The organism is Streptomyces sp. T39 (assembly GCF_008042045.1).
Lineage (GTDB): Bacteria > Actinomycetota > Actinomycetes > Streptomycetales > Streptomycetaceae > Streptomyces.
The window spans coordinates 125,976-173,853 of the sequence record NZ_RDBP01000044.1 but is presented as its reverse complement, the minus strand read 5'-3'; the positions used below and the strand labels follow the sequence as shown (position 1 = coordinate 173,853).

Sequence of the window (47,878 nt, the reverse complement as noted above, 5' to 3'; positions counted from 1 at the left end):
CGCGAAGGCCGGGTGGGGCGATGCCGAGGCCGCCCGCGGGCGGCCTCGGCATCGCCCCACCCGGCCTTCGCGCGGCACTCCCGCGCGATCCCACCACAGCAAGGAGATCCCATGGTTCCCCCTCCCCTCTCCCGGCGCGGCGTCCTGGCCGGGGCCGCGTCCCTGGGCGCCGGTGCGGCGTTCACCGGCGCGGCGACGCCCGCGGCGGCGGACGCCCGGCGCCCCGGTCGCGCCGTCGTCTTCCGCGACGTCCGGCCGTTCGGGACCGGCGCCCCGGTCGATCTGACCGTCGTCGACGGCCGGTTCAGCGACCTTCCCGCGCCGAAGGGCGCCCGGATCGTCGACGGCGGGGGCCGGATCGCGCTCCCCGCGCTCGTCGACGCCCACATCCATCCCGACAAGACCACCTGGGGCGGTGACTGGGTGTCACGTTCCCCTGCCTCGGGGATCGCCGAGTACTGCGAGCAGGACGTCGAGCTGTTCCGCTCCCAGCGGCGGCCGGTCGGCGAGCGGGCCCACGGGCTGATGGCGCACGCCGTCGGCCGCGGCACCCGGGCCATGCGGGCCCACGCGGACGTCGCACCCGCCTACGGGCTCGCGGGCCTGGAAGGGGTCGCCGAGGCGAAGGAGCGGCTCGCCCACGCCCTGGACGTCCAGGTGGTGGCCTTTCCGCAGCACGGCGTCGTCCGCACGCCCGGTACGGCCGGACTCCTGGAGGACGCCGCGCGCAGCGGGCTCGTGGACCAGATCGGGGGCATCGACCCGATCAGCTTCGACGACGCGCTCGACGAGCAGCTCGACCTGGTGTTCCGCCTCGCCGACCGGTACGGCGTGGGCGTGGACATCCACCTCCACGACCGGGACGACAAGGGCACCCGGGTGCTGCGCGGCATCGTCGAACGCACCCGGGCCCTCTCCCTTCAGGGGCGGGTGACGGTCAGCCATGTGTTCTGCCTGCCGTTCCTCCCGGAGCGGGAGCTCGACGCCATGGCACAGGACCTGGGGAGCCTGGACATCGCGCTCACGACCGTGGCGCCCAACGAGTCCCTGGTCCTGCCGATCACCCGGCTGCGCGAGCACGGCGTGCGGGTGGGGCTGGGTTCCGACGGCGTCCGCGACTCCTGGAGCCCGTTCGGCAACGCCGACATGCTGCACCGCGCCCACATCCTGGGCTGGGTCACGGACGTCCGCCTCGACCACGAGCTGACGGACTGCTACCGCGCGGGCTCCGACGGCGGCGCCGACGTGCTGGGCCTGGAGCGGGTCGCCTTCGCCCCGGGCGATCCGGCGGACTTCGTGCTGGTCCACGGCGAGTGCACCCCGCAGGTCGTGGTGGACATGCCCCGGCGGGACATGGTCGTCCACGGCGGTGAGGTGGTCGCCCGCAACGGCGAGCTGATCTGAGCAGGGCGTCCCGGTGCCGTGGGCCCCGGCCCGGTGCCGACGCCGGCGGCCGTGCCACCTCCACGGACACCACCGGGACCCGCCGCGAGGACCGCTGTCGGACCTCCGTCCTGAGGTGACGGCCGGAGGACCGGGCCGGCCCGACAAGCGCCGGCCCGGCACCGTGCGCGGGGCCCGCTACGATCACCGGCTCATGGACGCGAGTGCGGAGCACGAGATGATCACCGTCCCCGCCGGACGGGTCACCCTGTCGGACCGGCGGACACGACGCAGGTGGACGGTCGGGCTCGCCCCGTACGAGCTGGCCGCGCACCCGGTGACCCGGGACCGGTACGCCCTGGTGACGGGCGGGCGGCCCGGCGCCGCCGGTGCCCGCCGGCTGCCGGCCGAGGAGGTCTCCTGGTGGGACGCCGTCCGGTTCTGCAACGCGCTGTCCCTGCGGGACGGTCTCACGCCCGCCTACCGGCTCCCGGACGCCGACGGGGACGGTGACATCGAATGGGACGCCTCCTCGGACGGCTACCGGCTGCCGACCGAGGCGGAGTGGGAACACGCGTGCCGGGCGGGCACCACCGGTCCCCGGTACGGGCCGCTCGACGAGATCGCCTGGCACCGGGGCAACTCGGACGGCCGGATCCACGAGGTGGGCGGCAGACGACCCAACGCGTGGGGGCTCCACGACATGCTCGGCAACGTGTGGGAGTGGTGCTGGGACGTCTACGACGCCGAGGTCTACGGCGACTACCGCGTGCTGCGCGGCGGCGGCTGGTTCGACGAGCACTGGAGTTGCCGGGCCTCCGTACGGCGCCGCAGTCACCCCACCTTCCGCGTGGACGACGTCGGCTTCCGCCTCGCCCGGACGCCCCGCTGCTGAAGCGTGCCGCGGGCCCGGGCACCCGGCCGGCCGCCGGCCCCGGTGGCGCGCGCCGGACCCCTCCGTCCGGTCCGGGGCGGATCGGTTCCGGCATCGCACCTGCGTACGACGGGAGTTGTACTGGTGCTCCGGTGCCGGGATGTGGTTACCTGACTCCATGACCGTGCTCGTGACCCGCCGCCACGTCGACTACGTGCGTGTCACCACCACGGGTTGTTCCGCCTGACGCTGACCACTCGCTCAGGCATCTGAACCTCTTTCCCACCGCACCGCGCCGACGGCTTCCCCTCTCCGGGCCCGGCGGTCGGCTCCGCGGATCCTCCACCCTGTCCCTCCCCCGCGCCGCCAGGCGTCATGCGGCGGGAGCGCAGTGGTGTCCCCCGACGCACCCCGCACCAAGGGAGCAGCACCATGAGCCAGCCGATCGACTCCGTCACCGCCGGTCACACGCCCGAGGGGGAGCCCCCCGGTCCCGACACCTCGGCATGGTCGTTCGAGACCAAGCAGGTGCACGCCGGCGCCGCGCCGGACCCGACGACCGGTGCACGCGCGACGCCCGTCTACCAGACGACGTCGTTCGTGTTCCGGGACACCCGGCACGCCGCCGATCTCTTCTCCCTCGCCGAACCGGGCAACATCTACACCCGGATCCACAACCCCACCCAGGACGTCTTCGAGCAGCGGATCGCCGCGCTGGAGGGCGGCGTCGCCGCCGTGGCGCTGGCCTCGGGGCAGGCGGCGGAGACGCTGGCGATCCTGACGCTGGCGGGCGCGGGCGACCACATCGTCTCCAGCACCTCGCTGTACGGCGGCACGTACAACCTGTTCCGGCACACACTGCCCAGGTTCGGCATCGAGGTGTCGTTCGTCGACGACCCCGACGACCCGGAGGCGTGGCGGGCGGCGATCCGGCCCGGTACCAAGGCCCTGTTCGCGGAGACGCTGGGCAACCCCCGCGGCAACGTCCTCGACGTACGGGCCGTGGCCGACGTCGCGCACGAGGCGGGCGTCCCGCTGATCGTGGACAACACGGTGCCGACGCCGTATCTGCTGCGCCCCCTGGAGCACGGCGCCGACATCGTCGTGCACTCGGCCACCAAGTTCCTCGGCGGCCACGGCACCACCATCGGGGGCGTCGTCGTGGACGGCGGCACCTTCGACTTCGGCGCGCACACCGAGCGCTTCCCCGACTTCAGCGAGCCCGACCCCAGCTACCACGGCCTGCGGTACTGGCCCGCGCTCGGCCCCGGCGCCTTCGCCGTCAAGCTCCGCGTCCAGTTGCTGCGCGACCTCGGTCCCGCGCTCTCGCCGCACTCCGCCTTCCTGCTGCTCCAGGGCGTCGAGACGCTCAGCCTGCGCATCGAACGGCACTCCGCGAACGCCCAGGCACTCGCCGAGTGGCTGGAGCAGCGAGACGAGGTCGCCGCGGTCCACTACCCGGGGCTGCCCTCCAACCGCTGGTACGACGCGGGGCAGCGCTACCTTCCGCGCGGCGCGGGCGCCGTGCTGGCGTTCGAACTGCGCGACGGTGTCGAGGCGGGCAAGCGGTTCGTCGACGCCGTGGAGCTGTTCAGCCACCTCGCGAACATCGGTGACGTCCGCAGCCTCATCATCCACCCGGCGTCCACCACCCACAGCCAGCTGGACGAGCAGCAGGCGGCGGTCACCGGCGCCGCTCCCGGGCTGGTGCGGCTCTCGGTCGGCATCGAGAACCTCGCCGATCTGAAGGCGGATCTGGAGGCGGGGTTCCGGGCGGCGAAGGGCGCGTCCTGAACACCTGGCCGGCGTCGTCGCCGCTCCCCCTCCCGCCGGCCTCCGGGGCCTGGCGGGAGGGGGACCCTCCCGGGGGCCGCCGCTGGTACCTGCGCGACGCGCCGCTGCCGCTGGAGGCGGGCGGCGAACTGCCGGGCGTGCGGCTCGCGTTCGAGACCTGGGGCCGGCCTGCGCCGGGGCGCTCCAATGCCGTGCTGGTGCTGCACGCCCTCACCGGTGACAGTCACGCCGCCGGTCCCGCGGGACCGGGCCATCCCACCCCCGGGTGGTGGGACGGGCTCGTCGGGCCGGGGCGTGCCCTCGACACCGACCGGTTCTTCGTCGTCGCGCCCAATGTGCTCGGCGGCTGCCAGGGCAGCACCGGGCCGTCCTCCCGGCGCCCCGACGGCCGCCACTGGGGAGGCGGTTTCCCCTTTCTGACACAGCGCGACCAGGTCGCCGCCGAGGCCGGTCTGGCCGATGCGCTCGGCGTCGACCGCTGGGCCCTGGTCGTCGGCGGCTCGATGGGCGGCATGCGGGCGCTGGAGTGGGCGGTGTCGTATCCCGAGCGCACCGGGGCGCTGCTCCTGCTCGCGACGACCGCGGCGGCGAGCGCCGAGCAGATCGCCTGGGCCGGTGTGCAGATGGGCGCCATCCGCTCCGACCCCGACTGGCTCGGCGGCGACTACCACGGCACCGGCCGCGGGCCGCACACCGGTCTCGGCATCGCCCGGCGCATCGCCCATGTCACCTACCGCAGCGAGCCGGAGCTCCAGGCCCGTTTCGGGCGCTCGGCGCAGGGCGCGGAGGATCCGTGGTCGGGCGGCCGGTACCAGGTCGAGTCCTACCTCGACCATCACGCCGCCGCTCTGGCCCGCCGCTTCGACGCGGGCAGTTACGTCACCCTGGCCGAGGCCATGAACAGCCATGACATCGGCCGCGGGCGGGGCGGCGTACGCGCCGCGCTGGGCCGGGTGACCGCCGAGACCCTGGTCGCCGGGGTCGAGTCCGACCGTCTCTACCCGCCGTCGCAGCAGGCGGAACTGGCGGCGGGCATCCGCTCGGCGGACGGCCTGCGGCTCATCCGGTCGCCGCACGGCCACGACGGTTTCCTCATCGAGACCGAGCAGGTCGCCGCCCTCGTCGGGGAACTCGTGGGCCGTCCGCGTACACATGAACGACAAGAAGCCGTCACACAGGAACCGGAATGCGGCATCGACGGACGGCGGTTCTCCCAGACATGACAGTAGGAGTAGCGCTCAACGCATCCGACGCGGACAACCAGGTCGACGCCTCCGTCCGGCTGGCCCGGGAGGCCGCGGAGGCCGGCCTGCACTCCGCCTGGTTCGGGCAGACCTTCGGTGCCGACTCGCCGCAACTGGCGGCCCTCGTCGGGCGCGAGGTGCCCGGTCTCCAGGTGGGCACCTCCGCGATCCCCGTCTTCGGCCGGCACCCTCTGCTCGTCTCCAGTCAGGCCCAGACCGCCCAGGCCGCCACCCGCGGCCGCTACCACCTCGGGCTGGCGCTGGGCACCAGGCTCATCACCGAGGGCGGCTTCGGCCTGCCCTTCGAGCGGCCCGTCGCCCGGCTCCGCGAATTCCTCACGGCCCTGAGGCAGTTGACCGAGAACGGGGCCGCCGACTTCCGCGGCGAGCTGCTGACGGCGGTGACGCCGCTCCCGGCGCGCGTACCGGGAGCGGAGGGCGGCGTCCCCCTGCTGGTCGCCGCGATGGGCCCGCAGGCGCTGCGGGTCAGCGGTGAACTGGCGGACGGGATCCTGCCCTACCTGGCGGGCCCGCGCGCCCTGGGAGACCACATCGTTCCGGCACTGGTGGCCTCGGCGGAGGCCGCCGGCCGTCCCGCGCCCCGGGTCGTCGCCCTGGTGCACGGCGTGGTCACGGACGACGTCGAAGGAGTGCGGCGCAAGGCCACCGAACAGCTCGCGTTCTACGAGCAGATCCCCTCCTACGCCAGGGTCGTCGAGCTCTCCGGCGCCCGGCGGGCGTCGGACGTCGCCGTGATCGGCGACGAGAAGACGGTGGCGGCCGAGATCCGGCGCTACCGGGACGCCGGTGCGACGGAGGTCGTCTTCGCCGGGACGGAGATCGCCGGGGAGGAGGACCGGCGACGCACCTGGGCCCTCCTCGGCGAACTGGCCGGCTGACACGTCGCGGCGGACCTGCCGCCCCCACCCGCACACCGCAGCGAGGCCGTGGCCTCGCGGGACGAAGGAGCATCCATGACCGCTCGGACCACGACCAGGGACCTCCAGGCCTTCACCGAGGAATGGCTGGCCTGGCACCGTGCGCAGGAGGAGCGGCTCGCCGCCCCGCACGGTTTCCTCGCGATCACCGGTCTGCACTGGCTCGACGAGCGACCGCGCCGCTTCCCCGACGCCCCCGGCACCTGGCGGACCGGCCCCGAGGGCGTCACCGTGACCCTGGCCGACGCCGAGGAACTGGTGGTGGACGGAACGCCGGTGCGCGGCGAGCACCGCTTCGGGGTGCTGCCCGAACGCGGCGGCGTCGACGCCGTCTGGGGCGACGCGGTGATCGAGGTGGCCAGGCGCGGCGGGAACGACATCGTCCGGCCCCGGCACCCCGACGCGCCGCTGCGCACCTCCTTCGCCGGCACGCCCGCCTACGCGCCGGACCCGCGCTGGGTCGTCGAGGGCCGCTACCTCGCCTTCGAGGAGCCGCGCCCGACCACCGTGGGGGCCGCCGTCGAGGGCCTGGAGCACGTGTACGACGCGCCGGGCCGCATCGAGTTCGCCCTCCAGGGGCGGACGTTCTCCCTGACGGCGTTCCCCGGGCACACCCCGGGGAGCCTGACGGTGCTGTTCACCGACGCGACCTCCGGTGTCACGACCTATGCCGCCAATCGCGTCCTGACGGTGGGGGCCGCCGCCGACGGCACCGTCGTCGTGGACTTCAACCGTGCGGCGAACCTGCCGTGCGCCTACACGGACCTGGCCACCTGCCCCCTGCCGCCCGCGGAGAACCGCCTCCCGGTGGCGATCGAGGCGGGTCACCGGATCCCCCGCGAACGGGGCGGCGCGGCCTGACGAGCCACGGCGGCGGCCGTCGTCCGGTCCGCCGCCGGGTTCCGGCCCGCCGCCTGGTTCCGGCCCGCACGGCACGCCGCACCCCGCGCCAGAAGCCGCCCGGGCGGGCCGGGCCGGAGCCCGCCGGACCATCTCCCGGTCCCACCGCGCCCGCGCCGGAGAAGCCCTGTCGGACGCCGGGCCGGCGGTGCCGGCCGGCGCCCCCGGGCCTCGTCCGGAGTGGTCGCCCGGCAGGACGCCGCCCCTCGCCGCGGGTGACGGCGCAGGCGGGACCACGACGGAGCCGGCCGGCCGCCTCGGTGTTCCGCCCGCGGCCGCCGGCAGCGCGGCGCCGTAGCGCGTCGGGGGTGCCGGCCGCGGGCCGTCGCCGCACCGGCCGACCACATGGCGGGCCGCCGTCCGCCGACGGGCTCCGGCGCACCGGCCGCCGCGTCACGGGCCACCGTCCGCTAACGGGCCGTGGCGCACCGGTCGACCAGGTCGGACCAGCCGGCTTCCAGGCGCTCCAGCGGCATGGCGCGCTGACGCAGGAAGTGGTGGATCAGCGCCGGGTCCAGATAGGCCATCAGCGCCTGGGCCAGGAGTTCGCCGTCCCCGTCCGGCGCCACCTGCCTGACCAGCATCGTCACATGGGTCAGGCGCACCTGGTAGGGCGGGTTGGCGTACCGGCGCTCGGCGTCCGGCTGGGCGGCCAGGTAGAGCTCCAGGCGGCTCGCCGCCTCTCGCAGGGTGGCGCGGCCGAAGGCGTGCAGCCGCTCCAGCGGGGGCGCGCCCGGTCCCACGGGCGGCGGCCCGCCGAGGAAGCGGGCCTGGAAGGCCTGCTCGGAGTGGTCGAGCAGCGCCATGAGCAGTCCCGTGCGGTCGCCGAAGCGACGGAACACCGTCCCCTTGCCCACTCCGGCGGACTTGGCCACCGCCTCCATCGTGAGGCAGTTCACCCCGTGCTCCTCCACGAACCGGGAGGCGGCCTCCAGCAGACGCGCGCGGTTGCGCACCGCGTCGGCGCGCAGGGCCGGTGAGTCGCCCACCCCCGTCAGCTCCATGAGAACCGGCGCGTCCGGCCCTGACGGCTGCGGGAACGGGGGGCGAGTCGACATGGCTCCAGCCTAGGGCTTTCCGTCCGGATCATGGCCCGGGAAGAAAAATGGACCGTGGTCCGCTTAGGTGGTACAACAGTAAACGGACCACAGTCCGATTACTTCCACCCGCTCCGCCCCCTTGGAGATCGCCATGTCCGTCCGCATCCTCGCTCTCGTCGGCAGCCTGCGCTCCGGCTCGCACAACCGTCAGCTCGCCGAGGCGGCCGCCCGCCACGCACCGCAGGGGACCACGGTCGAGCTGTACGAGGGCCTGGGAGAGATCCCGTTCTACAACGAGGACATCGACACGGACAGCGCGCCCGCCTCCGCCGTCCGGCTGCGCGAGGCCGCCGGCCGCGCCGACGCCCTCCTGCTGTTCACCCCGGAGTACAACGGCACCATGCCGGCCGTGCTGAAGAACGGCATCGACTGGCTGTCCCGCCCCTTCGGCGGCAGTGCCGTCAGCGGCAAGCCCACCGCCGTGGTGGGCACCGCCTTCGGCCAGTACGGCGGCGCCTGGGCGCAGGAGGAGGCCCGCAAGGCGGCCGGCATCGCCGGCGGCAGCGTGCTCGCCGACCTCCAGCTGACCATCCCGAACTCGATGACCCGCTTCGCCGAGACGCACCCCGCCGACGACACCGAGATCACCGAGAAGCTGGTCGAGATCATCCACCGGATCAGCGGCCACGTGGAGTCCCCGCAGGCCGCCTGACCGGGAACCCCCGCGCCCCCGGCCCGGACAGCGGGCCGCCGGCGCGGGAGAGGCCGTACCGGCCGCGGGCCCCGGCCGGTACGGGGAGGGGCCGGGAACCCGGACCCGGCCGTCGGCGCGTTCAGTCCCCCGTGCCCCGCGGGGCGGTGCTGCCGCGCACGACCAGCCGGTGCGGGACCGCCAGATCCATGGCGGGCACGGCGGCGTGCGGACTGTGGATGCGGTCCGCCAGGCACTGCAGCGCGCGTTCGGCGATCTGGTGCTTGTCGGGCGAGACGGTGGTCAGCGCCGGACGGCCGTACCGGCCGTCCTCGATGTCGTCGAACCCGGCGACCGCCAGGTCGTTCGGCAGGCTCAGCCCCCTCCGTGCGCCGCGGGCATGGCCGCGGGGCCAGGAACCGTTCGGCGAGGTCCCGGCCCGTGCTGGTCCTCGGGGTCGACGGACCCGAGGCTCCAACGGCGAGCGGCACGACACCGCGGTGACCCGCGCCTATTGGGAGGCCCTCCCGGAGCGCGTACGGCGCCATCTGGACTGCCGGATCGTCGACGTCCTGGAGCCGGTGACGCAGAAGCACACCATCGAGGGCCTGGTCATGGGCGAGGACCGAGCGGGCGGCCCGCCGGTGCCGTGCACCGGCGGGCCGCGCCGGAGGCGGAGCCGGCCGGCGCCGGAACGGGAGGTCAGAGCCAGCCGTTGCGGCGGAAGCCGCGGTGGATGACGAGACAGGCGACGACGATCACGGCCAGGGCCGCCGGATACCCGTACGTCCAGCGCAGTTCGGGCATGTGCGTGAAGTTCATCCCGTACATGCCGCACACCATGGTGGGCACCGCGATGATCGCGGCCCAGGCCGTGATCTTGCGCATGTCCTCGTTCTGCGCGACGGTCACCTGCGCGAGGTGGGCCTGAAGGATCGAGTCCAGCAGCGCGTCGTAGGCGGCGATCTGCTCCGTGACCCGGGCCAGATGGTCGGCCACGTCACGGAAGTACGCCCGCACGTCGGCCTCGATCACGGGCATCGGGTCGGTCGCGAGCTGCTGCAGCGGCCGGCCCAGCGGCGCCGCGGCCCGCCGGAACTCGAGCAGTTCCCGCTTGAGCTGGTAGATGCGCCCCGAGTCCGACCGGTCGGCGTGGGCGCTGAAGACGGCGGTCTCCACCGCGTCGACATCGCCCTGCACGGCGTCGGCGACGGCCAGGTAGTCGTCGACCACGTGATCCGCTATCGCGTGCAGGACGGCCGACGGCCCCTTGGACAGCTGGTCGGGCATGGCTTCGAGGTCCTCCCGGAGTGCTCCGAGGGAGCCGTGTCCGCCGTGCCGGATGGTGATCACGAAGTCGCCGCCGACGAACGCCATCAGCTCGCCGGTGTCCACGACCTCGCTGGTGGCCGTCAATTCCGCGTGCTCGACGTAGTGGACGGTCTTGAAGACGGCGAACAGCGTCTCCCCGTACCGCTCCGCCTTCGGCCGCTGGTGCGCGTGCACCGCGTCCTCGATCGCCAGCGGGTGGAGGTCGAACAGCTCGGCGAGACCGGCGAATTCACTCTCGTCCGGTTCGTGCAGACCGATCCAGACGAACCCGCCGCGTCCCTTGCGGACACGGCGCAGCGCCTCGCCGGCGTCGGCGCAGTCGGCCTGGCGCACACCGTCGCGGTAGACCACGCAGTTCACCACCGCGCTGCCCAGCGGCGACCGTGCCGGATGGCTGAGGTCCACGCGCCGGACCCCGCGGCGGACCGCCTGACGAATGCTTCTGAACATGGAGAGGGCATCTTCCCGCGTGGAGGTGGCAGGGGCAGGGCGGCCGCCCCGGCGGGCGACGGTCCCGGCGGCGCACCGCCGCACGGCCCCGCGCCCGGCCCGGAGCGGCAGGGTATGAGTACCAGCCGGATCGGCACCGTGAGAAGCACGGGCGGCAGGATCGCCGGAGGCGGAGTACCCGCTGCCCCCCAGCGGGGTGCCCTGGCGCCGGCCCCGGCGGCGCCCCCGTGTCCGTCGGGGAACACGTCGAAGCGGAGGCGCAGGGGCGCGCCGGGGGCGGCGGGTTCCGCGGACGGGTGGAGGACCGTGGCGCCGGCCTGCGGAGCCCGGCCCGCCCGTTCGGGCTGTTTTGCGCCGGGCCCGCCCTTTCGGGCTGTTGTCCGCCGTGCCCGCCCGTTCGGCTGTTTTCCGCCGTGCCCGGCCGGGGCGGGGCGCCGCCGGACGAAGCGGAGTGTCCGCAGAACGAAGGACCGCTTGGACTCGGCGCCGCCCGACGGGATACCCTGCGGCGCATTTGCCGTGCGGCAATGATCGTTCCGCCGCACGGCGTACAGGGGGGCGGCCCAGACAGGGCCGTGACGGGGTCCAGCGGGTCTGGGCGTCCGCCGAGCGCTACTCAGGGAAGAACATGACCGAGACCGTCGACAGCGAACTGCCGGCCCAGCGCGCACGCGCGCGCGGCGCGGGCAAGGTGGGGGAACCGGAACTGCGGCAGCTGCTCGCCGGGCTGACGGCGGTGCGCGACGGCGACTTCGGCACCCGTCTGCCGGACGACGCGGACGGCCTGATCGGTGAGATCGCCACCGTGTTCAACGGCATGGTGGACCAGCTGTCGCTGTTCACCTCCGAGGTGACCCGGGTGGCCCGGGAGGTGGGCACCGAGGGGACGCTCGGCGGGCAGGCCGAGGTCCCGGGGGTCTCCGGCACCTGGGCCGACCTCACGGACTCGGTGAACGCCATGGCGGGCAACCTCACCACCCAGGTCCGCGACATCGCGCAGGTCGCCACCGCGGTCGCCAGGGGTGACCTGTCGCAGAAGATCGACGTGGACGCCCGCGGCGAGATCCTGGAGCTGAAGAAGACCATCAACACGATGGTCGACCAGCTCTCCGCGTTCGCCGACGAGGTGACCCGCGTCGCCCGCGAGGTCGGCACCGAGGGCAACCTCGGCGGCCAGGCGGACGTCAAGGGCGTCTCCGGCACCTGGCGCGACCTGACCGACTCCGTCAACTCCATGGCCGGCAACCTCACGGCCCAGGTCCGCAACATCGCGCAGGTCACCACGGCCGTCGCGCAGGGCGACCTCTCCCAGAAGATCACCGTCACCGCACGCGGCGAGATCCTCGAACTCAAGGAGACCATCAACACGATGGTCGACCAGCTCTCCGCCTTCGCCGACGAGGTGACCCGGATGGCCCGCGAGGTGGGCACCGAGGGCATCCTCGGCGGACAGGCGGACGTCAAGGGCGTCTCCGGCACCTGGCGCGACCTGACCGACTCCGTCAACTCCATGGCCGGCAACCTCACGGCCCAGGTGCGGTCGATCGCCCAGGTCGCCACGGCGGTGGCGCAGGGCGACCTCTCCCAGAAGATCACCGTCACCGCACGCGGCGAGATCCTCGAACTCAAGGAGACCATCAACACGATGGTCGACCAGCTCTCCGCCTTCGCCGACGAGGTGACGCGCGTCGCCCGCGAGGTCGGCACCGAGGGCAACCTCGGCGGACAGGCCACCGTGCGGGGTGCCTCCGGCACGTGGAAGGGCCTCACGGACAACGTCAACGTCATGGCGTCCAACCTGACCGGCCAGGTGCGCTCGATCGCTCAGGTGGCCACCGCCGTGGCCCGCGGCGATCTCTCGCAGAAGATCACCGTCGAGGCCAAGGGCGAGGTGGCCGCCCTCGCCGGCGTGATCAACACGATGGTCGACACGCTCTCCGCGTTCGCCGACGAGGTGACCCGCGTCGCCCGCGAGGTGGGCACCGAGGGGCAGCTCGGCGGCCAGGCGCGGGTGGCGAACGTCGCGGGCACCTGGAAGGACCTCACCGACAACGTCAACTCGATGGCGAACAACCTGACCGGGCAGGTGCGCAACATCGCCCTGGTCACCACGGCGGTCGCCAACGGCGACCTGTCCAAGAAGATCGACGTGGACGCCCGCGGCGAGATCCTGGAGCTGAAGACGACCATCAACACGATGGTCGACCAGCTCTCCTCGTTCGCCGCCGAGGTCACCCGCGTCGCCCGCGAGGTCGGCAGCGAGGGCCGGCTCGGCGGCCAGGCCGAGGTCGAGGGCGTCTCCGGCACCTGGAAGCGCCTCACCGAGAACGTCAACGAACTGGCCGGCAACCTCACCCGCCAGGTGCGCGCCATCGCCGAGGTCGCCAGCGCGGTCGCCGAGGGCGACCTCACCCGGTCCATCACGGTCGACGCCTCCGGCGAGGTCGCCGAACTGAAGGACAACATCAACGCGATGGTCGGCTCCCTGCGGGAGACGACCCGGGCCAACCAGGAGCAGGACTGGCTGAAGTCCAGCCTCGCCCTCGTCTCCGGCCTGATGCAGGGACACCGCGACCTCGCGGTCGTCGCCGAGCTGGTGATGGACGAGCTGACCCCGCTGGTGTCGGCGCAGTACGGCGCCTTCTACCTCGCCGAGGAGTCCGGTACCGGTCTGGAGCTGCGGCTCGTCGGGTCCTACGGGCGCCCGGCGGGACGCGAGGTGCCCGAGCGCTTCCGCCTGGGCGAGTCCCTGGTCGGCCAGGCCGCCCGCAGCCGGCGGGTCATCCTCTCCGACGACGTGCCCGGCGGGTACGTCACCATCTCCTCCGGACTGGGCAGCACCACGCCCGGCAGCCTGATCGTGCTGCCCATCGTGGTGGACGACCAGGTCCTCGGCGTCATCGAACTCGCCTCGTTCACCGCGTTCACCGCCGTGCACCGGGACTTCCTGGAACAGCTCATGGAGACCGTGGGCGTCAATGTGAACACGATCGTCGCCAACGCCCGCACCGACGAGCTGCTCGGCGAGTCGCAGCGACTGGCCGGCGAACTCCAGGCGCGTTCCGAGGAACTCCAGGTGCAGCAGGAGGAACTCCAGCGCTCCAACGCCGAACTGGAGGAGAAGGCGGCGCTGCTGGCCGCGCAGAACAGCGACATCGAGGGGAAGAACCTCGAGATCGAGCAGGCGCGCCAGGAGCTGGAGGACCGCGCCCAGCAGCTGTCGCTGGCGTCCAAGTACAAGTCCGAGTTCCTGGCCAACATGAGCCACGAGCTGCGCACCCCGCTCAACAGCCTGCTGATCCTCGCGCAGTTGCTCGCCCAGAACCCGACCCGCAACCTGACCGCCAAGCAGGTCGAGTACGCGGGCATCATCCACTCGGCCGGCTCCGACCTGCTCCAGCTGATCAACGACATCCTCGACCTGTCGAAGGTCGAGGCCGGGAAGATGGACGTCAACCCGGAACGGGTGCCGGTGCGCCAGCTCCTGGACTACGTCGAGGCCACCTTCCGGCCCATGACCACGCAGCGGAGCCTGGACTTCACCATCACCACGGCGGCCGGTGTGCCGGTCGACGTGCTCACGGACGACTCCCGGCTGCGGCAGGTCCTGCGCAACCTGATCTCCAACGCGGTGAAGTTCACCGAGCGCGGCGGCGTGGAGCTGCGGATCGAACCGGCGCCCGACGGCGAGGTGCCCGTCCAGGTCCTGCGGGGCGGGCCCGTCGTGGCGTTCCGCGTCCGGGACACCGGCATCGGCATTGCCGAGCAGCATCTGGAGGCCATCTTCGGCGCCTTCCAGCAGGCGGACGGGACGACCAGCCGCAAGTACGGCGGCACGGGTCTGGGTCTGTCGATCAGCCGCGAGATCGCCCATCTGCTGGGCGGCGCGCTGACCGCCGAGAGCACACCGGGGGTGGGCAGCACGTTCACCCTGTACCTGCCGGTCGCGCGGGAGGACTACCAGCACCACGCGGACGGCGGACGGGACGCGGAGTCCCCCTACGGCGACCTGGAGGCGGCCGCGCCCGCCGAGGCGCCCCGTCCGGCGGCCCTCGAGGCCGGGACGCGCAAGCCGCGTCGTCTGCTGGTGTGCGAGGGCCGCCGGCACGGGCTGCTGTCCCTGGTGGCCGAGAGCGCGGTGGCCGAGCTCGACGGCGGTCCCGGCGGATCCGACATCCAGCTGGTCTCGGTCGTCGGGCCGCAGGAGGCGGCGAGCGCGCTCGCCGCCGAGCCGGTCCACTGCGTGGTCCTCGACCTGGACATGGCCGACAGCGACGCCCTGGACTTCCTCGACGCGCTGGACGGGGATCCCGCGCTGCGCACGGTTCCCGTCCTCGCCCACAACAACCGGCGGATCGACGCCGCCGAGGAGCGGATGCTGCAGTCCCGGGCCGACAGCAGACCGCTGGAGCTGCTGTCCAGCCTGGACGAGCTGCGGGAACGCATCGCGCTCCACCTGTCGGCCGAGCAGCCCGGCGACGTCGTGCCGCTCGTCCGCGGTCAGGACACGGCCGCCCGCACGCCGCAGACGCCGGACGACAGCCTGCACGGCCACACCGTGCTCGTCGTGGACGACGACGCGCGCAACCTCTTCGCCATCTCGGGGATCCTGGAGCTGCACGGCATCCGCGTCCTGCACGCGGAGCACGGCCGTCAGGGGATAGAGGCGCTCGCCGGCCATCCGGAGATCGACCTGATCCTCATGGACGTCATGATGCCGGAGATGGACGGCTACGCGGCGACGGCGGAGATCCGCCGGATGCCCGAGCACGCGGGCCTGCCCATCATCGCCGTCACGGCGAAGGCCATGCCCGGTGACCGGGAGAAGAGTCTGGCGTCCGGTGCCAGTGACTACGTCACCAAGCCCGTGGACGCCGACGACCTCATCGACTGCGTGCGCCGCTGGCTGAGCCGGCCGCACGGGAACGGGCCCGTCGTATGACATCCGTCGCCGATTCCGACGGCGCCGCGGGTTCGTCGCCCGCACAGGAGGGGCCGGGCGGCATCCCGGCGGTGCCCCGGCAGGCCGGCGTCACGAGCCCGCCGGCCAGCCGGGCCCACGTGGTCCCCGCCGCGTCGCGGGTGATCGTCGATCCCGCGCACGGCGCCCCCGCGGCCACGGGTCCGGCCGGCGAGTCCTCGGTCGGGCGGCTGGCCGCCGTCGTGGAGCGGCTGCGGGGCGAGGTGGAGGCCGCGCACGCGGCCGCCGAGGGCAGGGCCCTGATCGAGATGGCCAAGGGCATCATGGTGGAGCGGCTGGGCTGCGGCCCGGCGCGGGCGGCGCTGCAACTGGCCGAACTGGCCGAGCAGGCGGGCCTCTCCCCCATCGAACTGGCCGCGGACATCATCAACCAGGCGGCCCGCGACCATGTGGCCGAGGCCGCGGGCGAGTTCGTCCGGCGGACGGCCCAGGGCACCGGAGAGGGCGGCGACGACGTCTCCGTCGCGGTGCGCCTGCGGACGGCCGAGAGCGCCGCGCTGGCGGCCGGCGACACCCAGACCGTGGCCGAGTCCCTGCTCCAGCACGCGCTCGCCCCGCTGGGGGCGACGGCCGTCGCCGTGTGGGCGGCCGGCTCCGACACGTCCCTCACCCTGCGGGGGCACGCCGGGTTCGGTGCGGAGGAGGCCGAACGCTGGCGCTACGTCCCGCCCGGCGTCGCGACCATCGCGCGACATGCGCTCAGCGAGCGGCGTACCGAGTGGATCGACTCGCTGGAGGGGTACCCGGCGCCCAGCATCGGTCGCGCGCAGCACCCCCGGGGAGGCCGTGTCGCCGTGCCCGCCGGCGCGGGCGGCCGGATCCACGGGGTGCTCGAGATCTGCTGGCCGGAGCCGCTGGTCGCGCAGCCGGCGGCGGTGGCACGCCAGATCGAGGCCCTCGCCGAGCTGTGCGCCCACACGCTGGAGAATCCGCCCGGGGGCACCGCGCCGGAGGCCGGCGCACCGGAGCCGGCCGAGGTGTCGGAGCTCGTCGATCTGGCGGACGGCCTGTACGACCCCGCCCTCGTCCTGACACCGGTGCTCGGCCCCGAGGGGCACCTCACGGACTTCCGCATCCGCCATTCCAACGGCCGTTTCCAGGACCCGGCGGGCCGTCCCCGCAGCGCCGTCGACGGCGCTCTGCTGCTGGAGGCGTACCCTCTCGCCGCGGGGGCCGACGGGCTGTTCGAGAGGATCGAGCGGGTCTATGCGACGGGCGAGCCGTTCCGCGCGCAGCGCGTGACGCTCACGGCCCTCGTCGGTCAGGTGCCGCTGTCCACGGTGGCGGACCTCAGTGTCAGCCGGCAGGGCGGCAGCGTGCTCTTCATATGGCGCATCGAGGACGAGACGGCCCGGCTGGCCAGCCTCCTCCAGCACGCGCAACGCCTGGGCAACATCGGCGGGTTCGAGGAGAACGTGATCTCCGGCGAGATCAGCTGGAACGGCCAGCTCTTCACGCTGTACGGGCGGACCACGGCCGACGGTCCGGTCTCGCTGCAGGACCTCGCCGCGCACGCGCACCCGGACGACGGCGTCGCCATCGGCCGCTTCCTGCAGGCCGTGCTCCACCACCGGCGCGCCACGTCGACCGCGTTCCGCCTGCAGCGGCCCGACGGTGTCACCCGGCACATCAGGGTCATCGCGGAGCCGGTGCTCGACGCGGGCGAGCGGCTCCTCGCGGTGCGCGGGGCGTACCAGGACATCTCCTCGCAGCACTGGACCGAGGTGGCGCTGGCCGCCACCCGCGACCAGCTGGCCCACACCGAGCAGGAGTCGGCCGAGCGCAACCGCCTCGCCCTCCAGCTCCAGCACGCCATCATGCCGCCCACCCGGGAGCCGTTCGACGTCCCCGGTCTCGAAGTGGCCGTCCGCTACCGGCCCGCGGAGACGGACTCGCTGGTGGGCGGTGACTGGTACGACGCCGTCACCCTGCCGTCGAAGAAGATCCTGCTCTGCGTCGGCGACATCGCCGGACACGGCATCGAGGCGGCGACGGGCATGGTCGTCCTCCGCAACGCCATGCGCGGCCTGGCCGTCACGGGCGCCGGGCCCGGCCAGCTGCTCTCCTGGCTGAACATCGTGGCCCACCACCTCACCAAGCAGGTCACCGCCACGGCCGTCTGCGGGCTGTACGACCCGGACGAGCGCCTGCTGCGCTGGGCGAGGGCCGGGCACCTGCCCCCGGTCCTGGTGCGCGGCGACGAGGCCACCACGCTTCCGCTCCTCGGCGGCATGCTGCTCGGGGCGGTCGCGGAGGCGGAGTACGCCGAGGGGGAGGTGCGGCTGGCTCCGGGCGACACCCTCATGATGTACACCGACGGTCTGGTGGAACGCCGGGACACCGCCGTGCAGGAGTCGCTCCAGCACCTGCTGGCGACGGCGCAGCTGCCCGCCGCGTCGCTGGAACGCAGACTCGACAGTCTGCTCACGCACAGCAGGTCGGACACCGACGACGACACCTGTCTCGTCGGGATGCGGGTGTCCTGACGGCGGGCGTCGCGCTCCCCGGCGCCGGGGAGCGCGGCGCCCGGGTCTCCCGGCTGCCGGTGGTCCACGTGGCGGGCGGGAAGCGGCCGTCGGCACGCGCGCACGAGGAGTACCGGCGCGTCCCGTTCGGGGGCCGACGGTGGATCCGCCGGAGACGGCGGTCGCCGGGCACCCCGGGCGGGCTCCGCCGGGACGCCGAGGGAGCACGGCGCGGTCCCGCGGGGGCGCTCGTCCGGCCCCCGCGGTGACCTGCTGGTCGAGCCGTCGGCTACCGCGTGGCTCCCTCGGGGAAGCACCGCCCCGGCGGCCGCGGACTCGCCGGTGCCCTGTCGTCGACGACCGTGAACAGCTTGCGCGTCCCGGAGTGGACGAGCATCCGGTTCATCACGGAGGGCAGCGGTCCCAGCAGGGCGAGGGAGTCCCGGGCGGGGAGCAGCACCCTCAGCAGCGCGCAGTCGGCGAAGGCCACGGCCCGGCAGTCGACCACGACGCGCCGGGCGCCGACCCGGACGTCCCGCAGCGCGTCAGCCACCAGACCTGCCGTGGCGACGTCGAACTCGCCCGCCAGCACCAACCGCGCCTCGTCGCCGTCACTTCGCACGGTGACGGTCGCCGCCTCGCGCGCACTCTGTCTCATACGTCACGGCCCCTCTCAGTCCCCTGCCGTCGTACCCCCGCGTTCCGCTTCTGCCCCGTGACAACCCGGCACACCTGAACGGGCCCGAGGCTTCGTTTTCCGGATATCGCGCCCGGCGCCGCGGCCCTGCGGCGGTGCGCCGTCCGCGTCAGGGCGTGCGGAGCGGATCGGCCGGCACCTGTTCCGTCGCACGCGGCCGGACCAGGCGGTGCTGGACGAAGCACACCGTCAGGAGCGTCGCGCCGAGGACCGGCCAGGCCGCCGCGCCCACGGTGACGGCGGCCCCGACCACCAGCGGGCCCAGGCTGCGCTGCGCGGACTGGGCGAGACCGTGGACGCCGACGTAGGCGCCCTGCGCTTCGGCGGGGGCGAGGGAGACGGAGAGTTCCCAGGAGGTCAGGGAGTGCAGGATCTCCGCCAGGGTGAAGGCGGCTGCCGCGACGAGGACGGCCGTGGTCGCGCACCACGGGCCGCCCTGCGTCGAGGCGGCGAGTGCCACGCCGCCGGCGAGGAAGAAGGCGCCGAGCGGCAGCAGCAGACGGCGGGCCTCGGCGGTCGTCCCGGCGAAGCGGGACAGCGGCACCTGGAGAGCCACCACCATCACGCTGTTCAGGACGAGGATCAGGGGCGCGAGGCCGACGGGGGCCTCGGTGGCGTGGACGATCCACAGCGGGAACCCGACCTGGAGCACGCTGTCGTCCAGGAACAGCCAGACCTCCGTCGTGGTGAAGCCCAGGTACCGGCGGTCGCGCCACGGCGTCGGCCGCTTCGCCGGGCCTTCGGAGGCGGTGCCGGCGGTGCCGGACGTGGCCACGACCAGGCCGGGCGCGGGCGGTTCGGCGCAGGTGAGGGTGATCGCGGCGATGGCCAGGTAGGACGCGACGTTGCCGAGGAGCAGGGCCTGGTAGGCGGTGGAGGTGCCGACGGTGAGCACGGCCGCGGCGCCGGCTCCGCCGACGGCCCATCCGATGTTGACCGCCGTGCGCTGGATCGCCTGGTAGCGCACGCGGTGCGGGCCCGCGACGCGCGCCGCGAAGAGTTTGGTGAGCACGCTCGAGGCACGGTCGGGCAGCGCGCCCAGTGCGGAGTACAGCATCAGCGGCAGGAAGTCGTGGGTGGTCAGCAGCGCCGCGAGGGCCGCGCCCCGGGCGAGTTGGGCCACGACCAGCAGGCGCGTCACCGGGAAGCGGTCGGCCAGCCGGCCCGCCAGCGGGGGGCCCGCGACGCCGAGGACGCCCGCGACCCCCATCAGGGTGCCGATCTGACCGACCGACAGATGGGCGACGTAGATGAAGTACAGCGTCGAGGCCCCGGCCCACAGCCCGGTGCCGATCTTGTCGACGACGGCCACCATCAGCATCCGTCTGCCGTCCCGGCCACCGGGTATCGCCGGGGTGATACGCCGTGCGAGCGGTGTGCGGCCGCGCTTCGGCTGCATCCGTCCCCCCTTCACGGGCCGGGCAGGTGAGCCGGCCTTGACGGATCTTTTGTATCGGTACAGAATGTCTTCTGTGACAGAACAATATGGGATCTCCGGCGGAACGGCCAGGGAGATCGCGGCTTCCGTCGAGAACGGTGTGACCGACGGAGCGCTCGGGCCCGGCGCCGCCCTGCCTCCCGTGCGCCGTCTGGCGGGGGAACTGGGCGTCAGCGCCGGCACGGTCGCGGCCGCCTACAAGGAACTGCGCGACCGCGGCGTGGTCCGCACGCTGGGGCGCGGCGGGACGGTCGTCGCCGCCGCGCCCGCCGTCGCCTCCCGGCGCCCCCCGAAGGTGCCCGCCGGGCTGAGGGATCTGGCAGGGGGGCATCCCGACCCGGCCTGCCTCCCGGTGCTGCACCCGCCGGCCCGGCTGGAGCCCGTGCCCGGCTCGCACCGCGCCGCGCCCCGCCTGCCCGCGCTGGAGGAGGCGGCCCGCGCCTGGTTCGCCCGCGACGGTGTACCGGCCGGGGCCGTGACCTTCGCCCACGGCGCCCTCGACTGCATCGGGCGGCTGCTCGCCACCGGGCTGCGGCCCGGCGACGCCGTGGCCGTGGAGGATCCCGGCTTCCACCACCTGCTCGACCTCGTCCCGGCACTCGGGATGCGGATGCTGCCCGTCGAGGTCGACGACGAGGGCATGCGCCCCGAAGCCCTGCGCCCGGCGCTGCGCGCCGGGGCGCGGGCGCTGGTGTGCAGTCCTCGCGGGCAGAGTCCGCTCGGCGCCCGCTTCACCCCCGCGCGCCGGGAGGCGCTGCTCGCCGTCCTCCGCGACCACCCCGACGTCCTGGTGGTGGAGGACGACCACAACGCGGAGATCTCCGGTGCGCCCGCCGTGACGCTGGCCTCCGGCGGGCTCCCCCGCTGGGCCCAGGTGCGCACCGTCTCGAAGCACCTGGGCATCGATCTGCGCTGGGCGGCCCTCGCCTGCGACCCGGCCACCCTCGCGCGTCACGACGGGCGGATGCTGCTGACCTCGGGGTGGGTGAGCCACATCCTCCAGACGACCGTCGCGGATCTCCTCACCGACCCCGCGACGACACGCCTCGTAAGCCGGGCCGCGGAGACCTACACCGTCCGCCGCGAGGCGCTGCGGGCCGAGCTCGCACGGCACGGCGTCGACTCCCGCGGGGTGAGCGGCCTCAATGTGTGGGTCCCCGTCCGGGACGAGTCGGCCACCGTCAACGGCCTGCGCACCCGCGGCTGGTGGACGGCGGCCGGCACCCGCTTCCGCATCGCCGCTCCGCCGGCCGTACGCGTGACCACCGCGTCCCTCACCCCCGAGGAGGCGCGTGCGTTCGCCCGCGACATGGCGGACACCCTGCACGAGTCGGAGCCGGTCTACGGAGGCTGACTCCCGCCACCGCGCTGTGCCGGGTCACCGGGCGGCACAGGTGGAGGCGTCCGCCGGTCAGCCGACGAAGGCGCCCACCACCAGGACCGCGGCGAAGCCGGTGCAGCCGACGGCGGTCTTCATGACCGTCCAGGACTTGAGCGTGTCCGCCACCGTCATGCCGAAGTAGCGGTTGGCCATCCAGAAGCCGGAGTCGTTGACGTGGGAGAACGCCGCGCCACCGCAGGCGATGGCGAGGGTGGTCAGGGCGATCTGGGCCGAGCCGGCGTTCATCGCGTGCGCCAGCGGGGCGCTGAACGTGGCGCCGGTGATCATGGCGATCATCCCGGAGCCCTGGCAGATGCGCATGACCGACGAGGTCAGGAAGCCGAAGACCGCCAGGGGGATGCCCGCGTCCTTCATGGACTCGGCGAGGACCGTGCCCAGTCCCGATTCGACCAGCACGCCGCCGAAGGCGCCGCCGGCCCCCGTGATCAGGATGATCTGGCCCGCCGGGCCGAGCGCGGAGCCGGCGAGTTCGCGCAGCTCCGCCGTGGTGGCACCGCGGCGGAGCCCGAAGAACCACAGGGTGTAGAGGCAGGTGAGCAGCAGCGCGATGACCGGGTGGCCGACGAAGGCGAGGACGGTTCCCCACGTCGAATCCTCCCCGAGTGCCTTGTCGCCGATGGTGCCGAGCACGATCAGCGTCAGGGGCAGCAGCAGGGCGCCGACGACGGAGGCGAAGCCCGGCAGCGCGGTACCACCGGGCCGTTCGGCCGCTACCCCGCCGCCGTCCCCGGAGGCGGGGCCGCCGTCCGTGGTCCCGCTGCCGGTGCCGGCGCCCACGCTTCCGACGCCGGTGCCGACCAGCTGGGCGGGTACGGGGACGAAGATGCGCCGGGCGATCAGCCGGCCGAACAGCGGTCCGCCGACGATGACGGCGGGGACTGCGCACAGGACGCCGAAGAGGATCACCAGCCCGAGGTCGGCGTCCATGATCCCGGCGGCGGCGAGCGGTCCGGGCGACGGCGGCATGAAGGTGTAGGCGCAGCTCAGTCCCGCGCACAGGGGTATGCCGTAGTAGAGGAGGGACTTGCCGGTGCGCTGTGCGATGCCGTACAGCATCGGGACCAGGATGACGATGGCGACGTCGATGTAGACCGAGATCGACACCAGGAAGCCGGCGGCGCTCAGGCCCCAGGCGATGTTCCGGTCGGAGAACTTGCCGGCCAGCGTGGTCGCGATGCGTTCCGCCGCGCCCGCCTGCTGGAGCACGGTCCCGAAGACCGCGCCGAGACTGATCACCAGGGCGAGTTGGCCCAGTGATCCGCCCATCTCCTCGACGACGAGGTCGATCAGTTCGACGGGGTCGGTGCCGACGGCGAGTCCGAAGGCGAGGGTGGTGACGAGAAGGGCGAGGAACTCCTGCATCTTGCATGTGATCACCAGCAGCAGGAGGAGGGCGATCGCCGCTGCCGCGGCGATCAGTGTCCACGTCGAACTGGCCATGTCATCTCCGTTGATGCGGCTCGGCTGAAGGGAGAAGGGAGGGAGAGCGGGCAGGGTCAGCGGGTACGCGGAACGGACCCGCGGAACGTCTCGGCCTGGAGGAAGCGGAAGTCGACGCCCTCCTCGGCCTGGGTGACCTCTTCGGTGAAGAGGCGGGCGTATCCGCGGCCCGGCTTGGGCGGTGCGGCCACCGGGGACAGCCGTGCGCGCTCGGCGAGTTCGTCGTCGGGGACTTCGAGGTGCAGCGTCCGGCCGGAGACGCTCAGGCGGATCATGTCGCCGGTGCGCACGTGGGCGAGGGTGCCACCGAGTGCGGCCTCGGGCGACACGTGCAGGACGATGGTGCCGGCGGCGGTGCCGGACATGCGCCCGTCGGAGATGCGGACCATGTCCTTGACGCCCTGGCGGGCGAGCTTCCTGGGGATCGGGATGTATCCGGCCTCGGGCATGCCGGGCGCGCCGAGCGGGCCGATGTTCTTCAGCACCAGGATGTCGTCGGCCGCGACGTCGAGTTCCTCGTCGTCGATGCGGCGGGCGAGGTCGGCGGCGTCGTCGAAGACCACGGCCCGGCCCCGGTGCTCGACGAGTTCGGGGCTGGCCGCCGCCTGCTTGATCAGCGCGCCGCCCGGGGCGAGGTTGCCGCGCAGGACGGCCAGGCCGCTGCCGGCGTGGATCGGCGTGCCGCGCGGGCGGATCACGTCCTGCTCGAACGGGGCCGGGGCGTCGTCGAGTTCCTCGCCCAGCGTGCGGCCGGTGATCGTCAGCGCGTCCAGGTTGAGCAGGTCGCGCAGCTCGTGCAGGAGGCGGGGCACTCCGCCCGCCCGGTGGAGGTCCTCCATGTAGTGGTCGCCGGCCGGTTTGAGGTCGACCAGCACCGGGGTCTCCCGGCTCATCCGGTCGAAGGCGTCCAGGTCCATGCGGTAGCCGAGCCGCCCGGCCACGGCGGCCAGGTGCACGAGGGCGTTGGTGGAGCCGCCGAGGGCGAGCACGACCCGCAGCGCGTTCTCGAAGGCTTCGGGGGTGAGGATCCGGTCGACCGTCAGGCTCTCCCGGGTCAGGGCCACGGCCCTGCGGCCCGTCCGTTCGGCGATCCGCATGCGGTCGGCGGTCACCGCCGGCGGTGTGGCGCTGCCGGGCAGCGCGATCCCCGCGGCCTCGACCACGCAGGCCATGGTGCTGGCCGTGCCGGCGACCGAGCAGGTGCCGACGCTGCCGACCAGGCGGCCGTTGACCTCGCCGATCTCGCTCTCGTCGAGCTCGCCCGCCCTGAACCGCCCCCAGAACGCCCGGCAGTCGGTGCATGCGCCGACGGTCCGGCCACGGTAGGAACCCGTCAGCATCGACCCGGTCACCAGCTGGATGGCCGGCTTGCCCGCCGAGGCCGCGCCCATCAGCTGGGCGGGCACCGTCTTGTCGCAGCCGCCGATGAGCACCACGGCGTCCACCGGCAGGGCGCGGATCATCTCCTCGGTGTCCATCGACATCAGGTTCCGCAGGAACATGCTGGTCGGGTGGGAGAAGGACTCGTGCAGCGAGATGGTCGGGAACTCCACGGGGAACCCGCCGTCGAGCATGACGCCGCGTTTCACGGCTTCGATCAGCTGGGGCATGGTGCCGTGGCACGGGTTGAACCCGCTGCCGGTGTTCACGATCCCGACCACGGGCCGGTCCAGCACGTCATCGGTGTATCCGGCGCCCTTGATGAACGCCTTGCGCAGGAACAGCGCGAACTCGTCGTCGCCGTAGCTGACCAGATTGCCGCGCAGGCCCGTCGCCGGGGTGTCCGCGTCCGACATCCGCTCCTCCAGATTATTGATAATGTCATCGAAAGTGAGTCCGGGCATGGAATCACAGCCCCCGGACCAGGGCAAGGGGCGTGCGAAGATGGGCCTCACGGGCACCGCGACGCAGAGGAGAGCCAGGTTCCGTGACAGCCGAGCACGCATCGGATCCCAGGACGGCCTCCAGCGGCGAGGTGACCGAACTCCTGGAAGAAGAGATCGTCCTGGGCCTGCGCTACCCGCGCGAGCGGCTGGTGGAGGACGAACTGATGGAGCGTTACACGGCGAAGAGGCATGTCGTCCGCAGCGCCCTGAAGGAACTGGAGACACGCGGTCTCGCGGTGCGCAAGCCCCACGTCGGAGCGTTCGTGCGCGCCTACACGGCGAAGGAGGTCCGCGACATCTACGCGGTCCGTGAGCTCCTGGAAGTGCACTGCGCCCGGACCATCGTGCTGCCCGCTCCCCCGCAGGCGCTGGAGGAACTCACCGCCGTCCAGCGGCAGCACGACGAGGCGATCGAGGCGGGGGACCTGCGCGGTGTCGTGCGCGCCAACACCGCTTTCCACCGAGCCCTCTTCGCCCTGTCGGACAACGACGCACTGGTGAACGACATCGCCCGGCACGCCCAGATGACCCACGCCATCCGGTCCGTCACCGCGACCTCGCCGCAGTTCCAGCGCCGCTCCCAGCAGGAGCACTGGACGATGATCGAGGCCCTGCGGGACGCGGACACCGGGCTGCTGGCCGAAACCTGCCGGGCCCACCTGGCCCCCTCCCGCGACGCCTACCTCCAGCGCGTCGCCCAGCCCCCTTTCGACTGACGGAGGCGGCGACCGCACATGCCCCCGGGAGCGTCGGGGACGGCGCCGCAACGTGCCCCCGGCCGGCGCCTGCGACGTGGCGACCGCGCCCGGCCGGTCCCGTTCCTGCCGGGACCGGGCTCCGCCTCCTGCGGGGCGGGAGCCGTGCGCCGGGCGGGGGGAGCCGCTCGTGCGGGGCCGTGGCCGGGTACGCGCCGGCGACGGCGGTCGGTGACGTGCCGGGCCGGTCCCATGTGTGCGGGGGCGCCTTCGGGGCACCGGGGAGACACCTGGAGACGAAGGAGAGGCGAGGGCATGCGCAGTGTGGGCGTGGAAGAGGAACTGCTCCTCGTGGATGCGTGCAGCGGGGCGCCGGTGGCCGTCTCCGCCTCGATCCTTGCCGCTGCCGATCGCCATGCGGGGCGCGCGGGAGGGACGGCGTCGGATCACGGGTTCGAGGCGGAGCTGCAGAAGGAGCAGCTGGAGTTCGCGACGGAGCCCGCGACGGAGATGGGCCGGCTCCTGGAGGAGATCCGCCGCAGGCGGGCGGAGGCGGCCCGCCACGCGGGCGCGGTGGACGCGGTGGTGGCCGCACTGGCCACGTCGCCGCTCCCGGCGGAGCCCTCGCTGAACGCCGGCTCCCGCTACCGGTGGATGGGCGAGCAGTTCGGCATCACCGCCCAGGAACAGCTGACCTGCGGCTGCCATGTCCATGTGTCCGTCGACTCGGACGAGGAGGGGGTCGCCGTCCTGGACCGCGTCCGGCCGTGGCTTCCGGTGCTGACCGCGATGAGCGCCAACTCACCCTTCTGGCAGGGACAGGACACGGAGTACGGCAGCTACCGCAGCCGCGTGTGGAACCGCTGGCCGTCGGCGGGGCCCGTCGACGTGTTCGGCTCCGCCGACCGCTACCACGAGCAGGTCGCCGCCATGGTGAAGACCGGTGTCCTGCGCGACGAGGGCATGATCTACTTCGACGCCCGTCTCTCCGCCGCCTACCCCACCGTGGAGATCCGCGTCGCGGACGTGTGCCTGGACGCCACCACCCCGGTGCTGATCGCCGCCCTCGCCCGCGCTCTCGTGGAAACCTCCGCACGGGCCTGGCAGGACGGGACCCCGCCCCCCAGGATCGGCACCGGCCTGCTCCGCCTCGCATCGTGGCGCGCGGGCCGGTCGGGCCTGGACGGCCCGCTGCTCCACCCCTGCACGATGACCGAGACCTCGGCCGACGACGCCGTCCACGCCCTCTACCGGCACGTCCGCGAGGCGCTGATCGAGCACGGCGACGACGACCTCGTGCGCGAGACCCTCCCCCGCCTCCTGCGGGAGGGCAACGGCGCCCGCGCCCAGCGACGGCTGTTCGACGAGACGAAGGACCTCGCGCAGGTCGTGACACGGTGCGCCGAGCGCACCACGCACAGCTGACGGCGTGACGCCGGGCCGGGCGGGTCAGCGCCTCGGCAGCCGGTGCAGGACGACCTCCCCGATCGCCCCGTCCGCCACCTCGCACGTCAGGTACGTGCAGTACGGCTGCCTCCTGCGGTCCGTCGGCGAGCCGGGGTTCAGCAGCCGCAGGCCGCCCGCGCGGGTGTCCCAGGGGATGTGGCTGTGGCCGAAGACCAGGACGTCCAGGTCGGGGTGGAGCGCGGCGCAGCGCGCCTGACGGCCCCGTGCCGGGCCCGTCTCGTGGACGACACCGAACCGCAGGCCGCCCAGCTCGGCACGGGCCACCTCGGGCAGCCGTGCGCGCAGTCCGGGGCCGTCGTTGTTGCCGTACACGCCGATCAGGCGCCGTGCGCGGTCCTCCAGCAGGTCGAGGGTGGCCACGTCGACCCAGTCCCCGGCGTGGATCACGACGTCGGCACGCCCGACCTCCTGGAGTAGCTCCTCCGGCAGCCGTTTCGCCCGCAGCGGCACATGGGTGTCCGAGACGAGGAGCAGCCGCAGCGCGGAGGCCGGTGTCCCTGCCGTGCGGTCGTCCATTCCCTGCCGCCTTCCGTCGGGGGCGCTGCGCCGGACCGGGGCCGGCACACTCCGGAGTGCGTCGGTACGCCCGGGCGCCCCGTGGCCCTCCCCGGCCGGCCTGCGCCGTCCGCGCCGCGGCCCGGGCCCGGTCATGCTCCGAAGAGCACCCGTGCCCCCGGTGTCCCGTGACCCTCCGCGGACCCCGCCTCAGCCGTCAGGACGCCGTCACGCCGCGTCGCGTGACGCGGCGGCCTCCTCGCCGGCCGGGCCGCGCAGTCGTGCCTCGACCCGGTCGCCGGTGACCCGGGCCTCGAAGGCCGGCTGCGGCGCCGTCGCGGGACCGCGCACGTTCCAGCCGTCCTCCAGACGGAAGACGCTGCCGTGCCAGGGGCACCGCACGCAGCCGTCCTCGACCGTGCCGCCGGAGAGCGGGCCGCCCATGTGGCTGCACGCGTCCGCGAGCACGTGCACCCGGTTTCCGCTCTCGCGCACCACGACGACGGGGACGTCGTCCACCTGCCGCCGGACCGGCTGCCCGACGGGCAGGGCGGAGAACGTCCCGAGGTCGTGCCAGCCGGGCTCCACCAGTTCCGGCACCGCCTCGGCGTGGTTGGCGCCGGAAGCCTGCCGGTAGGCCATGTGGCCGCCGATCGCCCCGCCGAGGCTCACGGCGGCCAGGCCGGCGAACCCGAGGGCTTTGCCCAGGGTGGTGCGTCCGCGCGACCGTGCGACGAGGGAGCCCGTGTACAGCCACACCCCGGTGATATTGGCGGCCGCGTGCACGAGCCCCACCCTCATCTGGCGGCGCTGGAGCTCGGCCCAGTCGACCCAGCCCGCCGCGGCCGCCGGGGCGGCGGCCGCGAGCCCCACGCCGATCAACGCGCTCGCGGCCCGCCGCTGCCCCGGCAGGAGGTCGAGAACGGCGGCCGAGAACCAGGTGCCGACCGGCACCTGCACCATCAGCGGATGAACGGGATGGCCCAGCCAGCGGCCGTGCAGCACATCCCTCCCGCCGCCCAGGGGGATCGCGTGGACGGTGTCACGGACACGGTCCGCCACGCCGTCCAGGGCTTCCGCCCGCTCCAGGCGGTCCATGCCCCTGAGAATCCTGCCTGGGCCCGCAGCCGAGGGGAGAAGGCTCTTCATCGCCCGCTGCACTGATCCACCCATGGAGGCACCACCCTCGTGGTCCGGTCGACGTGTCATGGACGACGGGTAACCGTTCGACGCCCCGCGAAACGGCCCGGGGCCCCTTCCCCTCCCTGCCGGGGGCCGCCGAAGGGACGGGCGACGGCAGCGGCCCGCAGCCGAGGCGAGCGGACCGTTCACGGTCCCCGCCCCGCTGACCGCGGGGCTCCTGCCCCTCGGCTTCAGTCGCTGTGCCAGGTGGTGGCGTTCCGGGGGTCCTCGCGGGAGGTGCGGAAGGAGTTGACCGGGTGATCGTGGTCGGCGTAACCGAAGGCGATGCCCGCCACCACACGGCGGCCGGGCGGGACGCCGAAGTGGTCGCGGAGGACGTCCGAGTACGAGGCGAGAGCGGCCTGCGGGGCCGCGGCCAGGCCGAGACTCTGCGCGGCCAGCAGGAAGGTGCCGATGTAGAGACCGCAGTCGACGGCCCCGTAGACACCGAGGTCCGCCTCGGTGGTGACGACGGCGACGTGCGGTGCGTCGAACAGCTCGAAGTTGCGCAGCAGTTGGCGCAGCCTCGCCTCCCGGTCCTCCTTGCCGATCCCGAGGCTGTCGTAGAGCCGGCGGCCGCACTCCCGGCGGCGTTCCCGGTAGGCGCCGGTGTACTGCGCGGGGAAGGGGAAGTCGGGGGAGGCCGGACTGCTCCGGACGTGTGCCATGAGCCGGGTGCGCAGGCGGTCGGTGGCGGCGCCCTCGGTCAGGTGCACGTGCCAGGGCTGGGTGTTGCACCAGGACGGGGTCCGCTGGGCCAGGCGCAGGAGTTCCCCGACGACCTCCCGGGGGACGGGGTCCGGCCGGAACTGGCGGCAGGTGTACCGGTCCGTGAGCATCCGCTCCAGAGCCCGGTGCAGGGCCGCGTCGATGCCGGCGGTGCCGGTGTCCGTCTCCGGGTGGGTGCTGGTCGGCTTCAACGGGCCCTCCGGCGCCTGAGGTCTCATGTCGAGACCGCACTGTAGCGGGAGCGGGGCCGGCGGGCTCCGCCCGGTGATCACCGGGCGGAGCCCCGGCGCCGCCCGTCCTGGCGGACGGCCTCGTACCCGGAGGGCTCCAGGTCTTCTCCGCACTCCGCACCGCCTCGCACGGCTCCGGCCCGGCCGCCGAAGTGGCCGCGCGGCGCTACTGCCATGTCGCGGTGTCGGGGTCGATGCCGTGGGCGCGCGCCGCGGCGTCGACGAGGTGACGGAACCAGGTGGCGAGGCCGGGCCGGACGCCGTCGTAGTGGGCGGCGAACCCCGGGTCGGCCTCGTACCTGCGGGCGAGGCAGACCTGCATCTGTCTCGTGAGCGGAAAGTACGCGGCGAAGACTTCCCGGTGCCGTTCGACGAGCCGATCCGCCTCCGGGCTTCCGGGGGCGACACCGGCGTCCATCGCGTCCCCGAGATCCCGGTCGAGGCCGGCGACGGCGTCGGTGACGGCCTGCCATTCCGCCGGTCCACGCGCGGCCGAGCGTTCGGCGTACTGCTGCCACTGGGGTGTGTCCCCGTAGCGCCGGCGGGCCCGGGCAGGCCAGTCCGGGTCCCACGCGGGGCCGAAGACCGCGGCCTGCTGCTCGACCGTCAGCAGCAGACCGCGTTCGTGGGCGTCGATCATCCGGTCCACCTGGGCGCCGAGCTGCCGGAGGCGGTCCATCCGCTCGGTGATCCGGCTGCGCTGCGCGCGCAGCGCGCCGAGCACGTCGGCCGCCGAGTCGTCCAGGACGGCGCGGATCCCGTCCAGTCCGAGACCGAGCTCCCGGTAGACGACGATGCGGTGCAGGCGTTCCAGATCGGCGGCGGTGTAGAGCCGGTATCCGGCGTGCGTGCGCAGCGACGGCCGTGCCAGGTCGATCTCGTCCCAGTGGTGCAGCGCGCGGACCGTCACCCCCAGGCTCTTCGCGACCTGGCCGACCGTCAGGCCGTCGTCGCCGGTGGCATCAGGCATGCTCCTCATTGTCGCCGTGGCCGGCGGCCGGTGGGCGGATACCGATGGCCTCGAGATTCCGTGCCTCCTGACTCGCCGGATCGAAGGGCTTGGCCGCGGTGAGGACGATCCGTGCGTTCTCGGGGGTGATCACCGCGACATCACGGGTGTTCCAGGGGGTGTCCCGTGGGCCGTCGGCCGATCCGGGGCGTACGGCCCGGCAGGCCTCGGCCACGGAGTCGATCTGGCCGAGCACGCACGAGAAGCTGATACTCATCGCCGGTGCCCGGTCCGGAACGCCGGGCGCCGCGAGGAGGAGCACGTCCTGGAACGCCCACCGGCGCAGATGCACCAGTGTGCCGGGGATGCCGAAGAGTTCGAAGAACCCGAGCCCGCGGGTCCAGAAGTCCACCGACGCCGCGAGATCGTTCGTGGGGATCGTGGCGAAGGCCGGCATTCCGTAGATGCCGCGGAACGGCTCCGGCGGAACCGCGTCCGGGCCGGGAGGGGGTACGGGACTCATCTCGAACGCGTTGTAGTAGTCGCTCATGGGCTCCACCCTCCGGCCTCACGCGGCGTGAGGGTCAAGCCGGTGCGTGGCGTGCTTGCGCAGGAGCTGCCCGCCCGGGGACGGCGGGATGCGGCGCGCACCGGATCGGCCCCGAAGGCGACGGCGGCCCGACCGCTCAGCCCGCGGGTGGCACCAGCCGGAAACGGACGCAGACGATGTCCGTCCCGTCGGTGACCGCGTGGCCCGCGCTCCTCCAGTACGCGATGTGCACCTCGCGCCAGTGCCCGAGGCTCCGGGAACCCTCGCCCTCCGCCTGCGCGAAGTCCCAGGACACGTCACCGAAGGCGACGACCTCGACGGATTCGACCTCCACCTCGGCGACGCGCTCGCCTTCGCTGCCGACCAGCACCAGGCGTTCGCCCACGGACTCGGGCTCCTCGCCCTCCGCCCGGTAGTCGGCTTCCAGCAGCCCCGCGGTCGCCCGCTTGGCTCCCGACAGGACGAGCGCGTTCAGGCGGTCGCGCAGCTCTCCGGGGACGCCGAGGTCCAGGGTGCGCAGTCCGCCGATCCGAGGCCACATGATCGCGAGCCTACGACACGCCCCGGCCGAGCAGCGTCCGCACGGCGGGCTGCGCCCCGACCACTGCCTCCGGCGCCCGGGGTCGCCTCCTGCCGTCGCTTCACGGGGGCAGCGGTGGTCCGGAGCGACACCACCCTGCGCACACGCCGTGCGCCGGCGCGGTGAGCCGGCCCCCGGGGGCAGTGCCTCCAAGGCCCGGCCCTCCGGGCGGCGGCGGGCGGATCGCGGCCGTGCCGCCGCCGGCCGGGCCGCACGACGGCACGGTCCGCGGTGGCACCGGATTCACCGCACCCGCGTCATCGTCCGACGGAGCCGTCGATCTGTTCCCGCAGGATGTCCGCGTGGCCGGCGTGCCGGGCGGTCTCCTCGATCATGTGCACCAGCACCCAGCGCATCGACGGCGGCGGGGTCTCGCGCAGCGAACGGACACCGGGGCGGTCCAGGTCGGTGCAGGCCCGGACGACCTCGTCGGCCCGGGCGATCGCCTCGCGATAGGCGTCCGCCAGGTCCGACGCGGTGTCGTCGGCGGACACCGCGCCCTCGTCGTCCCAGGGCTCGCGGTCGGCGCCCGCGTAGGCCCAGACGAACCAGTTGAGTTCGACGGCCGTGAGGTGCTTGAGCAGTCGCAGCAGGCTGGTCCCGGAGGGGACGCCGGCGGTGCGGACCGCCGGCTCCGGCACACCGGCCGCCTTCGCGAGGACGGACTCGCGCAGGTAGTCCAGGAAGGTCAGCAGGGTGGTCTTCTCATCGGCGTTCAGGCCGGGCGGACGAAGGTCGGGGCGGGGCTGCGCAGTCGTCATGGCGGAACCGTAGAGGATCGGCGCAGGCCGTCGGCGGGCCTTTGCGTCAGTGCTCGCGCGACGGGTGCGCGGTGTGCGCGAGGGCGGGGCCGGCGTGCTCGTCCACCGGGAACGGTTCTGCGTACCCGGCATGCGGCCCGGTACCGGCGATGTCCGGCGTGCCCGGCGGCCGACCGCCACCGGGCGTCCGCCGGGCGCCGCTTCGGGCTCGCCGTCGACCCCGGTCAGCGCACTCTTCCGCGCGGCTTCAGTGCCACCGGCGGGAGGTCGGGGGCGGACAGCCGGTCGCCGTCGTAACCGCGGACCTCGCCGAAGCGGGAGCTGTCCGTCCAGTCCTTGCGGGCCTGTTCGACCTCTTCGTGGCTGCGGCCGATGAAGTTCCACCACATCACGATCTCCTCCTCGAACGGCTCCCCGCCGAGGAGCATCAGGCCCGCGTCGGAGGTTGCCCGCAGGGGGAGTTCGGTGCGGCCGCAGCCCAGGTAGAGCATGGAGCCGGGGAGGACCGGGACGCCGTCGACGTCGGCCTCGCCGGACATGGCGAGGACCGCGTACTCGAAGTCGGGGTCCAGGGGCAGGCGGGTCCGCGTGCCCGCCGTCAGGGCGAGGTCGGCGCCGACGATCGGGGTGTAGGCCGTGCCGGGGGACCGGGCGCCGTCGAGGGTGCCCAGGACGACCGTGGCCGTGAGGCCGGGGGCGGTGACCCGGGGCAGGTCGGTGTGGTGCTCGAAGTGCGGTTCGACGTGGCGGTGCGCACCGGGCAGGGCGACCCACAGCTGGGCGCCGTGCAGGAGGCGGGCGTGCTGCTTCGGGCTCTCCTCGGAGTGGCTGATCGCCCGGCCGGAGGTCATGAGTCCCAGTTCGCGAGGCCGGATCGTGGCGAGCGATCCGGTGCTGTCCCGGTGCAGCACCTCGCCGTCGTGGAGCCAGCTGACCGTCTGGAGGCCCATGTGCGGGTGGGGCGGGACCTGCATGCCGGGCTCGTCGGCGATGTCGTCGGGACCGTAGTGGTCGACGAAGGCCCAGGCGCCGACCATGCGCCTGCCGAGGTTGGGCAGCAGCCGGCGGACCTCGGTGGACTCCCCGAGCTGGACACGGCGGGGGCTGAGGAGTTCGCGGACGGGCTCGGCGACGACGAACCCGCGACCGCCGCAGACGGACGGGGCGGGCTGACGATCGAGATTGCTCATGGCGCACAACCTAATTGCCGGGGCGCCCGCCCGGGGCCCCCGGGGTGCCGTTTCGCGGTGCGGGAATGTGCGGCTCCGGCATGGCGTTCACGAGGTCGTCCGACCCCGTCACCAGGAAGGTACGCAGGTGAGCGAGAGCTACTTCGAGTTCGGGACGCCCGCCGAGCGGTGGGACCGGGCGCAGATGTTCTTCGATTCCAAGGAGTACATGACGGCGGCCAGGATCCTGAGCGGTCTGGTCGAGGAGGCGCCGGAGCAGGTGGCGCCGCGGCTGCTGCTGGCGCGCGCCTACTACCACTCCGCCCGCCTCGGCAAGGCCGAGACCGAGCTGCGGGCCGTGCTGGAGCGTGACCCGGTCGAGCACTACGCGCGTCTGATGCTGGGCCGCACGCTGGAGCGTCAGGGCCGGGCCGAGGAGGCCGCGCCGCATCTGCGGCTGGCCGCCGCGATGTCGGGCGACGTTCCCGGGGTGTGACCCCGCACGCTTCCGGTGCCACGGGCGCACGCCCGTGGCACCGGACCCCGCCGCCCCGGCGTCGCCGGGAGCGGACGACGGGCCCCCGGTGCGGGGCGGGTGAGGGGCTTTCAGGACGTGCCGGCGCCTTCCCGGCCCCGGGGTGCCGGCGCCCGGCGGGTCAGGCGAGCAGCCAGGCGATCGCCGAGAGCGAGGCCGTCGACAGCACGGTGGACAGCAGGACGGCGTCCCTGACCAGGCCGGTGTCGAGACGGTACTCGGCGGCGTAGACGAACGCGTTCTGGGCGGTCGGCAGTCCGGCGCAGAGGACGACGGCGAAGAGTTCGTGGCCGTCGAGACGGAACACCCAGCGGGCGAGGACGTAGGCGAGCAGCGGGTGGACGACCGTCTTCATGAGGACGAGGACGTACCGTTCGGCCCGCCGGGCCCCGGCCGCCGGCTGCGCCGGTTCGCCGCTGTCCGGCGCCCGGGCCTTGTCCGTACGGCCGTTGAGCGACAGGCCGAGGGCGAAGAGGGCGGCGGGGACGGCCGCGCCGCCGAGCATCTCGACGGGCGCGGTCGCCTCCGGGGGCAGGCGCAGGCCGAGCGCGGCGACGGCGGTGCCGGCCGCGGAGGCGGCGATGACCGGGTTGCGCAGCGGCAGGAGCAGCAGCCGCAGCGGGCGGCGGCGTTCGCCGCCCGTGTCGAGCTCGATCAGGGCGATGATCACGGGTGTCACGAACAGCGTCTGGAACAGCGCGGCCGCGATGACGAAGGAGGCGTCGCCGAGCAGCTGGACGGCGACGGGGATGCCGAGGTTGGCCGAGTTGACGTAGGAGCCGGCCATCGCGCCGATGGCGCGGTCCGCCGGGCGTCTGCGGAACACCCGGCGGCCCAGCAGCAGTCCGGCGGCGAACATCAGCAGCAGGCTGAGGGCGAACACCGCGACCCCCGGGGTGGCCAGCCGGGAGAGCCCCGCCCGCGAGAGCGTCAGGAACAGCAGGGCCGGCATGGCGAACGCGAAGGCGAAGCGCGCCAGCACGAACTGCGCCTGCCCGCCGAGCACATCGAGGCGCCCGGCCGCCCAGCCGGCCGCGGTGATCGCCCAGATGGGCAGGAAGCCGGAGAGCACGTCCACCCGGTCAGCATGCCGGAGCGTGATCGGCTTCCGGCGGCCGGGGTCAGCCGCGGTACGCCTCCAGCAGCCGCAGCCACACCTCGCTGATGGTCGGGAACGCGGGAACGGCGTGCCAGAGCCGCTCGATCGGCACCTCGCCCGCGACGGCGATCGTCGCCGAGTGCAGCAGCTCGCCGACGCCGGGGCCGACGAACGTCACGCCGAGCACGATCTCGCGGTCCAGGTCGACGACCATGCGTGCGTGGCCGCGGTAGCCCTCCGCGTAGAGCCCGGCGCCGGCGACCGATCCGAGGTCGTGGTCGACGGCGCGCACCCGGTGGCCCGCCCGCTCCGCCTCGGCGAGGGAGAGTCCGACGGCGGCGGCCTCGGGGTCGGAGAAGACCACCTGCGGGACGGCCGCGTGGTCGGCCGTGGCGCTGTGCGCGCCCCAGCGGTCGGTCTCCAGCAGGGGCACCTTCCGGGCCCGTGCCGCGATCGCGGCGCCGGCGATCCGGGCCTGGTACTTGCCCTGGTGGGTCAGGAGGGCGCGGTGGTTGACGTCGCCCACCGCGTACAGCCAGTCCGTTCCCTCGACGCGGCAGCTGTCGTCGACGGTCAGCCAGGAGCCGTCCGTGAGATCCACCGACTCCAGTCCGATACCGGTGGTCCGCGGGGCGCGGCCGGTGGCGAAGAGCACCTCGTCCGCCTCCACGCTGCTGCCGTCGCCGAGCACCACGGTGACGGGACCGGTGGAGCCGCCGGGGCGGTCCACGGCGGCGACCGAGGTGTTCAGGCGGACGTCGGCGCCCGCCTCCCGCAGGGCCTCGACCACGTGCTCGCCGACGAAGGATTCCATGCGGGGCAGTACGCCGCCGTCGCGGACGAGGAGGGTGACCCGGGAGCCGAGCGCCTGCCAGGCGGTGGCCATCTCGACGCCGACGACGCCGCCGCCGACGACGACCAGGCGGCCGGGGACTTCGCGGGCGCTGGTGGCCTCGCGGCTCGTCCACGGCCTGGCTCCGGCGAGGCCGGGCAGGTCGGGGAGGACGGCGCGGCTGCCGGTGGCGACGACGACGGCGTGGCGGGCCGTGAGCAGATGGTGCTCCTTCTCCGCCCCGTCCACGACGACGCTCCGCGGGCCGTGGAGCCTGCCGTGACCGCGGTAGAGCCGTACGCCGATCGACTCCAGCCATTCGGCCTGGCCCGCGTCGTTCCAGTCGCCTACGCGTTCGTCGCGGCGGGCGAGCACGGCCTTGGCGTCCAGCGGTCCCTGCACGGAGCCGGAGAGTCCGGGCACCCGGCGGGCGTCGGCGCGGGCGAGCGCCGGGCGCAGCAGCGCCTTGCTCGGGACGCAGGCCCAGTACGAGCATTCGCCGCCGATCAGTTCGCTCTCCACCACGGCGGTGCTCAGGCCCGCGGCCCTGGTCCGATCGGCCACGTTCTCCCCCACGGGGCCGGCTCCGAGCACCACGACGTCGTATTCCACAGCTTGGGTCATAGGGTCAGTCTGATGCGGGGTGTGCGTCATGGCCACATGGGCAGGGGCAGGAATAGCAGCGTCCCGGGCACCGTTGTGCGGGGCGACTCCACCGGACGTCAGCGAGAGGTAGACAGGCCATGAGCACGCTAGAGCTCACCAAGGAAAACTTCGATCAGGTCGTGACGGACAACGACTTCATCCTGATCGACTTCTGGGCGTCCTGGTGTGGCCCCTGCCGGCAGTTCGCGCCTGTCTTCGAGGGCGCGTCCGAGCGGCACCAGGACCTCGTCTTCGCCAAGGTGGACACCGAGGCGCAGCAGGAACTGGCGGCCGCCTTCGAGATCCGTTCCATTCCGACGCTGATGATCGTCCGCGACAACGTGGCCGTGTTCGCCCAGCCGGGGGCGCTGCCGGAGGCGGCGCTGGAGGACGTGATCGGCCAGGCCCGCGCGCTGGACATGGACGAGGTGCGCCGCTCGATCGAGACGGCGCAGAAGAACGGCGCGGAGGGCGCGCCGGGCGGGCAGCAGGCGGGCGGCGAAGCCACGGCCTGAGGCCGCGTCCCGACCTGAACGGCCTGTGGCGGCCGGAGCACCGACACCGGTGCTCCGGCCGCCGCCGTGTGCGCGCCCGGGGGGCGGCGGGCGAAACGGGGTCACCCGCGTGCGGGGCCCCGTGACCGGAGCGTCGGGGCGTCAGCGTTCGAGGACGAGGGCGAGGCCCTGGCCGACGCCGATGCAGAGGGCCGCGAGGCCCGTGCCGGAGCCTGCGGCGGCGAGCTGGTGGGCGACGCTGCCGGCCAGCCGGGCACCCGACGCGCCGAGCGGGTGGCCGATGGCGATGGCCCCGCCGCGCGGGTTGACGACGGCCGGGTCGAGTTCGGGCCACTCGGCGAGGCAGCCGAGCGACTGCGCCGCGAAGGCCTCGTTGAGCTCGAACGTGGTGAGGTCGGCGAACGACCGCCCCGCCTTGGCCAGCGCCTTCGTCACCGCCTCCACCGGACCGAGCCCGAAGAGCTGCGGCTCGATGCCGGTGACGGCCGAGGCCCGGACGCGGGCGAGCGGTTCGCGGCCGGTGGCGCGCAGCCCCTCCTCGTCCACGAGGAGCAGGGCGGCGGCGCCGTCGTTGAGCGGGGAGGCGTTGCCCGCCGTCACGGTGCCCTGCGGGCGGAACGAGGGCTTCAGCTTGGCGAGGGCCTCCATCGACGTGGAGTCGCGGATGCATTCGTCCCGTGCGAGGTCCACGCCGGGCAGCGGGACGACCTCGCCGTCGTAGAGCCCTGCGGCCCAGGCGTCGGCCGCCTTGCGGTGGCTGGCGAGGGCGAAGGCGTCCTGCGCCTCGCGGCCGATGCCGTGCTTGTCGGCGACGAGTTCGGCGCCTTCGCCGAGCTGCACGGTCCATTCGGCGGGCATCCGGGGGTTGGTCATGCGCCAGCCGAGGGTCGTGGAGTGGAGCTGCTGGTGGCCCGCGGGGAAGGCACGTTCGGGCTTCTGCATCACCCACGGGGCCCGGGACATGGACTCGACGCCGCCGGCCACGGCCACGGAGGCGTCGCCGAGCGCGATGGCGCGGGCGGCCTGGACGACCGCCTCCAGGCCGGAGCCGCAGAGCCGGTTGACCGTCACACCGGGGACGCCGACCGGCAGGCCGGCGAGGAGTACGGCCATCCGGGCGACGTCGCGGTTGTCCTCGCCCGCCCCGTTGGCGTCGCCGAAGATGACGTCGTCGATCCGGGCCGGGTCGAGTTCCGGTGTGCGGTCGACGAGTGCCCGGACGACGTGGGCCGCGAGGTCGTCGGGACGGACGGAGGAGAGCGCGCCCCCGAACCTGCCGATGGGTGTACGGACGGCGTCGACGATGTAGACGTCGCGGATGCTCATCGAAATCTCTCCCGGCGGCCGGGACCGTTGTTCGCCTGGTGAACGATGGTCCACAAATCGAGTCGCCAGAGTGTGGGGCCGGTGCGGCGGGTTGTCAACGGCCCACCGGGCGTCCCCGGGCCGCGGGCCGGCCCGGACGCGGAGGAGGCGGCGGGCCGCCGGCCCGGTCAGAGCCGGTCGGCGTCCACGACGCGGACCGTCAGGCCGTAGTCCAGCTCCGCGCCGTCCACCAGCAGCGCCTCCACGGCGCGCGTCGTCGGGTCGATGTCGGCCTCCACCCCGTCGCCGACGTAGCGGGGGTAGCCCGAGGCGCCCTGGCGGCCGGTGGCGTCGACCACGGCCGAGCGGATGGCGCTGTCGGCCGCGGCGACCGGATCGTCGCCTTCGACGTGCTCGGGGAGGACAAGGATGCCGAAACGCTCCGGTTCGTTGCTCATGGGGCGACGGTAGACACCCGCCCCGTCGGCCGCATGTCGTCACCCGCCGGGCAGCGCGTGTCAGCTGGACTCGCGGTGGACGGCACGGGCGGCCATGAGGTCGTGGTGCTCCGGCTCGGCGGCCGGCTCCCGGACCATGCGGTCCACGATCTCGGCCAGCCGCCGTCCGCTGACGGTGTCGACGCGGACGGTGCTCAGCCGCGGGCGCAGCAGTCTGCCGAGCAGCAGGTCCCCGGCGCCGATCACGGCCGTCTCGCGGGGCACGTCGACGCCCTCGTCCTGGAGCGCGCGCATCAGCAGCATCGCGTACTCGTCGTCGAAGGCGAAGACGCCGTCGAGTCCCGTCAGGCGCCAGCGGGCCGCGAGGGCGGCGGCCGACTCCTCCTCGTACGCCATCGGCAGCGCCACCGTCCGCGCCCCGGTGCCGTCCGCCGCCGCGCGGGCACCCTCCAGGCGCAGATGCGCACAGTGCGCCGGGCCCGGTTCGTGGGGGACGACCACGCCGATGGCCCGCCTGCCGCGGTGGATCAGGTGGCCGACGGCCGCCGCTCCGATCCGGCGTTCGTCCAGGGCCAGGAAGTGCGCGCCCTGGGTCGGGTGCGGTCCGAGGGTGACGACGGCGCGCGCTCCGGAGCGCCGGAGCAGACTCACGCCATGCGCGGTCGGCTGGGTGCCGCCGGGGCAGACGACGGCGACCGGGCGCAGTTCGGCCCAGGCGCGGGCGGCCTCGTCACCGTCGAGGCCGAGGCCGCCGTACTCGACGACCGTGTACTCCAGGCGTCTCAACTCGCCCTGGAATTCGTCATAGAAGCGCACGGGCAGCGGGCCGGCAGGGAGCCGTGCGGAGGGCATGACCACGGTCCTGGTGTGTCCGGCCCGCAGGCTGCGGGCGGCCGCGTGGGGGACGTAGCCCAGCTCCTCGGCGGCCGCGCGGACCCGCAGCCGGGTCGGTTCGCTGATGCGCACGGCGGCGGTGTTGTTGAGGACGTACGAGACGGTGGCCCGGGAGACTCCGGCCAGCCGGGCGACGTCGGCGCTGGTCGGGGCGGAGCGGCCCACGGGAGGTCGGGGTGTCTGGCTCATCGCCCTCGCCATCCTTCCAGAGCGCGCGTGCGCCCGGATCCGGGGATGGCCGGAAAAGTCCGGCGGCCGGCGGCACCCTGAGGGCACCGGGGGAAGGGTTGTCGCCCGGCCCTGCCCGGCTGCCGCGGGACACGGCGGGCGGCCGGCGGCAGCGCGTCGTACCCGGATGGCTGGATCCGGAAGGTCGTGCGGTTCTACGGTGTGCCGATGACGATCTCTCCCCGCCCGCCCGGTCCGCACCAGGACTCTCCCGGGGCCCTGCCGGCTCCCGGCCGTGACGGGCCGTTCGCGACGACCGAGGCCGTGCCGGCCGCCGTCGGCTCCGTGCGCACCTCGTACGCGCCGGACCGGGACGGGGCCCCGGACCCGGGCGAGATCGTCTGGACGTGGGTGCCGTACGAGGAGAACGACGGGCGGGGCAAGGACCGGCCGGTGCTCGTGGTGGCGCGCGAGGCGGCGGGGACGCTGCTCGCCGTGCAGCTGTCGAGCCGGGCGCACACCGGGGACCGCGAGTGGGTGGGCATCGGCACCGGTCCGTGGGACGGGGCGGGGCGCGAGTCCTGGGTGGATCTGGACCGGGTGCTCCGGGTCCACGAGGCGGGCATGCGGCGGGAGGCGGCGGCACTGGACCGCCCGCGCTTCGACCGGGTCGTGCACCGGCTGCGGGAACGCTACGGCTGGACCTGAACCGCGCCCCGGGCTCCCGGGCCCGCCCCGTCGCCCTGCGGGCCCGGGAGCCCGGCGAGGACGCGGCGGAACGCGCCCAGCGTCACCGCGCCGGCCGTGCGGTCCAGCACGGCGAAGACCACCTCGTCGAAGTGGCCCCCGAACCTGCCGTCCGGGCCCAGCAGGGCGCGGAAGGCGCCGGCCACCTCGGCGGGGTCGTTGCGGAAGACTCCGCAGCCCCAGGCCCCGAGGACGAGCCGCCGGTAGCCGCGGACGACAGCGGTCTCCAGGACGCGTTCGGCGCGGGCGGCGAGCGCCGCGGGGACGCGGTGCGCCTGGTCGGGGAAGCGGCGGGCGATGACGCCCGCGTTCGGTGCGGGGGAGGTCAGGAATCCGGCGAGGAACGGCTCGTCGAGCAGGGCGCCGCGGTCGTCCCGGAAGACGGGCACTCCCGGGGAGGCGATGACCCGGTCGGAGTAGAAGGGGCTGCGGTCGGCACGGTGGTGCTCGTAGTAGGCCGGGGCGCGCAGCAGGGTCGCGTACAGGGCGGAGGCCCGGCAGAGTGCCTCCTCCTGGGCCTGGGCGCCGTTGAGGTAGCCGCCGCCCGGGTTCCTGGCGGAGGCGAAGTTCAGGACGGCGACGGGGCCGGGGGCGGCGGACGCCAGGCGCCTCGCGGCCGCGGTGCCGGACTCGCCGGTCACCTCGAAGACCGTGGCGCGGCCGGTGTCCGGGACGGCGCCGAGCGGCTCCGGGCCGTACAGCGCGGTGCCCTCCAGCGCGGCGGCCACCGCCTTCCCCAGGTCGACCTCGCGGCCACCGGGCAGCCGGTACCCGCCCGCCGCGACGATCTCCTCCGTCTGCCGGGCGATCCCCCGCAATCGTGCGCTCATGACGACATGGTCGATGACCAGCCATGACGCGATCAACCGCATTTCCGCTCCTCACGGGCACTCTTGTGCGAACCGGCGGCGGTGGCTTTAGGTTGACAGAGTCCCTTCGCGGGATCCTTCGAGTGGAGGAGTGGCTCATGCATCCGCCAGATACCGACGGCTTCGGTCCCGGGATATCCGAGGACGAGGCCGAGGACCTGCTCCGATGTATCTGCTTCAAGACCGGCCCGCCCCGGGTGGTGGGTGTCGAGGTCGAATGGCTGGTCCATGATCTCGAACGACCCGCCGTCCCGGTGGACGCCGGGCGTCTGCGGGCGGCGTCCAACGACGTGCGCGCCCTGTCGCTGACCTCGGCCCTGACCTTCGAGCCGGGCGGCCAGCTGGAGCTCAGCTCCGCACCCGCCGCGTCCCTGACGGAGTGCGTCGATTCCACCGCCGCCGACCTGCGCGCCGTGCGCGCCGCGCTCCGCGCCTCGGGTCTGGCCCTCGCCGGATACGGCCTCGATCCCTGGCAGTCGCCGCGCCGGATGCTCCACGACCCGCGCTACGACGCCATGGAGCGGCATCTGGACCGCACCGGTCCGGCGGGGCGCACCATGATGTGCACCTCGGCCTCGGTGCAGGTCTCGCTGGACGCGGGCGAGGAGGAGCCCGGCCCCCTCGGGCACGCGAGGCGCTGGCAGCTGGCCCATCTGCTGGGCGCGGTGCTGCTGGCCGCTTTCGCCAACTCCCCCGCCCGCCGGGGCCGTCCCACCGGATGGCGGTCGACCCGGCAGGCCGTGTGGGCGGCCATCGATCCGGTGCGGGCACTGGCGCCCGCACCGTGGACGGAGCCGCGCGCCGCGTGGACGGCGCACGCGCTCGACGCGCCGGTGATGTGCGTACGCCGCGCCGAGGGCTCGTGGGACAGCCCCGAGGGGATGACCTTCCGCCAGTGGCTGCGGTCCGGGTCGCCGCGGCGCCCGACGCGGGAGGATCTCGACTACCACCTGACCACGCTGTTCCCGCCGGTCAGGCCACGCGGTCACCTGGAGCTGCGCATGCTCGACGCGCAGCCGGGCGACGACGGGTGGATGGTCCCCCTCGCCGTCACGACGGCCCTGTTCGACGACCCCGAGGCGGCGGAGCGGGTGTACCGGGCGGTCAAGCCGCTCGCCGAGTACGCGGGTTCCCTGCCGGCGCCGGTCAACCCGCTGTGGGTGACGGCGGCCCGCCGGGGGCTCGGCGACCCGGCGATCGGCACCGCCGCGGTCACCGCCTTCGACGCGGCTCTCGGCGCGCTGGAGCGCATCGGCGCCGCACCGGACCTGGTGGCGGCGGTCGCGGCGTTCAACGAGCGGTACGTGCTGCGGGGCCGGTGCCCGGCCGACGACCTGACCCTCCCGCCCGCGGTGAAGGAGCCTGTCATATGAGCGACCACCAGCAGACCCGCGCCGCCGGGACCGCGGCCGCCCCATCCGGCGGTTCCCCGCACGGCGACGCGCCGCTCGCCGGCGCCCGCGACCGGGCCCTCGACGCCCTGGTCGCCGCGCGCGCCCGCACGGCGCTGCTCACCTCGTGCGTCGACGACGGCGAACTGACCGCTCAGCACTCCCCTCTGATGTCGCCCCTGGTGTGGGACCTGGCCCACATCGGCAACCAGGAGGAGCAGTGGCTGCTGCGCACCGTCGGCGGCCGGGAGGCGCTCAGGCCCGAGATCGACTCCGTGTACGACGCCTTCGAGCACCCGCGCGCCAGCCGTCCCTCGCTGCCGCTGCTGGCGCCGGCCGAGGCCCGGCTGTACGCGGCGGACGTGCGCGGGCGGGTGCTGGACATCCTGGAGAAGGCCGAACTGGAGGGCGCCCCCCTCCTCGACGCGGCGTTCGCCTTCGGCATGATCGCGCAGCACGAGCAGCAGCACGACGAGACCATGCTCATCACCCACCAGCTGCGGCGGGGGCCGGCCGCGCTCACCGCGCCGGAGCCGCCGGACCCTCCGGCGGGCGCGCTGCCCGCCGAAGTGCTGGTGCCGGGCGGGCCGTTCACCATGGGCACCTCGACGGAGCCGTGGGCGCTGGACAACGAGCGCCCCGCGCACCGGCGGGAGGTGCCGGCGTTCTGGATCGACACGACACCGGTGACGTGCGGCGCCTACCAGGCGTTCATCGACGACGGCGGCTACGGCGAGCGCCGGTGGTGGGCCGACGAGGGCTGGGACCAGATCCGCCGGCACGGCATCGGTGCGCCGCTGTTCTGGCGGCGGGAGGGCGGGGTCTGGCTGCGGCGGCGCTTCGGGGTGACCGAGGAGGTGCCCGCCGACGAGCCGGTGCTGCACGTCAGCTGGTACGAGGCCGACGCGTACGCCCGCTGGGCGGGCCGTCGGCTGCCGACGGAGGCCGAGTGGGAGAAGGCGGCGCGGCACGACCCGGCGTCCGGCCGCTCCCGGCGGTACCCGTGGGGCGACGCCGATCCCGCTTTGGACCACGCCAATCTGGGGCAGCGCCATCTGCGGCCGGCCCGTGCGGGCAGCTACCCCGCCGGCGAGTCCCCGCACGGCGTGCGGCAGCTGATCGGCGACGTCTGGGAGTGGACGGCGAGCGACTTCCTGCCCTACCCCGGCTTCGTGGCCTTCCCCTACCGGGAGTACTCGGAGGTCTTCTTCGGGCCGGGGCACAAGGTGCTGCGCGGCGGTGCGTTCGGGGTCGACCGGGTGGCCTGCCGGGGCACGTTCCGCAACTGGGACCTGCCGGTGCGCCGCCAGATCTTCTCCGGCTTCCGCACCGCCCGGGACGCCCGCGCCGGGCAGGACGGTGCCTCCTGATGTGCCGGCACATCGCGGCGCTCGGGCCGCCTCTCCCGCTGGGGGAGCTGCTCGTCGCGCCGGAGCACGGGCTGTTCCGCCAGTCCTGGGCCCCGCGGCGGCAGCGGTACGGCACGGTCAACGCGGACGGGTTCGGCGTCGGCTGGTACGCGGACGACGATCCGGTGCCCGCCCGCTACCGGCGGGCCGGACCGATATGGGCCGACCTGTCGTTCGCCGACCTCGCACGGGTCGTGCGCAGCCGGGCGGTGCTCGGCGCCGTGCGGGACGCGACCGTGGCGGGCGCGGACGGGGAGGCGGCGGCCGCGCCGTTCGCCTCCGGTCCGTGGCTGTTCTCCCACAACGGCGCGGTGCGGGGCTGGCCCGCCTCGATGGGGGAACTGGCGGACGCGCTGCCGGCCGCCGATCTGCTGTCGATGGAGGCGCGCAACGACTCGGCCCTCGTGTGGGCCCTGGTGCTCCAGCGGCTGCGGGCCGGTGACGGCCTGGGGCAGGCGCTGGCCGACACCGTGCGCGACACCGCGGCCGCGGCGCCGGACTCGCGGCTGAACCTGCTCCTCACCGACGGCCGTGCGATCGCGGCGACGGCGTGGGGCGACACCCTCTGGTATCTCACGGGCTCCGACGGCCGCACGGTCGTGGCGTCGGAGCCGTACGACGACGATCCGCGCTGGCAGGAGGTGCCGGACCGTACGCTGCTGACGGCGACACGGACGGACCTGCTGCTGACCGAGCTCAAGGAGTCCACCCGGTGAGCCCCTTCCTGCTGACCCGCACGATGCCCGAGGACACGACCGGTGCCGATCTGCGCGCCGATGTGCTGAACGGGCTGACCCGCACCCCGAAGGTGCTGCCGCCCAAGTGGTTCTACGACGCCCGCGGCAGCGAGCTCTTCGAGGAGATCACCCGGCTGCCCGAGTACTACCCGACCCGGGCGGAGCGCGAGATCCTCGCGGCGCGTGCCGGGGAGATCGCCGCCGCGACGGGTGCCCGCACCCTGGTGGAGCTGGGCTCGGGGTCGTCGGAGAAGACCCGCTTCCTGCTGGACGCCCTGCCACGGCTGCACACCTACGTCCCGGTCGACGTCAGCGAGAGCGCGCTGACGGGGGCCGCCGAGGCGCTGCTCGCGGAGCGTCCGGGCCTCGACGTCCACGCGCTGATCGCGGACTTCACGCGCGGGCTCGCCCTGCCCGGGACGCCGGGGCCGCGACTGGTGGCGTTCCTCGGCGGCACGGTCGGCAATCTGCTGCCGGCCGAGCGGGCCCTGTTCCTGCGGTCGGTGCGCGACCTGCTGGAGCCGGGCGACGCGCTGCTGCTCGGCACGGACCTGGTGAAGGACGAGGAGGTGCTGGTCCGGGCCTACGACGACGCCGCCGGTGTGACGGCGCGGTTCAACAAGAACGTGCTGTCGGTGATCGCCAGGGAGCTGGGCGCGGACGTGGACCCGGCCGACTTCGACCATGTGGCCGTCTGGGACCGGGAGCACGAGTGGATCGAGATGCGGCTGCGGGCCCGGTCCGCGCTGACGGTGAAGATCCGTGAGCTGGACCTGGTGGTGCCCTTCGCGGCGGGCGAGGAGATGCGGACGGAGGTGTCGGCGAAGTTCCGTCAGGAGGGTGTGCGCACCGAACTCGCGGCAGCCGGACTGGAGTTGTCGCACTGGTGGACGGACGGCGAGGGGCGGTTCGCGCTGAGCCTCTCGACGGCGAGCTGAGCGGAGCGCGCGAGGGAGCGGCGGTCGGTCCGGGGCCCGGGGAGGAGGGGCGGCAGCAGCCGGATCTCCGCGGTGAGCCGGGCGGCCGTCGCCACCCGCCACAGGGACAGGGCCAGCGGGTCGTCGCCGACGAACGCGGCGGCCCCGGTGGGCCCGTAGGACAGGCGCACGGGCCGTACGGCCGCGCCCGCGTCGAGCGCGGCCTGGAAGGCCGCCGGCCGGAACCGGCCCTGCCGGCGGCCGCACCAGGTGGAACCCTCGGGGAAGACGACGACCCGGGAGCCGTCGCGCAGCGCGGCGCTGATCGCGGCGACGGTGGCGGGCAGCGTCCGCAGCCGGTCCCGCTCGACGAAGAGGGTGCCGCCGCGGGCGGCCGCCGCGCCCAGCAGCGGCCAGCGGCGCACCTCGCTCTTGGCGAGCATGCGGCCGGGCAGGACGGCCGCCACCAGCGGGATGTCGAGCCAGGAGATGTGGTTGGCGACGACCAGTTCCGCGGGGCCGGCCGGCGGGTGCGGCGCGGGGTGCCCCGGCGGGACGCCGACGACGCTCACGCGGACGCCGAAGGCCCTGAGCACCGCCCGCGCCCAGCGTCCGGTCAGCCGGTGGCGCAGCGGGGCGCCGAGCAGGGCGGCCACCGGGGCGAACAGGATCCCCGCGGCGACGACCGCGAGGCCGGCGGTGAGCCGCAGGACGGCCCGCGCGGCACCGGCCGCCGGGCCGGTGCCGGCGGCGCACCGCTCGGGGGTGCAGGGCGCCGTGGGCTGCCAGACGCTCGTCACTGCGGGGCCAGGGACAGGAAGTGGCGCAGATAGCGGGGATCGGTGCGGCGCAGCGACAGCAGGACGTAGAGGTCGGCGACGTCGAAGTCCGGGTCGTGGGCGGGTGCTCCGCAGACCCAGGCGCCGAGGCGGAGGTAGCCGCGCAGCAGGGGCGGGAGTTCGGTGCGGCCCGCGGGCGGGGTGACGCCGGCCGCGTTCCACAGCCGGTGCGGGGTCACCCAGTACTCCTCGGGCGCCAGGTGGCGGGCGCGCACGGTGTTCCAGGTCGCCGCGGCGAGGGTGCCGCCGTCGGCGAGGGGCAGCGAGCAGCAGCCGGCGAGCCAGTTGTGGCCGGTGCGGGTCATGTAGCGGGCGAGTCCGGCCCAGATCAGCGCGATGACGGCGCCGTTGCGGTGCAGCGGGTGGACGCAGGAGCGCCCCACCTCGACGAGGTCGTGACGGATCGGGCCGAGCCGGGTGAGGTCGAACTCTCCCTCGGAGTAGAGGCGTCCGGCGATCCGGGCGCGCTCGGGCGGCAGGATCCGGTAGGTGCCGACGACCTCGCCGGTGGCGCTCTCGCGCACCAGGAGGTGGTCGCACCAGGCGTCGAACGCGTCGCTGTCCAGGCCCGGCTCGGGACCGCTCAGCAGCGCTCCCATCTCCCCGGCGAACACCTGGTGGCGCAGGCGCTGGGCGGCGCGCACCTCCTCCTGGTCGCGGGCCAGGGAGACGACGTACCGCTGGTCGCCGCCGGCTCCCGCCTGCGCCACCAGGTGTTCGCCGGGGAGATGGGAGCGCTGCTGAGCGGTCCCGAGC

General features: G+C 74.1%; 41 protein-coding genes and 2 pseudogenes. 20 read left to right on the top strand and 23 right to left on the bottom strand.

Going from position 1 to position 47,878, the window contains the following annotated elements:
* The first annotated feature begins 111 nt into the window (after positions 1-111).
* From EAO77_RS29775 to EAO77_RS29750, 6 genes are all read left to right on the top strand, one after another.
* A complete protein-coding gene (locus EAO77_RS29775; RefSeq protein ID WP_147991431.1) occupies positions 112-1,404 on the top strand; it encodes an amidohydrolase in 1,293 nt (430 codons plus the stop codon).
* 193 nt (positions 1,405-1,597) lie between these two features.
* Entirely contained in the window at positions 1,598-2,278 is a 681-nt protein-coding gene (locus EAO77_RS29770; protein ID WP_147991430.1) for a formylglycine-generating enzyme family protein, read from the top strand.
* A 411-nt stretch (positions 2,279-2,689) separates the two neighbouring features.
* A complete protein-coding gene (locus EAO77_RS29765; protein WP_147991429.1) occupies positions 2,690-4,051 on the top strand; it encodes a bifunctional o-acetylhomoserine/o-acetylserine sulfhydrylase in 1,362 nt (453 codons plus the stop codon).
* Positions 4,048-5,274, top strand: a complete 1,227-nt coding sequence (locus tag EAO77_RS29760; RefSeq protein ID WP_147991428.1) for a homoserine O-acetyltransferase — start codon at positions 4,048-4,050, stop codon at positions 5,272-5,274. The genes EAO77_RS29765 and EAO77_RS29760 overlap by 4 nt, the downstream gene beginning before the upstream one ends.
* Positions 5,271-6,194: an LLM class F420-dependent oxidoreductase gene (locus EAO77_RS29755; RefSeq protein ID WP_147991427.1), complete on the top strand. Its 924-nt coding sequence runs from the start codon at positions 5,271-5,273 to the stop codon at positions 6,192-6,194. Before EAO77_RS29760 ends, EAO77_RS29755 begins: the two co-directional genes overlap by 4 nt.
* Before the next feature lie 75 nt (positions 6,195-6,269).
* The gene (locus tag EAO77_RS29750; RefSeq protein WP_147991426.1) at positions 6,270-7,094 is read left to right on the top strand and encodes a DUF1684 domain-containing protein; all 825 of its coding nucleotides are present in this window, start codon (positions 6,270-6,272) and stop codon (positions 7,092-7,094) included.
* 449 nt (positions 7,095-7,543) lie between these two features.
* On the opposite strand, the gene EAO77_RS29745 is transcribed toward EAO77_RS29750, so the two are convergent.
* Positions 7,544-8,191: a TetR/AcrR family transcriptional regulator gene (locus EAO77_RS29745; protein ID WP_147991425.1), complete on the bottom strand. Its 648-nt coding sequence runs from the start codon at positions 8,189-8,191 to the stop codon at positions 7,544-7,546.
* 133 nt (positions 8,192-8,324) lie between these two features.
* On the opposite strand from EAO77_RS29745, the gene EAO77_RS29740 reads away from it, so the two are divergent.
* Positions 8,325-8,885: an NADPH-dependent FMN reductase gene (locus EAO77_RS29740; RefSeq protein ID WP_147991424.1), complete on the top strand. Its 561-nt coding sequence runs from the start codon at positions 8,325-8,327 to the stop codon at positions 8,883-8,885.
* A gap of 121 nt (positions 8,886-9,006) precedes the next feature.
* Here EAO77_RS29740 and EAO77_RS29735 read toward each other — a convergent pair.
* Positions 9,007-9,249: pseudogene (locus tag EAO77_RS29735) on the bottom strand (substrate-binding domain-containing protein); the annotation flags it as partial.
* Between EAO77_RS29735 and EAO77_RS40515 the strand changes: the two are divergent.
* Positions 9,204-9,487, top strand: a pseudogene (locus EAO77_RS40515) (phytanoyl-CoA dioxygenase); the annotation flags it as partial. The pseudogenes EAO77_RS29735 and EAO77_RS40515 sit on opposite strands and share 46 nt — an antisense overlap.
* Positions 9,488-9,566: 79 nt before the next feature.
* On the opposite strand, the gene EAO77_RS29725 reads toward EAO77_RS40515, so the two are convergent.
* Positions 9,567-10,646 carry a magnesium and cobalt transport protein CorA gene (locus EAO77_RS29725; protein ID WP_147991423.1) on the bottom strand — a complete coding sequence of 360 codons (1,080 nt, stop codon included), beginning with the start codon at positions 10,644-10,646 and terminating at the stop codon, positions 9,567-9,569.
* Between the two features lie 628 nt (positions 10,647-11,274).
* Here EAO77_RS29725 and EAO77_RS29720 point away from each other — a divergent pair.
* Both EAO77_RS29720 and EAO77_RS29715 read left to right on the top strand, forming a co-directional pair.
* Complete coding sequence (locus tag EAO77_RS29720) at positions 11,275-15,588, top strand: HAMP domain-containing protein (RefSeq protein WP_147991422.1); 4,314 nt, start codon at positions 11,275-11,277, stop codon at positions 15,586-15,588.
* Positions 15,585-18,113: a SpoIIE family protein phosphatase gene (locus EAO77_RS29715; protein WP_147991421.1), complete on the top strand. Its 2,529-nt coding sequence runs from the start codon at positions 15,585-15,587 to the stop codon at positions 18,111-18,113. The genes EAO77_RS29720 and EAO77_RS29715 overlap by 4 nt, the downstream gene beginning before the upstream one ends.
* A gap of 268 nt (positions 18,114-18,381) precedes the next feature.
* Here EAO77_RS29715 and EAO77_RS29710 read toward each other — a convergent pair whose 3' ends face one another.
* Together EAO77_RS29710 and EAO77_RS29705 are read right to left on the bottom strand one after the other, a co-directional pair.
* Positions 18,382-18,750 carry an STAS domain-containing protein gene (locus EAO77_RS29710; protein WP_147991420.1) on the bottom strand — a complete coding sequence of 123 codons (369 nt, stop codon included), beginning with the start codon at positions 18,748-18,750 and terminating at the stop codon, positions 18,382-18,384.
* A 148-nt stretch (positions 18,751-18,898) separates the two neighbouring features.
* Positions 18,899-20,188 (bottom strand): MFS transporter, encoded by a 1,290-nt coding sequence (locus tag EAO77_RS29705; protein ID WP_147991419.1) that lies wholly within the window; start codon positions 20,186-20,188, stop codon positions 18,899-18,901.
* 73 nt (positions 20,189-20,261) lie between these two features.
* Between EAO77_RS29705 and EAO77_RS29700 the strand changes: the two genes are divergently transcribed.
* On the top strand, positions 20,262-21,581 hold the full coding sequence (locus tag EAO77_RS29700; RefSeq protein WP_147991418.1) for an aminotransferase class I/II-fold pyridoxal phosphate-dependent enzyme: 1,320 nt from the start codon (positions 20,262-20,264) through the stop codon (positions 21,579-21,581).
* Positions 21,582-21,638: 57 nt separating this feature from the next.
* Here the strand turns inward: EAO77_RS29700 and EAO77_RS29695 are convergent, their stop codons facing one another.
* Positions 21,639-23,069, bottom strand: coding sequence for a GntP family permease (locus tag EAO77_RS29695; RefSeq protein WP_147991417.1), 1,431 nt, complete (start codon positions 23,067-23,069; stop codon positions 21,639-21,641).
* 56 nt (positions 23,070-23,125) lie between these two features.
* Complete coding sequence (locus tag EAO77_RS29690; RefSeq protein WP_222723706.1) at positions 23,126-24,913, bottom strand: IlvD/Edd family dehydratase; 1,788 nt, start codon at positions 24,911-24,913, stop codon at positions 23,126-23,128.
* An 83-nt stretch (positions 24,914-24,996) separates the two neighbouring features.
* Here EAO77_RS29690 and EAO77_RS29685 point away from each other — a divergent pair, with 83 nt between their 5' ends.
* Together EAO77_RS29685 and EAO77_RS29680 are read left to right on the top strand one after the other, a co-directional pair.
* The gene (locus EAO77_RS29685) at positions 24,997-25,671 is read left to right on the top strand and encodes a GntR family transcriptional regulator (RefSeq protein WP_147991416.1); all 675 of its coding nucleotides are present in this window, start codon (positions 24,997-24,999) and stop codon (positions 25,669-25,671) included.
* Between the two features lie 294 nt (positions 25,672-25,965).
* Complete coding sequence (locus EAO77_RS29680) at positions 25,966-27,075, top strand: glutamate--cysteine ligase (protein WP_147991415.1); 1,110 nt, start codon at positions 25,966-25,968, stop codon at positions 27,073-27,075.
* Positions 27,076-27,099: 24 nt separating this feature from the next.
* Here the strand turns inward: EAO77_RS29680 and EAO77_RS29675 are convergent, their stop codons facing one another.
* The 8 genes from EAO77_RS29675 to EAO77_RS29640 all read right to left on the bottom strand — a co-directional run bounded on the left by EAO77_RS29675 (position 27,100) and on the right by EAO77_RS29640 (position 33,783).
* Positions 27,100-27,597 carry a metallophosphoesterase family protein gene (locus EAO77_RS29675; RefSeq protein WP_147991442.1) on the bottom strand — a complete coding sequence of 166 codons (498 nt, stop codon included), beginning with the start codon at positions 27,595-27,597 and terminating at the stop codon, positions 27,100-27,102.
* Between the two features lie 243 nt (positions 27,598-27,840).
* A complete protein-coding gene (locus tag EAO77_RS29670; RefSeq protein ID WP_410088733.1) occupies positions 27,841-28,761 on the bottom strand; it encodes a Rieske 2Fe-2S domain-containing protein in 921 nt (306 codons plus the stop codon).
* 224 nt (positions 28,762-28,985) lie between these two features.
* Complete coding sequence (locus EAO77_RS29665; RefSeq protein WP_147991413.1) at positions 28,986-29,741, bottom strand: nitroreductase; 756 nt, start codon at positions 29,739-29,741, stop codon at positions 28,986-28,988.
* 178 nt (positions 29,742-29,919) lie between these two features.
* Complete coding sequence (locus tag EAO77_RS29660; RefSeq protein ID WP_147991412.1) at positions 29,920-30,723, bottom strand: MerR family transcriptional regulator; 804 nt, start codon at positions 30,721-30,723, stop codon at positions 29,920-29,922.
* Positions 30,716-31,252 carry a VOC family protein gene (locus EAO77_RS29655; RefSeq protein WP_147991411.1) on the bottom strand — a complete coding sequence of 179 codons (537 nt, stop codon included), beginning with the start codon at positions 31,250-31,252 and terminating at the stop codon, positions 30,716-30,718. The genes EAO77_RS29660 and EAO77_RS29655 overlap by 8 nt, the downstream gene beginning before the upstream one ends.
* Before the next feature lie 136 nt (positions 31,253-31,388).
* Positions 31,389-31,793 (bottom strand): ASCH domain-containing protein, encoded by a 405-nt coding sequence (locus EAO77_RS29650; protein WP_147991410.1) that lies wholly within the window; start codon positions 31,791-31,793, stop codon positions 31,389-31,391.
* Positions 31,794-32,089: 296 nt separating this feature from the next.
* Positions 32,090-32,593, bottom strand: a complete 504-nt coding sequence (locus tag EAO77_RS29645; protein ID WP_147991409.1) for a DinB family protein — start codon at positions 32,591-32,593, stop codon at positions 32,090-32,092.
* 224 nt (positions 32,594-32,817) lie between these two features.
* Positions 32,818-33,783, bottom strand: a complete 966-nt coding sequence (locus tag EAO77_RS29640; protein WP_147991408.1) for a pirin family protein — start codon at positions 33,781-33,783, stop codon at positions 32,818-32,820.
* A 127-nt stretch (positions 33,784-33,910) separates the two neighbouring features.
* Between EAO77_RS29640 and EAO77_RS29635 the strand changes: the two genes are divergently transcribed.
* Positions 33,911-34,258, top strand: a complete 348-nt coding sequence (locus tag EAO77_RS29635) for a tetratricopeptide repeat protein (protein WP_147991407.1) — start codon at positions 33,911-33,913, stop codon at positions 34,256-34,258.
* Positions 34,259-34,418: 160 nt separating this feature from the next.
* Here EAO77_RS29635 and EAO77_RS29630 read toward each other — a convergent pair whose 3' ends face one another.
* Together EAO77_RS29630 and EAO77_RS29625 are read right to left on the bottom strand one after the other, a co-directional pair.
* A complete protein-coding gene (locus EAO77_RS29630; RefSeq protein WP_147991406.1) occupies positions 34,419-35,375 on the bottom strand; it encodes an AEC family transporter in 957 nt (318 codons plus the stop codon).
* 43 nt (positions 35,376-35,418) lie between these two features.
* A complete protein-coding gene (locus EAO77_RS29625; protein ID WP_147991405.1) occupies positions 35,419-36,852 on the bottom strand; it encodes a dihydrolipoyl dehydrogenase family protein in 1,434 nt (477 codons plus the stop codon).
* Positions 36,853-36,971: 119 nt separating this feature from the next.
* Between EAO77_RS29625 and trxA the strand changes: the two genes are divergently transcribed.
* Positions 36,972-37,388 carry a thioredoxin gene (gene trxA / locus EAO77_RS29620; RefSeq protein ID WP_147991404.1) on the top strand — a complete coding sequence of 139 codons (417 nt, stop codon included), beginning with the start codon at positions 36,972-36,974 and terminating at the stop codon, positions 37,386-37,388.
* A 141-nt stretch (positions 37,389-37,529) separates the two neighbouring features.
* Here the strand turns inward: trxA and EAO77_RS29615 are convergent, their stop codons facing one another.
* The 3 genes from EAO77_RS29615 to EAO77_RS29605 all read right to left on the bottom strand — a co-directional run bounded on the left by EAO77_RS29615 (position 37,530) and on the right by EAO77_RS29605 (position 40,234).
* Positions 37,530-38,714, bottom strand: coding sequence for a thiolase family protein (locus EAO77_RS29615; protein ID WP_147991403.1), 1,185 nt, complete (start codon positions 38,712-38,714; stop codon positions 37,530-37,532).
* A 167-nt stretch (positions 38,715-38,881) separates the two neighbouring features.
* The gene (locus EAO77_RS29610) at positions 38,882-39,151 is read right to left on the bottom strand and encodes a hypothetical protein (RefSeq protein WP_147991402.1); all 270 of its coding nucleotides are present in this window, start codon (positions 39,149-39,151) and stop codon (positions 38,882-38,884) included.
* A 60-nt stretch (positions 39,152-39,211) separates the two neighbouring features.
* Positions 39,212-40,234, bottom strand: coding sequence for a LacI family DNA-binding transcriptional regulator (locus tag EAO77_RS29605; RefSeq protein WP_147991401.1), 1,023 nt, complete (start codon positions 40,232-40,234; stop codon positions 39,212-39,214).
* 207 nt (positions 40,235-40,441) lie between these two features.
* Here EAO77_RS29605 and EAO77_RS29600 point away from each other — a divergent pair, with 207 nt between their 5' ends.
* Entirely contained in the window at positions 40,442-40,921 is a 480-nt protein-coding gene (locus EAO77_RS29600) for a type II toxin-antitoxin system PemK/MazF family toxin (protein ID WP_147991400.1), read from the top strand.
* On the opposite strand, the gene EAO77_RS29595 is transcribed toward EAO77_RS29600, so the two are convergent.
* Entirely contained in the window at positions 40,906-41,790 is an 885-nt protein-coding gene (locus tag EAO77_RS29595) for a TIGR02452 family protein (RefSeq protein WP_147991441.1), read from the bottom strand. The two genes, EAO77_RS29600 and EAO77_RS29595, sit on opposite strands and share 16 nt — an antisense overlap.
* Before the next feature lie 137 nt (positions 41,791-41,927).
* On the opposite strand from EAO77_RS29595, the gene egtA reads away from it, so the two are divergent.
* The 4 genes from egtA to egtD are packed head-to-tail and all read left to right on the top strand — an operon-like array spanning position 41,928 to position 46,304.
* Positions 41,928-43,202, top strand: a complete 1,275-nt coding sequence (gene egtA, locus EAO77_RS29590; RefSeq protein ID WP_147991399.1) for an ergothioneine biosynthesis glutamate--cysteine ligase EgtA — start codon at positions 41,928-41,930, stop codon at positions 43,200-43,202.
* Positions 43,199-44,590 (top strand): ergothioneine biosynthesis protein EgtB, encoded by a 1,392-nt coding sequence (gene egtB, locus EAO77_RS29585; protein WP_147991398.1) that lies wholly within the window; start codon positions 43,199-43,201, stop codon positions 44,588-44,590. The genes egtA and egtB overlap by 4 nt, the downstream gene beginning before the upstream one ends.
* Positions 44,590-45,345, top strand: coding sequence for an ergothioneine biosynthesis protein EgtC (gene egtC, locus EAO77_RS29580; protein ID WP_147991397.1), 756 nt, complete (start codon positions 44,590-44,592; stop codon positions 45,343-45,345). The genes egtB and egtC overlap by 1 nt, the downstream gene beginning before the upstream one ends.
* Positions 45,342-46,304, top strand: a complete 963-nt coding sequence (egtD, locus tag EAO77_RS29575; protein WP_147991396.1) for an L-histidine N(alpha)-methyltransferase — start codon at positions 45,342-45,344, stop codon at positions 46,302-46,304. Before egtC ends, egtD begins: the two co-directional genes overlap by 4 nt.
* Here the strand turns inward: egtD and EAO77_RS29570 are convergent.
* Complete coding sequence (locus tag EAO77_RS29570) at positions 46,199-47,083, bottom strand: lysophospholipid acyltransferase family protein (protein ID WP_147991395.1); 885 nt, start codon at positions 47,081-47,083, stop codon at positions 46,199-46,201. The two genes, egtD and EAO77_RS29570, sit on opposite strands and share 106 nt — an antisense overlap.
* Positions 47,080-47,835 carry a GNAT family N-acetyltransferase gene (locus EAO77_RS29565; protein WP_147991394.1) on the bottom strand — a complete coding sequence of 252 codons (756 nt, stop codon included), beginning with the start codon at positions 47,833-47,835 and terminating at the stop codon, positions 47,080-47,082. The genes EAO77_RS29570 and EAO77_RS29565 overlap by 4 nt, the downstream gene beginning before the upstream one ends.
* Between the last annotated feature and the right edge of the window lie 43 nt (positions 47,836-47,878).

What these genes read in the sequence shown, in the direction of transcription:
- EAO77_RS29655 (WP_147991411.1), bottom strand. Translation starts at nt 31,252, where the DNA reads ATGAGCGACTACTACAACGCGTTCGAGATGAGTCCCGTACCCCCTCCC.
- EAO77_RS29740 (WP_147991424.1), top strand. Translation starts at nt 8,325, where the DNA reads ATGTCCGTCCGCATCCTCGCTCTCGTCGGCAGCCTGCGCTCCGGCTCG.
- egtB (WP_147991398.1), top strand. Translation starts at nt 43,199, where the DNA reads ATGAGCGACCACCAGCAGACCCGCGCCGCCGGGACCGCGGCCGCCCCA.
- EAO77_RS29725 (WP_147991423.1), bottom strand. Translation starts at nt 10,646, where the DNA reads ATGTTCAGAAGCATTCGTCAGGCGGTCCGCCGCGGGGTCCGGCGCGTG.
- EAO77_RS29680 (WP_147991415.1), top strand. Translation starts at nt 25,966, where the DNA reads ATGCGCAGTGTGGGCGTGGAAGAGGAACTGCTCCTCGTGGATGCGTGC.
- egtC (WP_147991397.1), top strand. Translation starts at nt 44,590, where the DNA reads ATGTGCCGGCACATCGCGGCGCTCGGGCCGCCTCTCCCGCTGGGGGAG.
- EAO77_RS29775 (WP_147991431.1), top strand. Translation starts at nt 112, where the DNA reads ATGGTTCCCCCTCCCCTCTCCCGGCGCGGCGTCCTGGCCGGGGCCGCG.
- EAO77_RS29645 (WP_147991409.1), bottom strand. Translation starts at nt 32,593, where the DNA reads ATGACGACTGCGCAGCCCCGCCCCGACCTTCGTCCGCCCGGCCTGAAC.
- EAO77_RS29750 (WP_147991426.1), top strand. Translation starts at nt 6,270, where the DNA reads ATGACCGCTCGGACCACGACCAGGGACCTCCAGGCCTTCACCGAGGAA.
- trxA (WP_147991404.1), top strand. Translation starts at nt 36,972, where the DNA reads ATGAGCACGCTAGAGCTCACCAAGGAAAACTTCGATCAGGTCGTGACG.
- EAO77_RS29625 (WP_147991405.1), bottom strand. Translation starts at nt 36,852, where the DNA reads ATGACCCAAGCTGTGGAATACGACGTCGTGGTGCTCGGAGCCGGCCCC.
- EAO77_RS29610 (WP_147991402.1), bottom strand. Translation starts at nt 39,151, where the DNA reads ATGAGCAACGAACCGGAGCGTTTCGGCATCCTTGTCCTCCCCGAGCAC.
- EAO77_RS29690 (WP_222723706.1), bottom strand. Translation starts at nt 24,913, where the DNA reads ATGCCCGGACTCACTTTCGATGACATTATCAATAATCTGGAGGAGCGG.
- EAO77_RS29640 (WP_147991408.1), bottom strand. Translation starts at nt 33,783, where the DNA reads ATGAGCAATCTCGATCGTCAGCCCGCCCCGTCCGTCTGCGGCGGTCGC.
- EAO77_RS29715 (WP_147991421.1), top strand. Translation starts at nt 15,585, where the DNA reads ATGACATCCGTCGCCGATTCCGACGGCGCCGCGGGTTCGTCGCCCGCA.
- EAO77_RS29745 (WP_147991425.1), bottom strand. Translation starts at nt 8,191, where the DNA reads ATGTCGACTCGCCCCCCGTTCCCGCAGCCGTCAGGGCCGGACGCGCCG.
- EAO77_RS29770 (WP_147991430.1), top strand. Translation starts at nt 1,598, where the DNA reads ATGGACGCGAGTGCGGAGCACGAGATGATCACCGTCCCCGCCGGACGG.
- EAO77_RS29720 (WP_147991422.1), top strand. Translation starts at nt 11,275, where the DNA reads ATGACCGAGACCGTCGACAGCGAACTGCCGGCCCAGCGCGCACGCGCG.
- EAO77_RS29765 (WP_147991429.1), top strand. Translation starts at nt 2,690, where the DNA reads ATGAGCCAGCCGATCGACTCCGTCACCGCCGGTCACACGCCCGAGGGG.
- EAO77_RS29755 (WP_147991427.1), top strand. Translation starts at nt 5,271, where the DNA reads ATGACAGTAGGAGTAGCGCTCAACGCATCCGACGCGGACAACCAGGTC.
- EAO77_RS29695 (WP_147991417.1), bottom strand. Translation starts at nt 23,069, where the DNA reads ATGGCCAGTTCGACGTGGACACTGATCGCCGCGGCAGCGGCGATCGCC.
- EAO77_RS29670 (WP_410088733.1), bottom strand. Translation starts at nt 28,761, where the DNA reads ATGAAGAGCCTTCTCCCCTCGGCTGCGGGCCCAGGCAGGATTCTCAGG.
- EAO77_RS29650 (WP_147991410.1), bottom strand. Translation starts at nt 31,793, where the DNA reads ATGTGGCCTCGGATCGGCGGACTGCGCACCCTGGACCTCGGCGTCCCC.
- EAO77_RS29660 (WP_147991412.1), bottom strand. Translation starts at nt 30,723, where the DNA reads ATGCCTGATGCCACCGGCGACGACGGCCTGACGGTCGGCCAGGTCGCG.
- EAO77_RS29595 (WP_147991441.1), bottom strand. Translation starts at nt 41,790, where the DNA reads ATGAGCGCACGATTGCGGGGGATCGCCCGGCAGACGGAGGAGATCGTC.
- EAO77_RS29615 (WP_147991403.1), bottom strand. Translation starts at nt 38,714, where the DNA reads ATGAGCATCCGCGACGTCTACATCGTCGACGCCGTCCGTACACCCATC.
- EAO77_RS29705 (WP_147991419.1), bottom strand. Translation starts at nt 20,188, where the DNA reads ATGCAGCCGAAGCGCGGCCGCACACCGCTCGCACGGCGTATCACCCCG.
- EAO77_RS29710 (WP_147991420.1), bottom strand. Translation starts at nt 18,750, where the DNA reads ATGAGACAGAGTGCGCGCGAGGCGGCGACCGTCACCGTGCGAAGTGAC.
- EAO77_RS29600 (WP_147991400.1), top strand. Translation starts at nt 40,442, where the DNA reads ATGACGATCTCTCCCCGCCCGCCCGGTCCGCACCAGGACTCTCCCGGG.
- EAO77_RS29605 (WP_147991401.1), bottom strand. Translation starts at nt 40,234, where the DNA reads ATGAGCCAGACACCCCGACCTCCCGTGGGCCGCTCCGCCCCGACCAGC.
- EAO77_RS29665 (WP_147991413.1), bottom strand. Translation starts at nt 29,741, where the DNA reads ATGAGACCTCAGGCGCCGGAGGGCCCGTTGAAGCCGACCAGCACCCAC.
- egtA (WP_147991399.1), top strand. Translation starts at nt 41,928, where the DNA reads ATGCATCCGCCAGATACCGACGGCTTCGGTCCCGGGATATCCGAGGAC.